Annotated in this window: 46 protein-coding genes (2 of these 46 cut by a window edge); 10 read left to right on the forward strand and 36 right to left on the reverse strand. The window is 73.3% G+C overall.

From position 1 onward, the window contains the following. The 7 genes from LIX60_RS07495 to nrdR all read right to left on the reverse strand — a co-directional run. On the reverse strand, positions 1-277 hold the beginning of the coding sequence (locus LIX60_RS07495) for a hypothetical protein (RefSeq protein WP_227957760.1). 347 nt of this gene lie to the left of the window's left edge; only the first 277 of its 624 coding nucleotides appear in the window; its start codon is at positions 275-277; the stop codon falls past the left edge of the window. 65 nt (positions 278-342) lie between these two features. After that, positions 343-1,044, reverse strand: a complete 702-nt coding sequence (locus tag LIX60_RS07500; protein WP_227957761.1) for a ribonuclease HII — start codon at positions 1,042-1,044, stop codon at positions 343-345. Positions 1,045-1,160: 116 nt separating this feature from the next. Beyond that, entirely contained in the window at positions 1,161-2,066 is a 906-nt protein-coding gene (locus LIX60_RS07505; RefSeq protein ID WP_227957762.1) for an ADP-ribosylglycohydrolase family protein, read from the reverse strand. 12 nt (positions 2,067-2,078) lie between these two features. After that, a complete protein-coding gene (locus LIX60_RS07510) occupies positions 2,079-2,738 on the reverse strand; it encodes a histidine phosphatase family protein (protein ID WP_227957763.1) in 660 nt (219 codons plus the stop codon). 57 nt (positions 2,739-2,795) lie between these two features. Continuing rightward, positions 2,796-3,401, reverse strand: coding sequence for a YdbC family protein (locus LIX60_RS07515; protein ID WP_227957764.1), 606 nt, complete (start codon positions 3,399-3,401; stop codon positions 2,796-2,798). A gap of 177 nt (positions 3,402-3,578) precedes the next feature. Further along, on the reverse strand, positions 3,579-6,458 hold the full coding sequence (locus tag LIX60_RS07520) for a vitamin B12-dependent ribonucleotide reductase (protein ID WP_227957765.1): 2,880 nt from the start codon (positions 6,456-6,458) through the stop codon (positions 3,579-3,581). Positions 6,459-6,573: 115 nt separating this feature from the next. Next, positions 6,574-7,122 (reverse strand): transcriptional regulator NrdR, encoded by a 549-nt coding sequence (gene nrdR, locus LIX60_RS07525; RefSeq protein ID WP_227957766.1) that lies wholly within the window; start codon positions 7,120-7,122, stop codon positions 6,574-6,576. Positions 7,123-7,630: 508 nt separating this feature from the next. Here nrdR and lexA point away from each other — a divergent pair. After that, on the forward strand, positions 7,631-8,419 hold the full coding sequence (lexA, locus tag LIX60_RS07530) for a transcriptional repressor LexA (protein ID WP_043460804.1): 789 nt from the start codon (positions 7,631-7,633) through the stop codon (positions 8,417-8,419). A 129-nt stretch (positions 8,420-8,548) separates the two neighbouring features. Here the strand turns inward: lexA and LIX60_RS07535 are convergent, their stop codons facing one another. From LIX60_RS07535 to LIX60_RS07550, 4 genes are all read right to left on the reverse strand, one after another. Then, a complete protein-coding gene (locus LIX60_RS07535; RefSeq protein ID WP_227957767.1) occupies positions 8,549-10,561 on the reverse strand; it encodes an ATP-dependent DNA helicase in 2,013 nt (670 codons plus the stop codon). Positions 10,562-10,601: 40 nt separating this feature from the next. Further along, positions 10,602-12,305, reverse strand: coding sequence for an IucA/IucC family siderophore biosynthesis protein (locus LIX60_RS07540; RefSeq protein ID WP_227962662.1), 1,704 nt, complete (start codon positions 12,303-12,305; stop codon positions 10,602-10,604). 196 nt (positions 12,306-12,501) lie between these two features. After that, positions 12,502-13,350 (reverse strand): GNAT family N-acetyltransferase, encoded by an 849-nt coding sequence (locus LIX60_RS07545; protein WP_227957768.1) that lies wholly within the window; start codon positions 13,348-13,350, stop codon positions 12,502-12,504. Then, positions 13,347-15,416, reverse strand: a complete 2,070-nt coding sequence (locus LIX60_RS07550) for an IucA/IucC family siderophore biosynthesis protein (protein ID WP_227957769.1) — start codon at positions 15,414-15,416, stop codon at positions 13,347-13,349. Before LIX60_RS07550 ends, LIX60_RS07545 begins: the two co-directional genes overlap by 4 nt. 501 nt (positions 15,417-15,917) lie before the next feature. On the opposite strand from LIX60_RS07550, the gene LIX60_RS07555 reads away from it, so the two are divergent. Beyond that, entirely contained in the window at positions 15,918-17,087 is a 1,170-nt protein-coding gene (locus LIX60_RS07555; RefSeq protein WP_227957770.1) for a serine protease, read from the forward strand. A 110-nt stretch (positions 17,088-17,197) separates the two neighbouring features. Here LIX60_RS07555 and hflX read toward each other — a convergent pair whose 3' ends face one another. The 7 genes from hflX to miaB form a co-directional block, all read right to left on the reverse strand. Next, positions 17,198-18,703 (reverse strand): GTPase HflX, encoded by a 1,506-nt coding sequence (gene hflX / locus LIX60_RS07560; RefSeq protein ID WP_227957771.1) that lies wholly within the window; start codon positions 18,701-18,703, stop codon positions 17,198-17,200. A 114-nt stretch (positions 18,704-18,817) separates the two neighbouring features. Beyond that, the gene (locus LIX60_RS07565; protein WP_227957772.1) at positions 18,818-20,893 is read right to left on the reverse strand and encodes a bifunctional (p)ppGpp synthetase/guanosine-3',5'-bis(diphosphate) 3'-pyrophosphohydrolase; all 2,076 of its coding nucleotides are present in this window, start codon (positions 20,891-20,893) and stop codon (positions 18,818-18,820) included. A gap of 150 nt (positions 20,894-21,043) precedes the next feature. Beyond that, complete coding sequence (gene dapF, locus LIX60_RS07570; RefSeq protein WP_227957773.1) at positions 21,044-21,934, reverse strand: diaminopimelate epimerase; 891 nt, start codon at positions 21,932-21,934, stop codon at positions 21,044-21,046. Positions 21,935-22,042: 108 nt separating this feature from the next. Then, positions 22,043-22,498, reverse strand: a complete 456-nt coding sequence (locus tag LIX60_RS07575) for a hypothetical protein (protein ID WP_105165548.1) — start codon at positions 22,496-22,498, stop codon at positions 22,043-22,045. 106 nt (positions 22,499-22,604) lie between these two features. Next, complete coding sequence (gene miaA, locus LIX60_RS07580; protein WP_227957774.1) at positions 22,605-23,543, reverse strand: tRNA (adenosine(37)-N6)-dimethylallyltransferase MiaA; 939 nt, start codon at positions 23,541-23,543, stop codon at positions 22,605-22,607. 93 nt (positions 23,544-23,636) lie between these two features. After that, positions 23,637-24,353 (reverse strand): class III extradiol dioxygenase subunit B-like domain-containing protein, encoded by a 717-nt coding sequence (locus tag LIX60_RS07585; protein ID WP_043460819.1) that lies wholly within the window; start codon positions 24,351-24,353, stop codon positions 23,637-23,639. 111 nt (positions 24,354-24,464) lie between these two features. After that, positions 24,465-25,952 carry a tRNA (N6-isopentenyl adenosine(37)-C2)-methylthiotransferase MiaB gene (miaB, locus tag LIX60_RS07590; protein ID WP_227957775.1) on the reverse strand — a complete coding sequence of 496 codons (1,488 nt, stop codon included), beginning with the start codon at positions 25,950-25,952 and terminating at the stop codon, positions 24,465-24,467. Between the two features lie 116 nt (positions 25,953-26,068). Here miaB and LIX60_RS07595 point away from each other — a divergent pair, with 116 nt between their 5' ends. After that, a complete protein-coding gene (locus LIX60_RS07595) occupies positions 26,069-27,067 on the forward strand; it encodes a TAXI family TRAP transporter solute-binding subunit (protein WP_125623526.1) in 999 nt (332 codons plus the stop codon). 69 nt (positions 27,068-27,136) lie between these two features. Here the strand turns inward: LIX60_RS07595 and LIX60_RS07600 are convergent, their stop codons facing one another. Continuing rightward, positions 27,137-28,600: a HAMP domain-containing sensor histidine kinase gene (locus LIX60_RS07600; RefSeq protein ID WP_227957776.1), complete on the reverse strand. Its 1,464-nt coding sequence runs from the start codon at positions 28,598-28,600 to the stop codon at positions 27,137-27,139. Between the two features lie 22 nt (positions 28,601-28,622). After that, positions 28,623-29,330: a response regulator transcription factor gene (locus LIX60_RS07605; protein WP_227957777.1), complete on the reverse strand. Its 708-nt coding sequence runs from the start codon at positions 29,328-29,330 to the stop codon at positions 28,623-28,625. 281 nt (positions 29,331-29,611) lie between these two features. Between LIX60_RS07605 and LIX60_RS07610 the strand changes: the two genes are divergently transcribed. From LIX60_RS07610 to LIX60_RS07630, 5 genes are all read left to right on the forward strand, one after another. Continuing rightward, positions 29,612-30,388, forward strand: coding sequence for an amino acid ABC transporter ATP-binding protein (locus tag LIX60_RS07610; RefSeq protein ID WP_019709732.1), 777 nt, complete (start codon positions 29,612-29,614; stop codon positions 30,386-30,388). A 70-nt stretch (positions 30,389-30,458) separates the two neighbouring features. Further along, positions 30,459-31,283: a glutamate ABC transporter substrate-binding protein gene (locus tag LIX60_RS07615; protein ID WP_227957778.1), complete on the forward strand. Its 825-nt coding sequence runs from the start codon at positions 30,459-30,461 to the stop codon at positions 31,281-31,283. 73 nt (positions 31,284-31,356) lie between these two features. After that, entirely contained in the window at positions 31,357-32,031 is a 675-nt protein-coding gene (locus LIX60_RS07620; protein ID WP_227957779.1) for an amino acid ABC transporter permease, read from the forward strand. Then, positions 32,028-33,002 carry an amino acid ABC transporter permease gene (locus LIX60_RS07625; protein ID WP_227957780.1) on the forward strand — a complete coding sequence of 325 codons (975 nt, stop codon included), beginning with the start codon at positions 32,028-32,030 and terminating at the stop codon, positions 33,000-33,002. Before LIX60_RS07620 ends, LIX60_RS07625 begins: the two co-directional genes overlap by 4 nt. Before the next feature lie 163 nt (positions 33,003-33,165). Further along, complete coding sequence (locus LIX60_RS07630; protein ID WP_227957781.1) at positions 33,166-34,932, forward strand: FAD-dependent monooxygenase; 1,767 nt, start codon at positions 33,166-33,168, stop codon at positions 34,930-34,932. 220 nt (positions 34,933-35,152) lie between these two features. On the opposite strand, the gene recX is transcribed toward LIX60_RS07630, so the two are convergent. From recX to LIX60_RS07660, 6 genes are all read right to left on the reverse strand, one after another. Continuing rightward, positions 35,153-35,797, reverse strand: a complete 645-nt coding sequence (gene recX, locus LIX60_RS07635; protein ID WP_227957782.1) for a recombination regulator RecX — start codon at positions 35,795-35,797, stop codon at positions 35,153-35,155. Positions 35,798-35,800: 3 nt separating this feature from the next. Continuing rightward, positions 35,801-36,934 (reverse strand): recombinase RecA, encoded by a 1,134-nt coding sequence (gene recA / locus LIX60_RS07640; protein WP_308102020.1) that lies wholly within the window; start codon positions 36,932-36,934, stop codon positions 35,801-35,803. Positions 36,935-37,125: 191 nt separating this feature from the next. After that, on the reverse strand, positions 37,126-38,265 hold the full coding sequence (locus LIX60_RS07645; RefSeq protein ID WP_374117824.1) for an AI-2E family transporter: 1,140 nt from the start codon (positions 38,263-38,265) through the stop codon (positions 37,126-37,128). Between the two features lie 155 nt (positions 38,266-38,420). Next, positions 38,421-38,615, reverse strand: coding sequence for a DUF3046 domain-containing protein (locus tag LIX60_RS07650; protein WP_019709740.1), 195 nt, complete (start codon positions 38,613-38,615; stop codon positions 38,421-38,423). A gap of 43 nt (positions 38,616-38,658) precedes the next feature. Continuing rightward, positions 38,659-38,967 carry an AzlD domain-containing protein gene (locus LIX60_RS07655; RefSeq protein WP_227957785.1) on the reverse strand — a complete coding sequence of 103 codons (309 nt, stop codon included), beginning with the start codon at positions 38,965-38,967 and terminating at the stop codon, positions 38,659-38,661. Next, positions 38,964-39,728: an AzlC family ABC transporter permease gene (locus LIX60_RS07660; protein WP_227957786.1), complete on the reverse strand. Its 765-nt coding sequence runs from the start codon at positions 39,726-39,728 to the stop codon at positions 38,964-38,966. Before LIX60_RS07660 ends, LIX60_RS07655 begins: the two co-directional genes overlap by 4 nt. Positions 39,729-40,061: 333 nt before the next feature. Between LIX60_RS07660 and LIX60_RS07665 the strand changes: the two genes are divergently transcribed. Together LIX60_RS07665 and LIX60_RS07670 are read left to right on the forward strand one after the other, a co-directional pair. Next, positions 40,062-44,801 (forward strand): DEAD/DEAH box helicase, encoded by a 4,740-nt coding sequence (locus tag LIX60_RS07665; protein ID WP_227957787.1) that lies wholly within the window; start codon positions 40,062-40,064, stop codon positions 44,799-44,801. Positions 44,802-44,897: 96 nt separating this feature from the next. After that, the gene (locus LIX60_RS07670) at positions 44,898-45,692 is read left to right on the forward strand and encodes an Fpg/Nei family DNA glycosylase (protein WP_227957788.1); all 795 of its coding nucleotides are present in this window, start codon (positions 44,898-44,900) and stop codon (positions 45,690-45,692) included. A gap of 24 nt (positions 45,693-45,716) precedes the next feature. Here the strand turns inward: LIX60_RS07670 and LIX60_RS07675 are convergent, their stop codons facing one another. The 10 genes from LIX60_RS07675 to LIX60_RS07720 form a co-directional block, all read right to left on the reverse strand. Beyond that, entirely contained in the window at positions 45,717-45,974 is a 258-nt protein-coding gene (locus tag LIX60_RS07675) for a hypothetical protein (protein ID WP_265585208.1), read from the reverse strand. A 205-nt stretch (positions 45,975-46,179) separates the two neighbouring features. After that, positions 46,180-46,668, reverse strand: a complete 489-nt coding sequence (locus LIX60_RS07680; RefSeq protein ID WP_227957789.1) for a Dps family protein — start codon at positions 46,666-46,668, stop codon at positions 46,180-46,182. Between the two features lie 200 nt (positions 46,669-46,868). Beyond that, positions 46,869-47,249: a helix-turn-helix domain-containing protein gene (locus tag LIX60_RS07685; protein WP_019709745.1), complete on the reverse strand. Its 381-nt coding sequence runs from the start codon at positions 47,247-47,249 to the stop codon at positions 46,869-46,871. A gap of 109 nt (positions 47,250-47,358) precedes the next feature. Further along, positions 47,359-47,838, reverse strand: a complete 480-nt coding sequence (locus tag LIX60_RS07690; RefSeq protein WP_265585209.1) for a CinA family protein — start codon at positions 47,836-47,838, stop codon at positions 47,359-47,361. A 32-nt stretch (positions 47,839-47,870) separates the two neighbouring features. Continuing rightward, positions 47,871-48,569, reverse strand: coding sequence for a CDP-diacylglycerol--glycerol-3-phosphate 3-phosphatidyltransferase (gene pgsA, locus LIX60_RS07695; RefSeq protein ID WP_227957791.1), 699 nt, complete (start codon positions 48,567-48,569; stop codon positions 47,871-47,873). Further along, positions 48,566-50,089: a 30S ribosomal protein S12 methylthiotransferase RimO gene (gene rimO / locus LIX60_RS07700; RefSeq protein WP_227957792.1), complete on the reverse strand. Its 1,524-nt coding sequence runs from the start codon at positions 50,087-50,089 to the stop codon at positions 48,566-48,568. Before rimO ends, pgsA begins: the two co-directional genes overlap by 4 nt. Positions 50,090-50,188: 99 nt before the next feature. Next, entirely contained in the window at positions 50,189-50,983 is a 795-nt protein-coding gene (locus LIX60_RS07705) for a helix-turn-helix domain-containing protein (protein WP_227957793.1), read from the reverse strand. Positions 50,984-51,175: 192 nt separating this feature from the next. After that, the gene (locus LIX60_RS07710; RefSeq protein WP_227957794.1) at positions 51,176-53,929 is read right to left on the reverse strand and encodes a DNA translocase FtsK; all 2,754 of its coding nucleotides are present in this window, start codon (positions 53,927-53,929) and stop codon (positions 51,176-51,178) included. A gap of 102 nt (positions 53,930-54,031) precedes the next feature. Then, positions 54,032-54,706, reverse strand: a complete 675-nt coding sequence (locus LIX60_RS07715) for a two-component system response regulator (RefSeq protein WP_019709751.1) — start codon at positions 54,704-54,706, stop codon at positions 54,032-54,034. Positions 54,707-54,943: 237 nt separating this feature from the next. Next, positions 54,944-57,671, reverse strand: partial view of a HAMP domain-containing protein gene (locus tag LIX60_RS07720; protein ID WP_227957795.1) — the final stretch only. Its footprint extends 2,798 nt past the window's final position; the window shows 2,728 of its 5,526 coding nt (coding positions 2,799-5,526); the start codon falls outside the window, past its right edge; the stop codon is at positions 54,944-54,946.

Genomic DNA, 57,671 nt, shown 5'->3' on the forward strand with positions numbered 1-57,671 from the left:
GCGCTCCGTCCGCCGGGGCGGGGATCAGCTGGATCTGCGGTCCGGCCGCGGCGGGCGCCGAGGGCGCGGCCTGTGCGCGGGGACCGCGCTGGGCCGGCACGGCCGTGCCGTGGGCGGTGCCGGGCCGGGACGGGCGCGGCGGTGCGGGGCGGGGACCTGGGACGGGACGGGGGCCTGGGACGGGACGGGGGGTCTGCGCGGTACGGCCGGCGGCCGGAGTTGCGCGGGGACCCGGGACACTCGCGTGAATCTGAGGCTCCTCGGGGCTGAGAGGCATGAGCTGATGTCTATCAAACACCGGTGCGATCCGCACCGGCGGGGCGGGGAGTGAACGGCAACCGTTCAGAAATCGAAGCCGAGTTGCCCCCCGCACTCCGCGGCCTCCTCCGGCCCGTGGGCCCGCACCTTCTTCAGGTGCCGCCAGCGGGGCAGCGCGTCCATATAGGCCCAGGACACCCGGTGGTGGACGGTCGGACCCCGTTCCGCGAGCGCGGTCCGGTGCGCCGGCGAGGGGTAGCCGGCGTTGGTACCGAAGGCGAACTCCTCGTGATCCCGGCCGAGTTCCGCCATCAGCGCGTCCCTCCGCACCTTGGCGAGCACGGAGGTGGCCGCCACGGCCACACAGGACTGGTCCCCCTTGATGACCGTACGGACCCGCCACGGCGCCCCGAGGTAGTCGTGCTTGCCGTCGAGGATGACGGCGTCGGGGCGGACCGGAAGCGCCTCCAGGGCCCGTACCGCCGCCAGGCGCAGGGCCGCGGTCATCCCGAGCTCGTCGATCTCCTGAGGTGTGGCGTGCCCCAGGGCGTGCGCGGTGACCCAGCCCTCCAGCCGCGCCGCCAGCTCCGTGCGGCGCTTGGGGGTGAGCAGCTTGGAATCGGTGAGCCCCTCCGGCGGCCGGCGCAGGCCGGTGACGGCGGCGCACACCGTGACCGGGCCGGCCCAGGCGCCGCGGCCGACCTCGTCGACACCGGCGACGACGCGCGCGCCGGTGGTGGCGCGGATCGAGCGCTCGACACTGTGGGTCGGTGGTTCGTACGGCATGGCGCCAGTCAGGTTACGCGGCCGGGCGCGGCGGGCTGCGGGCGGGCACCGGTCGGGGTGCGCCGGGGTTCGCCGGAACGCCCCGGGAACTCCCGGAGAGCGGCCCGGGGAGGCCGTCAGCCCTCGCAGTCCGGAGTCCACTCCGGGAGCGGTTCCGTGTGCTCCAGCCACTCCGCGGGCGGCGCCCCGTCGCCGGCGGCGATCACCCCGCCGACGATCGCGCAGGTGGTGTCCACGTCTCCCCCGGCCTGCGCCGTGGTCCAGAAGGCCGCCCGGAAGTCGCCGAGGTGGCGGGCCGCGGCCCAGAGGGTGAAGGGCACGGTGTCGTGCGCGCTGTTGCGGCGCCCGCAGCCGAGCACCGCGGCGACGGTGCCGGGGTCGGCGTAGTCGAGCAGGTCGCGGGCGCGCCGCAGACCGGCCCGTACGGCGCTGCGGGGCACCAGTTCGGTCACGGCGCCCAGCAGGTCCTCCGGACCGCCGCCGCTCCGCGGGGCCGCCGCCAGGGAGGCCGCGGCCGCCACGGCCATGGTTCCGGCGACGGCCTCCCGGTGCTGGTGGGTGACGTAGGCGGAGAGCTCCGCCTCGCGTACCGCCCGCTCCGGTTCGCCCCCGTACCAGGCGCCCAGCGGCGCGATCCGCATCGCGGCGCCGTTGCCCCACGACCCCTGGCCGTTGAAGAGGGCGGAGGCGAGTGCGCGCCAGTCGCCGCCCTCCCCCATCGACCGCAGGATCCGGTTGACGGTGGAGCCGTAGGCGCGGGCCGGGTCGTGGTGCCGTGCGAAAGAGCGCGCCAGGGCGTCCTGGTCGATGGAGCCGTGGGCGGCCAGGACGCCGACCACGGAGCAGGCCATCTCGGTGTCGTCGGTCCATCGCGCGATGCCCGCGGGCAGCTCGCGCCGCCTCAGGGCGGCGTGGTGCACGGGGTCGGTGAACCGGGAGCCGAGCGCGTCGCCCACCGCCAGACCGCGGAGGGCGGCGAGGGCGCGGGCGCAGCGGCGCGCGAGGGCGGGATCAGCGGTCATCGTCCAGGCACTCTAACCGGTGGCCCCGTACGACTCGGGGGTACACCAGCGCTCGAAGGGCCGGTCGAGTGTGTACTTCCCGTCCTCGCCGAGCACGAGCATCCGGAACTCGGCGTTGCCGGGGTTGGAGAGGCACTCGAACTCGGCCACCGTCCAGTGGAACCAGCGCATGCAGAACAGCCGCATGGTCAGCCCGTGGGTGACGATCAGCACGTTGGGCGGGTGGTCCGGCTCCTCGAAGCTGCGGTGCAGGCTCTCCAGGAAGGCTCCCACGCGGTCGTACACGTCGGCGCCGGACTCGCCCTGGGCGAAGCGGTAGAAGAAGTGCCCGTAGGCGTCGCGGTACACCTTCTGCAGCCGCACGTCCTCGGAGTCCTGCCAGTTGCCCCAGTCCTGTTCGCGCAGCCGGGGCTCCTCCCGCACCCGGACCCGGGAGGGGTCCAGGCCCAGCGCCAGGAAGGTCTGGTGGGTGCGCCGGTACGGCGACACATAGGCGCTGATCCGCTCCTCGCCGAAGATCTCGCGGAGCCGCGCGCCCGTCTCCCCGACCTGCCGCCGTCCCCGCTCCGTGAGGTGCAGGGCGTGGTCGGGCTCCCGTTCGTACACCGTGTCGTCGTGGTTCCCCTCCGATTCGCCGTGGCGGATGAGGACGATGCGCCGTGGCCGTGCCATGCCGTCCACCCTAGGCGGGGGCTCCGGGGGTCCCGCACTCCTTCGGTGCGCGGCCGGTCAGACGGTCCAGGCGGGTTCGAGGTCGACGACGTCACCGGTGATCGCCGCGACGTCGGCCTCCAACTGGGCGCGGAGGGCGAGCCGCTCCACGCGCTCCTCCCGGTACTTCCCGTGCTCCGCCGCCGACGCCCACAGGGAGAGCACCAGGAACTCGTTCCCCGGTGCCTCGCCGAAGACGCCGCGCAGCATGCCCGGGGAGCCGGCCATCGCCGGGTTCCATACCTTCTCCTGCATCAGCGTGAAGTGCTCCACGCGGGGCTCGTGGATCCGGCAGTGCGCGACCCGCGCCACGTCCGCGTCGGCGAAGGTCGGCGTAAAACCCGTCTTGACATCGAACCGGTGCTCGAAGAGCCGGACCCGGGCGTCGGTGAAGGTGCCGGACTGCGCGGCGGCCAGCCGGTGGTGCGAGCGGGCCATGAAGGAGTCGTAGAAGGCGCGGCTCTCCCAGAACGCGAAGAGATGGGCCACTCCGGGACGGAGACGGCTCCAGCCGCCGCTCTGCCCCCGGAAGCCCGGCTCGCCGAGCAGTCCCGCCCATTTCCGCTGCCCGCGCTCGAAACCGCGGCGGTCGACCACGGTGCAGCGAATCCACTTGACCAGCACCGCGCCATCGTACGGCCCCGGGCCCCGGGCGGACCCCGGTGATCGCGGAGTGCGCCCCCGTCCGTGACGCGTGCGCCGTCCGCGCCCGGAACGCGGCGGAGGGGACCGGCCGCCCGGGGCCGGTCCCCTCCTGTTGCCGTGATCTCCACGGGCCCTCCGGGTCTCCCCGGTGGTCCGTCAGCTGCAACCGCTGGTCGAGCCGCAGCCCTCACAGAGATAGCAGCTGCCGGCCCGGCGCATCTTCGTACCGCAGGAGAAGCAGAGCGGCGCGTCGGCGTTCAGGCCGAGCTGCATCTCCACCAGCTCGGTGGAGCTGTGCGCCTCCTTCGGTGCCGGTGCCTCGGCGGCCTGCGACGACTGGGCCGCCGGGGCCTGGGAGCCCTCGGTCCGGCGCGGGGCGGACTGCGCCAGGCTCTCGATGTCCATCTCGTCGTCGGACGGCTCGTACGAGCCGGTCTCCAGGTGGCGCTGGCGCTCCTCGGCCGAGTGGATGCCGAGCGCCGAACGGGTCTCGAAGGGCAGGAAGTCGAGCGCCAGCCGGCGGAAGATGTAGTCGACGATCGACTGGGCCATCCGCACGTCCGGGTCGTCCGTCATGCCCGCCGGCTCGAACCGCATGTTGGTGAACTTGGCGACGTAGGTCTCCAGCGGCACGCCGTACTGCAGGCCGACCGAGACGGCGATGGAGAAGGCGTCCATCATGCCCGCGAGGGTCGAGCCCTGCTTGGACATCTTCAGGAAGACCTCGCCGAGGCCGTCGTCCGGATAGGAGTTGGCCGTCATGTAGCCCTCGGCGCCGCCGACCGTGAAGGAGGTCGTGATGCCGGGGCGGCCCTTGGGCAGGCGCTTGCGGACGGGGCGGTACTCGACGACCTTCGCGGCCGCCGGCTCCTCCTCGGCCGCGCCCTTGCCCTTCTCCTCCCACTTCTTCGTGGAGAGCGGCTGGCCCACCTTGCAGTTGTCGCGGTAGATGGCGAGCGCCTTGAGGCCGAGCTTCCAGCCCTGGAAGTAGATCTCCTCGATCTCCTCGACCGAGGCGGACTCCGGCATGTTCACGGTCTTGGAGATGGCGCCGGAGAGGAACGGCTGGGCGGCCGCCATCATCCGGACGTGGCCCATCGGCGAGATGGAGCGCTCGCCCATGGCGCAGTCGAAGACCTCGTAGTGCTGGGGCCGCAGGCCGGGGGCGTCGATCACATTGCCGTGCTCGGCGATGTGGGCGACGATCGCCTCGATCTGCTCCTGCTGGTAGCCGAGGCGCTTGAGCGCCTTGGGGACCGTGTTGTTCACGATCTGCATGGAACCGCCGCCGACGAGCTTCTTGTACTTCACCAGCGCCAGGTCCGGCTCGACGCCGGTGGTGTCGCAGTCCATCATCAGGCCGATGGTGCCGGTCGGCGCGAGTACGGAGGCCTGCGCGTTGCGGAAACCGTTCTTGGCCCCGACGCGGACGACGTCCTGCCAGGCCTCGGTCGCCGCGGCCCAGACCGGAGTGTCGAGGTCGTCCATGCGCCGGGCGGCGGCGTTGGCGTCGGCGTGCTGCTTCATGACGCGGTTGTGGGCGTCGGCGTTGCGGGCGTAGCCCTCGTACGGGCCGACGACCGCGGCGAGTTCGGCCGAGCGCTTGTACGAGGTGCCGGTCATCAGGGAGGTGATGGCGCCGGCGAGGGCGCGGCCGCCGTCCGAGTCGTAGGCGTGGCCGGTGGCCATCAGCAGGGCGCCGAGGTTGGCGTAGCCGATGCCCAGCTGGCGGAAGGCGCGGGTGGTCTCCCCGATCTTCCGGGTCGGGAAGTCCGCGAAGCAGATGGAGATGTCCATCGCGGTGATGACGAGTTCGACGACCTTGCCGAAGCGCTCGGCGTCGAACGACTGGTTGCCCCGGTCGTCGTCGCGCAGGAACTTCATCAGGTTCAGCGAGGCCAGGTTGCACGAGGAGTTGTCCAGGTGCATGTACTCGCTGCAGGGGTTGGAGGCGCTGATCCGGCCCGACTCCGGCGAGGTGTGCCAGTGGTTGATGGTGTCGTCGTACTGGATGCCGGGGTCGGCGCAGGCCCAGGCGGCCTCGGCCATCTTGCGGAACAGCCCCTTGGCGTCCACCTCTTCGATGACCTCGCCGGTCATCCGGGCGCGCAGGCCGAACTTTCCGCCCGCGTCCACGGCCTTCATGAACTCGTCGTTCACCCGGACCGAGTTGTTGGCGTTCTGGTATTGGACGGAGGTGATGTCGTCGCCGCCCAGGTCCATGTCGAAGCCCGCGTCCCGCAGCGCGCGGACCTTCTCCTCCTCCTTCACCTTGGTCTCGATGAAGGCCTCGACGTCCGGGTGGTCCACGTCGAGGACGACCATCTTGGCCGCGCGGCGGGTGGCACCGCCGGACTTGATGGTGCCGGCGGAGGCGTCGGCGCCGCGCATGAAGGAGACCGGGCCGGAGGCGTTGCCACCGGAGGAGAGCAGCTCCTTGGAGGAGCGGATGCGGGAGAGGTTCAGGCCCGCGCCGGAACCGCCCTTGAAGATCATCCCCTCTTCCTTGTACCAGTCGAGGATCGACTCCATGGAGTCGTCGACCGAGAGGATGAAGCAGGCGGAGACCTGCTGGGGCTGCTTAGTGCCGACGTTGAACCACACCGGCGAGTTGAAGCTGAAGATCTGGTGGAGCAGGGCGTGGGCCAGCTCGTGTTCGAAGATCTCGGCGTCCGCGGGGGAGGCGAAGTAGCCGTGCTCCTCACCGGCCCCGCGGTACGTCTTGACCACGCGGTCGATGAGCTGCTTCAGGCTGTACTCCCGGTCGGGCGAACCGACCGCTCCGCGGAAGTACTTGCTGGTCACGATGTTGACCGCGTTCACCGACCAGAAGTCGGGGAACTCGACGCCGTGCTGCTCGAAGTTGACCGAGCCGTCGCGCCAGTTGGTCATGACGACGTCACGGCGCTCCCAGACCACCTCGTCGTACGGATGGACACCGGGAGTGGTGTGGATCCGCTCGATCCGCAGGCCCTTGTTCGCCTTGCTCCCCTTGGAACGGGAACCTCGTGCGGGACCGCTCGCCGTCTCTGTCATGCCGCCTCCCTGTACGGGCTGAAACGCCCTGATGTGCCCGGTTTCTTCCCCCGGCACGGTGTCTGTTCTGATACCCGGGCGCGCCACGCGGCGCCCCGGGTGCTCCGGCCGTCACTCAGCCGGTGTGGGGACCCCCACGCCCGGATCCGGTGACGGCGGGCGCGGGGACCCCTGATCCGGCCGGAGTCCCGGCCGGGGGGTCGCCCGCCTCCGCGGGGGGCCGCTCCTCGCGCAACTCGGCGATGGCGGCCTCGAAGTCCTCAAGAGAGTCGAACGCCCGGTAGACGGACGCGAAGCGCAGGTACGCGACGAGGTCCAGCTCCCTGAGCGGACCCAGTATCGCCAGGCCCACGTCATGGGTGGAGAGTTCGGCGCTGCCGGTGGCGCGCACGGCCTCCTCCACCCGCTGGCCCAGCTTCGCCAGGGCGTCCTCGGTGACCGGCCGCCCCTGGCACGCCTTGCGCACCCCGGAGATGACCTTGTCGCGGCTGAAGGGCTCGGTGACCCCGCTCCGCTTGATCACCATGAGCGAGGCGGTCTCCACCGTGGTGAACCGGCGGGAGCAGTGCGGGCACTGGCGGCGCCTGCGGATGGACGTCCCGTCGTCGGTCGTCCGGCTGTCGACCACGCGGCTGTCGGGGTGCCTGCAGAAGGGGCAGTGCATCGTTCCTCACCCTCCTCGGACCCTCGGTTTCGCGTACGGCGCAGCACGGCTGCGCAGCCCCGCCGCGGCCCGTATGAGCCGTTCGGAGCAGGCACCAGCATAGGCGATGACCGAGCCCCCGTCGCACCGGAAACCACAACTTCTGGGACCGCGCCGATTATGGGACCACTAGATCTGGTGGCTGACCGTCAGAGACGGTGACCGCGTGTCGCGGGTCCGGCGGACCCCCGAAGACTACGGGAGCCGGTCCGCGCCGCGCCTTCCGGGCCGGGGTGCCACACTGGGTCGCGCCGCACGGACGGACGGCGCCCACCCCCGCGCCGGAACACCGTGGCACGCGTACCCCGCGCGCCGCCCTTCACTCGGCAGAGCCTTTCGGCGTATACACCTGATCCCATGATCAAGCCGATTGAACCGCGAATTTTCACTCGAACGTGTGTTTGGCGCAACCTTTCGAAAGCAACTACCGTTGTCCAGCTAGAGGGAGACACTTGAGAGAGGGGCCGACGTGACCACCACCGCAGACAGCGCGACCATCACCGCCCAGGACCGGATGCCGCACGGACTGGAACAGAACCGCCCGGCCGACGGAACACCGGCCCCGAACCCGGAGGACCAGAAGCCCACGCGCTCGCTGCCCGGACGGCCCCCGGGTATCCGCGCGGACAGCTCCGGGCTCACGGACCGGCAGCGCCGGGTCATCGAGGTGATCCGGGACTCCGTCCAGCGGCGGGGATACCCACCGTCGATGCGGGAGATCGGGCAGGCGGTGGGGCTGTCCAGCACCTCCTCGGTGGCACACCAACTCATGGCCCTGGAGCGGAAGGGCTTCCTCCGCCGCGACCCGCACCGCCCCCGCGCCTACGAGGTGCGCGGCTCGGACACCCCCAGCACCGTCCCCGCCGACACCACGGGCAAGCCCGCCGCCTCCTACGTCCCGCTGGTCGGCCGGATCGCGGCCGGCGGCCCGATCCTGGCCGAGGAGTCCGTCGAGGACGTCTTCCCCCTCCCCCGTCAACTGGTGGGTGACGGCGAGCTGTTCGTGCTCAAGGTCGTCGGTGACTCGATGATCGAGGCGGCCATCTGCGACGGCGACTGGGTCACCGTCCGCCGCCAGCCCGTCGCGGAGAACGGCGACATCGTGGCCGCCATGCTCGACGGCGAGGCCACGGTCAAGCGCTTCAAGCGGGAGGACGGCCATGTGTGGCTGCTGCCGCACAACTCCTCCTACCAGCCGATCCCGGGCGACGAGGCCACCATCCTGGGCAAGGTCGTCGCGGTACTGCGCCGAGTCTGAGCCGCGCCCCCACACGGCCGGGCCCCGGAACCACTGCGCCGGTTCCGGGGCTCACCCTTGCGACCGCTCCCGCCCCCACCCGGGAGTGCCCCAGCCGCCCACGCGCCGGCCGGAACAGGCCGGCGTCCGTCAGCGCTCCTCCGCGCGGGCTGCCGCGTCGATGGCGGCCAGGGAGCGGCGCACCTGGTTGCGGTCGGTGGTGTACCAGAAGTCCGGCATCGAGGCGCGCAGGAAACTGCCGTACCGGGCCCGCGCCAGCCGGGGATCCAGCACGGCGACGACACCCCGGTCGCCCGTGGCGCGGACCAGCCGGCCGGCGCCCTGCGCCATCAGCAGGGCCGCATGGGTGGCGGCGACGGCCATGAAGCCGTTGCCGCCGTTCTCCTCCACCGCCTTCTGCCGTGCGCTCATCAGCGGGTCGTCCGGGCGCGGGAACGGGATGCGGTCCATCACCACCAACTGGCAGCTCGGGCCCGGGACATCGACGCCCTGCCAGAGCGAGAGGGTGCCGAAGAGGCAGGTGCGGTCGTCCTCGGCGAAGGCCCGGATGAGCTCGCCCAGCGTCTCCTCGCCCTGCAGCAGGACCGGCAGGTCCAGCCGGCCCCGCAGGTTCTCCGCCGCCGCCCGCGCCCCGCGCATGGAGGAGAACAGGCCGAGGGTCCGCCCGCCGGCCGCCTCCACCAACTCCGCGAGTTCGTCGAGCATGTCTCCGCGGCCGCCGTCCCGTCCGGGCTGCGACAGATGCTGGGCGACGTAGAGGATGCCCTGCCGCGGATAGTCGAAGGGCGAACCGACGTCGACGCCCTTCCACTGCGGCACCGGCTCGGCGTCCCCCTCCCCGTCCCCGTCCCCATCCTCCGCGGCGACCGCAGCCGTGCCCTCCCGGGGCAGGCCCAGCGAGGCCGCGACGCCGTTGAAGTCGCCGCCGAGCCGGAGGGTCGCGGAGGTGAGGATCACCGAGCGGTCGGTGAAGAGCTTCTCGCGGAGCAGCCCCGAGACCGACAGCGGCGCCACCCGCAGGGACGCGCCGAACCGGTCGTGCCGCTCGTACCAGATGACGTCGTACTCGGAGCCCTCCACGATGCGCTCCGCCACGGCGTGGACGTTCTCGATCGAGGCCAGCGCCTGCTTGCGGACCGCGTCCTCGTCCTGGACGGACTTGTCGCGGGTGTTGCCGAGGGCCGCGATGACCGTGCGCGAGGCGTCGCGGAGCGCCATCAGGGCATAGCCGAGGTCCTCCGGGACCTCCTCCAGACGGCCCGGGAGGGCCAGCTCCATCAGCCGTTCGAAGCCCTCGGCGGCGGTCTGCAGCGCGTCGGCCGCCTTCTCGTTGACGAGCTTGGCGGCACGGCGCACCGCGCGGTTGACCGATCCGGGGGTCAGCTCGCCGGTGGCCGCGCCCGTGACACGGGAGACCAGCTCATGCGCCTCGTCGACGATCAGCACCTCGTGGCTCGGCAGCACGGGCGCGCCCTCCAGGGCGTCGATCGCGAGCAGGGCGTGGTTGGTGATGACGACATCGGCCAGCTTGGCGCGCTCGCGGGCCGCCTCGGCGAAGCACTCGGCTCCGTAGGCGCAGCGGGAGGCGCCGAGGCACTCGCGGGAGGAGACGGAGACCTGGGCCCAGGCCCGGTCGGAGACGCCGGGTGAGAGGGCGTCCCGGTCACCGGTCTCGGTCTCGTCGGCCCAGTCCCGCATGCGCAGCAGGTCCTTGCCGAGCTTGCTGCTGGGGGTGGCCGATTCGAAGACGTCGAAGAGGCCGTCCTCCTCTTCCTGCGGCACGCCCTCGTGCAGCCGGTGCAGGCAGAGGTAGTTGGAGCGGCCCTTGAGCATGGCGAATTCGGGGCGGCGGCGCAGCAGGGGATGGAGGGACTCGACCGTGCGGGGCAGGTCGCGCTGCACCAGCTGGCGCTGGAGGGCGAGGGTCGCCGTCGCCACGACCACCCTCTCTCCATGAGCGAGGGCCGGCACCAGATAGCCGAGGGACTTGCCGGTTCCGGTGCCCGCCTGCACGAGCAGATGGGAGCCGTCGTCGATGGCCTCGGCGACCGATTCGGCCATGGTGACCTGGCCGGGACGCTCGGTGCCGCCGACGGCGGCGACGGCGGCGTGCAGCAGCTCGGGGAGAGAGGGCTTCGTCATAGCGTGACCACCCTAAGGGGAGGGACCGACAACATCCGCCTCACATCCGGGCCAGCGGATTGGCGACGGTCCCGTGGACGGCCGCGTGGGGCCGGTCGGCCCGGTCGCGGTAGCCGTCCAGATGGAGCCGGTTGCGGTTGAGGCAGAGCCGGTCGATGCGCGGGCTGAGCAGATCGAAGGTCTCGAACCGCTCCTTGTCCTCCGGGAAGCGGGCCTGGTGCCGCAGGATCTCCTGGCGCACGAGGGACCAGAACTCGTCCTCCTCCACCCCGAGCTGCTCCTCGCAGAGGGGGGCCAGATAGCGGAAGACGCCGACGAACAGCCCGGAGTGGATGAACTGGGTGAGGAAGGAGGGCTCCTCCGTGAGCAGGACCTCCCGGGCCGTCTCCGGCATGCCCTCGTGCTCGGGCAGCGGCTCCGCGCTGATGTTGACATCGTCGACGAAGTCCTTCACGGCCAGCCGCACCGGTATGTCGCGCTCGTCGAAGACGACGATGGCGTTCTCCCCGTGCGGTGAGAAGACGGTGCCGTAGCGGTACAGGAAGTGCAGCAGGGGCGGCAGCAGCGCGGCGAAGAGGCGGCGCAGCCAGGCTTCCGGGGCGAGGCCGGAGCGGGACACGAGTTCGGCCGTGAAGGAGCGTCCCCGCGGGTCGGTGTGGATCAGGGACGCCAGGGTGCGGGCCCGCTCCCCCGGGTCGAGCTGCGGCAGGAGGGGCTCGCGCCAGATGCAGCCCAGGAGTTCCCGGTACTGGTACGGCACGTCCGGGAGCCGGTCGTAGACCGGGTGTTCGACGGTGACGGAGGCGGTCTCCCCGAGCAGGATGACCCGGGTCTCGTCGCGCAGGAAGGGGTCGTTGTCGCGCAGGGCGTGCACCCACGCGGTGACGGCGGGGGCCGCCAGGGTGCGTTCGGTCGGCAGGCCGCGCCAGACCAGGGTGTTGAGCACCGACAGGGGCAGTTTGACGGTCCGGGCCTCCGGGCGGCTGATGTTGAGGAAGGTGCGGATGGACTGCTGGGGCAGCCGGAGGTCGCCGTCCTCGGTGAGCGGGATGATCCGGGCGTCGGCGATGTACGGGGCGAACAGCGGTGCGATGCTCTCGTCCCACTGCCAGGGGTGGACGGGCAGCCAGAGATAGTCCTCCGGGTCGCGGCCCTCCGCGGCGACGGCGCGGGCGAAGTCCGCGCGGGTCTCCGGGGCGAGTTCCTCGGCGTAGAGGTGGTCGGGGCGGTCGAGGCGGGGGACGCCCCGGTAGGCGGCGAGTTCGCGGTGGACGGCTATCCAGGGGAGCCGCTGCGGCCGGCGGGCCTCGGGGGCCCAGCGCTCGGTGTCGCGGGCGGAGAAGCCGACCCGGCCCTTGTTGGCCACGAGCCACGGGTGGCCGGTCTGGTGGCCCTCCAGTTCGGCGTAGCCGAGGTCCGCGAGTTCGGCGGCGCTGAGCGCCCCTTCGTCGAGGCGGGTGTCGGCGGCCAGCGTGGCGGTGAGTTCCCGGATGAGGTGGCCGGTGGTGTCACCGGAGAGACCGAGGACGGTGCGGTGGGCGCGGGCGACGAAGAGCATCGGGTCGGCGGAGGGCTCGATGGTCTCGGGGTCCACCCGCCAGTGCCCGTACGCGCCGCGGCGGGCCCGGAAGCGGTAGGTGAGGCCGGGGGCGACGGTGAGCCGGTGGCTGTGCGGGTCGTCGCCGTCGGGCTCGGGGGTGAGGACCTCTTCGTAGGCGAGTTCGCCGAGCATCTTGGCGAACATGCGGCGGGCGGCGCGCTGCCAGGCGGCCTGGCGCTGCTGGGGTGTGGAACGCAATCTTGCTCCTCGGACGGCGGAACGGGGACGGGCCGAGTGGGTAGCGGGAGTTGCGGTGCGGGAACGGGATGCGGCTGCGGGACGGGACGGGACGAGGCGGGGTGCGGGACGGGTGTGCGGAACGGGGCGGCACAGACGCGCGTCACCGGGGGCCGTGCGGGGAACGGTCGCGGATCAGCACGGCGGCGCGTCTGCCGGGGAGGTCCACCTCGGCCGAGAAACGGAAATCCGCACGGAGAAAGGCTGCCACGGACGGTGTGTCGCGGAGGTCGGGTTCACCGACGACTCGGGTGCAGGATGGCCGATTGTCGAGGACGAGGCCGGAAACCGCGCGCAGCAGGGCGCTGCCGAGCCCGCGTCCGCGGTCGGCGGCGGTCCCCAGGAGGAGCCGGATCCCGGTGTCGTGCGGGCGGGTCGGGTAGCGGCGGGCGAGCGGGGCCAGATCGGCGCGGTAGATCTCCCAGTAGCTCATCGGTACGCCGTCGAGGAGGCCCAGGCAGGGGATGTCGCGGCCGTCCCCGCCGCAAGGGGCGCGGAGACGGCGGGCAGCCGCCTCCACGGGGTCCGCGGGGGCCGTGGGGCCGGCCCGGTCCCGGAGGTCACGGAACGCGGCGGCCGCGGGGTCGCCGAGCCAGCGGGCGAGCAGCGGCAGATCGCGCTCGGCACGGACCGGGAGCAGGCGGAAGGAGCCGGCCCGTACGGCGGCCGGTCCCCAGGCCGCGATGTCCCCGAGCAGCTCCCGGCAGGGTGCCGGGCCGGGCGCGCTCTCCGCGTCCGGCGCCCCGCCGGTGCTCCCGGCGGGGAGGCCGTGCGCACCCGCCGCCGCCTCCCGGCCGGCCGCCGGGAGGGCCGTGCCCCCGGCCGGTCCCTCCCCGCCGCCGTCCGGGGCCCCGTCCGGCAGGCGCAGGTCGACGGTGTCGGCCGTGCTGGAGACGGGCGGGTCCGCCGTGCCGGCGGGCCCGCCGGCGGCCCGGCCGTGCTCACCCGTCATGACCCGGTTGCGGCAAGGGGGTTGGGGACGGTGACGTACACGGACTGGGTGTCGACGGGGCCGGCGAGCTCGTCCAGACCGTGCAGCCGGGTGAGGAGGTTGGCCTTGCAGCGCAGGGTGGCGGACTCCAGCAGCAGGCGGGGCAGCGGGGAGACCGCGCCGCCGTGGCCGGTGCCGCCGCGCGCCGCGTCGGTGAGGAAGCGGCGGAAGGCGGCCAGCAGGATGCGCTCGTCGGCGAGCCGCTGGGAGCCGAACGCCCCGATGAGGCCGAGGACGTTGTTGATGCCCAGGTAGTAGGCGAAGCGCTCGTCGGCGACCTCGTCGGGGACGAAGGTGTCGCTCGCGGTGCCGATGCCGGGCAGACGCCGTTCGAGCTCCGCGCGGCGGGACTCCCGGAAGTAGTAGCCCTGGTTGTCGCGGTACCGGCCGCCCGCGGGCCAGCCCTCCGCGTCCAGCAGGACGAGGGTGTTCTGCTGGTGGGCCTCCAGCGCGACCCCCGCCGTGGCGTCCAGCCACAGCACGGGGCGGACGACGGCCTCCAGGTAGCGCAGGAACCACTCGGTGGCGACGGCCGCCGACGGCCGGCCCGTACGGGCGGCGAGACCGCCGAGCACCTGGGCGAGGCGGGAGCGCACGGCCGGGACGCCCCGGTCGCCGCGGCCCGGCCAGGGGCGCGGGGAGACGAGCCCGGCGACGCAGACGGCGTCGTCCCCGGGGCGGAACGGGTTGTGCCGGATCACCGCGTCGAGGCCCGGTACCGGCTCGCCGCCCGGACCGCGCACGGCCAGCCAGGCGGGGTCGCGGACGATGTCGAACGACGGATGCGCGCTGTGCCACCGCTCCCCCAGACCAGTGCGGAGCAGCCGGTGCACCTCGACGCCGCGCCGCAGCTCCTTGGGGAGGTTCTCCCGGCGGGAGTTGGTGATCCGCAGGCCGAGGGAGAGCTTGAGCATCGCGGGGGCGTCCGGCCGGTACACGGTCCGCAGGGAGGAGGTCGGGTGCCAGACCGGGCCGTGCGCGCCGAGGTCGTGCAGCAGACCGCGGTCGAACAGCTCGGCGACGGCCGGGAGATGCCGGACGGCGTGCGCCTGCCAGGGGTGCAGCGGCAGCGGCACGGTGCCCTCCGGGAGCACGGCGCCGGGGCCGGCCAGGCGTTCGGCGAGCCGTTCGGCCGGGACGGTCCGGCCGCGTTCGGTCCAGGCCGAGTCGGCGGCCAGTACGGACGGGTCGGCGGCCAGCCAGTGCAGCGCGAAGGCACCGCGCAGTTCGGGCGAGCAGACGCCCGCCTCGGCGTCGGAGAGCCCTTCGCGGCTCTTGGGTGTGGGATGCAGCGGGTGGCCGAGCAGCAGGGCCTGCTCCCCGTCGAGAAAGCGCGCGGTTCCGGGCGGGGTCTCCGGGTCCGCCCGCCGGGCGGTGAGGAACCCGGCGGTACGGCGTACGGAGTCGGCGACGCGCCCCACGAGGTCGGCCCCGTCACCCGGGACGGACCGGCCCCGGGCGCCGTACCGCGCCTCACGGACCAGCAGCGCGGCGAGCGTCACCGCGTCCACGGGCGGGGAGTCCTCCGGCGCGCCGACCAGGACGGGAGTGCCGAACCGGTGCCAGCCGCAGGCCGACCAGTGGTGCACCGGCACCCGGAGCGCGGTGCCGCAGGCCGTGAGCGGGATGCGGAGGGTGTCCCCGGCCGGGGCCGTGGTGCCGGTCTCCCGGACCCAGCAGCGCAGCAGGTTCTCGGCGGCGGCCGTGTCGGCGGCGGTGCCGGGATCGGGATGGTCCAGCGGATCGCGGCGATGGCGGGAGGGCCGGTGGGGGGAGAGCCGGGGGCCGGCGGCGCCCTGGGCCGGGAGGACGGCGGGCGCGGCGTCCGGGCGGGGGCGAAGGCGGGCGCCGGCGTCCGGGGTGGCGGACGCCGGGGCCACCGGGGCACGGGCGGCGGTGTCCGGGGCACCGCCGCCCGGGGGGCTGGGCGGAGGAGTGACGGGCGCGGGAGTCACCGGCGCGGGAGTCACCGGCGCGGGGGCGGGGCTCGCGGCGGGCATCTCGGGCCCGCTGATGCGTACGTTCATGTCCGGTCCGGCGCGGCCGGCCCGGGCGGTGCGCGGTCCGGGGCGGTGGCGCCTGTCTCCTTCGTCGTCGCAGTCGCAGTCGCAGGGTCGCGGTCGCAGGATCGCGGTGGCCGGCCGTCCCGGAGCGGGCCGCTCGGATCGCCCGGACCCGCCGGAGCGGCCACCGGGTGACGGGCGGGGGACCGGCGGCCGCGTCCGCCGGCCCGGATCCGGCGCCGGGCGGGAGACGCCCTCCGCGCGGTGGTGGCGGGCACCGGCCGCGGGGCCGGTGCGGCGGCGCACGGTGATCGGTGCCCCGTGAACGCCGCCCGGCGTCCCCCCGTATACAACGAGGGCGAAGGGTGGAGATCACGGTCGCTGCGAAGATCCTTGGCCGTGCCCGTGCAGGAACCGGAGCCCCGGCCGGGTGCGTCCTGAGCAGCACGGCATAGTGGGAGTCCGACAGCCTTGTCGGCGTCCATGATCCTTCCATCTTCCGGATTTCAACGGGGAGTTCCACCCATGGCATCGATACGCAGGCCGGCGCTCGTCGCGGCCGCGCTGGCCGCCGTGCTCGCGGTCACCGCGACAGCGTGCGGACCCACGGACGACAACGCGGGCGACCCGGCCGCCGCCACCGCCGGGCAGGGCGGCGGCGAGAACGACCTCGCCCTGCCCGACGACCTGAACTCCCGGCTCAAGGAGCTCGGTCTGGACCTCGACAAGTGGCGGAACGGCGACTGGAAGAACTGGAAGAAGGACGACTGGCTGCGCGAGGCCAACGAGTTCATCAACCCGGTCATCGACGACCTGTGGAAGCCGGACCGGATGAAGGACGCCGGCGTCCCGGAGAAGACCGTTCCCACCGACGTGGCCGAGGAGCAGGGCGTCACCGATCCGACACCGGATCCCGTGCAGGCCCAGCGGGTGGACACCCCGTACCACCGGAACGCGGCCCCGGTCGGCAAGGTGTTCTTCGACGGCCCCGAGGGCTCGATGGTCTGTTCGGGCACCGTGGTGAAGGACCCGGCGAACCCCGGCAGGTCGAACATGGTCTGGACGGCCGGGCACTGCGTGCACGCCGGGCAGAAGGGCGGCTGGTACCGCAACATCGTCTTCGTGCCCTCGTACAACGACAACGAGGTACCGGCGGAGCAGATCGCCAACACCCCGCGCGAGCAGGTCGCCCCGTACGGCATCTGGTGGTCGGACTGGGCCTCGACCTCCCAGGAGTGGATCTCCCGGGGCGCCCAGGAGGGCGGCGCCGGCGCCCCGTACGACTACGCGGTGCTGCATGTGAAGCCCGAGGAGGGCAGCGGCAAGTCGCTGGAGGAGACCGTCGGCGCGGCGCTGCCGGTCGCGTTCGAGACCCCGTCGGTGCAGGACATCCGCTCGATGGGCGCCTGGGGCTACCCGGCCGCACCGCCGTTCGACGGCGTACGGATGTTCTCCTGCGTGGACGCGCCGGGCCGCCTCTCGCTCTTCCGGGACCAGCCCACCATGTACCGGATCGGCTGCACCATGACGGGCGGCTCCTCGGGCGGCGGCTGGTTCGCCTCGGTGAACAACGAGACGGCGCTGGTGTCGAACACCTCCATCGGCCCGGTGACGGGCGGCTGGCTCGCCGGTCCGCAGCTCGGTGCGGGTGCCAAGGCGGTCTTCGACTCGGTCAGCCGGAAGTTCGCCTCGTAGCGGGCGGCGCAGGAACGAACGGTACGCAGCGGAAGGCCCGCCCCCGGCTGGGGGCGGGCCTTCCGCCATACCGCTGTCCGTCCGTCCGCCGGGCGGCCGGATTCAGGGGGTCAGCGCTGTCCGGCGAGGGCGTACGGGGCCAGCTCGGCGGCCAGCTCCTCGTGGACCCGCGCCTTGAGCAGCGTGCCCTCCCCGGTGTGCTCCTCGGAGATGACCTCGCCGTCGGCGTGCGCCCGGGAGATCAGACCGCCCTGGGTGTACGGCACCAGGGCCTCGATGCCGACCCGGGGCCGGGGCAGCTTCTCGTCGAGCAGCGCGAGCAGCTCGTCGATGCCCTGGCCGGTGCGGGCCGAGACGGCGATCGCGCCCTTCTCCGTGCGCAGCAGCCGCTGGAGGACGAGCGGGTCGGCCGCGTCCGCCTTGTTGACGACCACGATCTCGGGCACGTCCTGCGCGCCCACCTCGCGGATCACCTCGCGGACGGCGGCCAGCTGCTCCTCCGGGACCGGGTGCGCGCCGTCCACCACGTGCAGGATGAGGTCGGCGTCGCCGACCTCCTCCATGGTGGAGCGGAACGCCTCGACCAGGTGGTGCGGCAGATGCCGGACGAATCCGACGGTGTCGGCCAGGGTGTAGGCCCGGCCGCTGGGCGTCTCCGCCCGGCGCACGGTCGGGTCGAGGGTGGCGAACAGGGCATTCTCCACCAGGACCCCCGCCCCGGTGAGACGGTTGAGGAGCGAGGACTTGCCGGCGTTGGTGTACCCGGCGATGGCGACCGAGGGCACCTTGTTGCGCTTGCGTTCCTGCCGCTTGACGTCGCGGCCGGTCTTCATCTCCGCGATCTCCCGGCGCATCTTCGCCATCTTCTCGCGGATCCGCCGCCGGTCCGTCTCGATCTTGGTCTCACCGGGACCACGGGTGGCCATGCCACCGCCGGAGGAACCGGAGCCGCCACCGCCCATCTGCCGGGAGAGCGACTGGCCCCAGCCGCGCAGCCTGGGCAGCATGTACTGCATCTGCGCCAGGGAGACCTGCGCCTTGCCCTCACGGGACTTGGCGTGCTGGGCGAAGATGTCCAGGATCAGCGCGGTCCGGTCGACCACCTTGACCTTGACGACGTCTTCGAGATGGATGAGCTGGCCGGGCGTGAGCTCACCGTCGCAGACGACGGTGTCCGCCCCGGTCTCCAGCACGATGTCGCGGAGCTCCACGGCCTTGCCGGAGCCGATGTACGTGGCCGGGTCGGGCTTGTCACGGCGCTGGATCACACCGTCCAGCACCAGCGCGCCCGCCGTCTCGGCGAGGGCCGCCAGCTCGGCCAGGCTGTTCTCGGCGTCCTGCGCCGTACCGGACGTCCAGACGCCGACCAGCACCACGCGCTCCAGGCGCAGCTGCCGGTACTCGACCTCGGTGACGTCCTCCAGCTCGGTGGACAGGCCCGCGATCCGGCGCAGGGCCGCGCGTTCGCTGCGGTCGTACTGCTCGCCGTCACGCAGCTCGTCGAACGCGTCACCCCAGGCGACGTCCTCTTCCATCAGGGCGTCGGCGCGGAGGCCGGCCGAGGAGGTACGCGCGAGGCGCTCGGTGTCCTGGGAAGGAGAGGAAGAGGGGGTCATTGGATCCTTACGTCGAGGGGGATTCCTGCCGGGAACAACGCCCGGGGCGCCCGGAGGATTCCCGGGCCCGCGGCCGTGCCGGTACCAGGATCGTCCCACGGGCCGGGCGGCCCGTCACCCCGGTTTACGGGCCGGTGCCGGGCTCTCCCGGCCCGTGCCCCGGCCGCCCGCGGGCTCCTGCGGCGGCCGGGCGGAGCCGTCGGCGGGGACGGCGCCGGCTCCGGGGGCGGAGCCGCGGGGCAGCGCCCTGGCGGCGCGCGGCGCCCCCTCGGCCGGCCCGCCGAGCCGGCTGACGTCGTAGACCCCGGGCACCTTCCGCATCGCCCGCACCAGCGCGGGCAGCGCGGCCGGGCCGGCGAGCCGCAAGGTGTAGGTGTGCCGGACCCGCTGCTCGTGCGGGGGTTCGACGCGGGCCGAGACGACGGCGGCGCCCTGCTGGGCGATGGCCTCGGTGAGCTCGGCGAGGAGGCGGGGCCGGCCGAACGCCTCGGCGAGCAGGGTGACCCGGCAGCCGCCGGCCGGCCCGCCGCCCCGCGTCCCGTGCGGCGGGCCGGCCGCGTCCGGGTCCGCGGGCCCGGCGGGACGGCTCCGGGCCGTCTCCCGGACGGCGGCCGCCGGGTGCGCCGCCAGCCAGCCGCTGATGGCGATGCGCGCGGCGGGGGTCCGGGCGCACTCCAGCCACTCGGGGGACGGGCCCGCGGCTCCGTCCTGCGACGCCATGAGGAGCTGGAGGGTGTCGCCGTCGCGCAGCACGCTGGCCAGCGACACGAGCCGGCCGTTGACCCGGGCGCCGATGCAGGAGTGCGCGCCGCCGCCGTGCAGCGCGTAGGCGGCGTCCACACAGCTGGCGCCGGCGGGGAGGACCACCGTGGCCCCGCCCGCTTCGCAGACCGTGATCTCGCGGTCCTCGGCGAGCTCCTCGCGGAGCGAGGCCCAGAAGGTGTCGGGGTCCGGGGTGTCCCGCTGCCATGCGAGCAGCCGGGAGAGCCAGCCCGGCCGGGTCGGGTCGGCGCGCTCGCCGTCCGGGGCCTCGGCGCCCTCCTGGCCGCCGTCCGCGGTGTACGGATTGCCCAGCGCCACCACGCCCGCCTCGGCCACCCGGTGCATCCGGTGGGTGCGCACCAGGACCTCGGTGACCTCGCCGTCCTGCCGGGCGGCGACGGCTGTGTGCAGCGACTGGTAGAGGTTGAACTTGGGCGCCGCGATGAAGTCCTTGAACTCGGAGACCACCGGAGTGAAGCAGGTGTGCAGTTCGCCGAGGACGGCGTAGCAGTCGGCGTCCTCGGCGACCAGGACGAGCAGCCGGCCGAAGTCGGCCCCGGTCAGCTCACCGCGCCCCAGCCGCACCCGGTGGACGGAGACCAGGTGCCGCGGGCGGACGTGGACCTCGGCGGCGATGCCTGCCTCCCGCAGCACCGCGCGCACCCGCTCGGCGGTGGCCTCCAGCGGGCCGGGGCGGGCCGTGCGCTCCCGGACCAGGCGGCGGGTGCGCTCGTACGCCTCGGGGTGCAGCACCGCGAAGACCAGGTCCTCCAGCTCGGTCTTGAGGGCGTGCACGCCGAGGCGCTCGGCGAGCGGGATGAGGACGTCCCGGGTGACCCGGGCGATCCGGGCCTGCTTCTCGGGGCGCATGACGCCGAGGGTGCGCATGTTGTGCAGCCGGTCGGCGAGTTTCACCGACATCACCCGGACGTCGTTGCCGGTGGCGACCAGCATCTTGCGGAAGGTCTCGGGTTCGGCGGCGGCGCCGTAGTCGACCTTCTCCAGCTTGGTGACGCCGTCGACGAGGTAGCGCACCTCCGCGCCGAACTCCTCGCCCACCTGCTCCAGGGTGACGTCGGTGTCCTCGACGGTGTCGTGCAGCAGGGAGGCGGTCAGCGTCGTGGTCTCGGCGCCGAGTTCGGCGAGGATCAGGGTGACGGCGAGCGGGTGCGTGATGTACGGCTCGCCGCTCTTGCGGGTCTGCCCCCGGTGCGAGGACTCGGCCAGGAGGTACGCGCGGCGCAGCGGGTCGAGGTCGGCGCCGGGGTGGTGGGCGCGGTGGACCTTGGCCACGTGCTCGATGGCGTCCGGCAGCGGGTGCCGGGGGGCCGGGCCGCGGAGCGCCGCGTGGCCGAGCCTGCGCAGGTCGATGCGGGAGCGCCCGCGCCTGCGGACGGGAGGGACGGGTCTCATGGGCTCCGCGCACATGGGCACCTCCGGCGACTCGGCCGGCCGGGGCGGTCCCCCGTGCCCCGGAGGCCGGCGGGCGCCCGGGCCGGCGCCTGATGCCACGACCCCATCACGGAGTGCCGGGCGGCTGTCGCTCTCCGTGGCTCACGCCACCCGATCGAGCGAAGATCAGGGGAGAACGGCCGCGAGCCAGCGGGCGTCGAGGGTGCCCTCGGCCACGATCTCGGCGGGGCCGGTCATCTCGACGGCGCCGTCGGGGTGTTCGGTGATCACCAGCCGTCCGCCGGGGACATCCACGGTGTACGTGGCGGGACGTCCGGTGACCGCCGGGTCGGCGCCGTCCCGGCGGGCCGCCGCGACCATCACGGCGCAGGCGCCGGTGCCGCAGGACCGGGTCTCGCCGGACCCGCGCTCGTGGACGCGCATCGCCACATGGCGCGGGCCCCGGTCGGCGACGAACTCCACGTTCGCGCCCTCGGGGTAGGCGGCGGCGGGCGTCACCCGCGGCGGGTCGAGCAGCGGCCCGGCGTGAGCCAGGTCCTCGACGAACGCCACGGCGTGCGGATTGCCCATGTTGACGTTGCGGGCGGGCCGGCGGTGCCCGTCCACCGTCACCGACACCTCGCCCGCGGGCAGCAGCGCGCGGCCCATGCCGACCGTGATGTCGCCCGGCGTGCCGTCGTCCGCGGTCTTGGCGATGTGCACCCGGCGCACACCGGCGCGAGTGGCCAGGGCGAGATCGCCCTCGGCCGCGAGCCCGGCGCGCTGCAGATAGCGGGCGAACACCCGGACGCCGTTGCCGCACATCTCCGCGACGCTGCCGTCGCTGTTGCGGTAGTCCATGAACCACTCGGCCTCACCGGCCATACCGGCGGCGTCGGGGTGGGCGGCGGAGCGTACGACGTGCAGCAGTCCGTCGCCGCCGATGCCGGCCCGCCGGTCGCACAGCCGGGCGACGGCCGCCGGGGGGAGGTCGAGACGGTTCTCCGGGTCGGGCAGGATCACGAAGTCGTTCTCGGTGCCGTGGCCCTTGAGAAAGGCGAGGGGTGCGGTGCTCACGTCTCCGATCCTACGGCCCCCGGGGGCCGCCCGCGCCGGTGGTCCTCCCCCGCAATCCCCACAGCCCCCGCGGCCCCCGCGGCACGGGAGCGCCGGGCGGGGAGCCGGTCAGCGCAGCCGGGCCACCCGCCACAGGCAGAGCAGGGCCACCGTGACGACGAAGAGGGCGTAGAGGCCGGCGATCCGCCAGTCCGGCCGGCCGCCGGAACCGGGGGCCGGCAGACCGGGCCAGGTGAGTCCAGCCCGGCGGGCCGCCATCACACCCCAGCCCGCGGCGCAGCAGCTGATGAGCAGACCGAGCATGGCCACGACCGCGCCGCCGTCGCCGAAGGCGAAGGCCAGCGGGAAGGCGAACATCAGGGAGCCGACGGCCGCCAGCACCACGATCGGCGCGAGCTGCCAGATGCGCAGCCGCCGCTGCGGGCGGATCTCCCGGAAGGACTCGCCGCCCTCCGGAACGGCCGCGTCGTCCTCCGGCCCGTCGGGGGCCAGCGACGCCGGAAGGCCGTCGAGCCCCGGGGGCCCGTCGACGGAATGCGATCTGTCACGAGGGCCGGCCTCCATCGCCACGCGCCCTCCCAACTCGACGTCACCATGCGATCAGAGCTCGATGATGGCACGCCCGCCGTGCCGCCGAGGACGCGCGGAGCGTCCCGATGCCATCACGTGATCAGGCTGTGACCGCTCGTTCGACCAACGTCAACGCCTGCCCCAGGAGTTCCCCGCGGTGGTCCGCCGCCCCGCTCAGCCAGTGCACCCGGGGGTCCCGCCGGAACCAGGAGTCCTGGCGGCGCGCGAAGCGCTTGGTGGCGCGCACCGTGTCGGTGCGCGCCTGCTCCTCGGTGCATTCCCCCGCCAGATGGGCGAGCACCTGCTGGTAGCCGAGCGCCCGGGAGGCGGTGCGGCCCTCGCGCAGGCCGGCGGCCTCCAGCTCCCGTACCTCGGCGACGAGGCCGTCCTCCCACATGCGGTCGACGCGGGCGGCGATCCGGGCGTCGAGCTCGGGCCGTCCGACGTCCACGCCGATCTGGACGGTGTCGTAGACCGGTTCCGGCCCGGGGAGGCTGGCCGTGAAGGGGCGGCCGGTGATCTCGATCACCTCCAGGGCGCGGACGATGCGCCGTCCGTTCCCCGGCAGGATCGCCCGGGCGGCCCCGGGGTCGGCGGCGGCGAGCCGGGCGTGCAGGGCGCCGGGGCCCGATTCCGCCAACTCGCCCTCCAGACGGGCCCGTACGGCGGGATCGGTCCCCGGGAACTCCAGGGCGTCGAGCGCGCCGCGCACATACAGGCCGGAACCGCCCACCAGGATCGGGGTGCGGCCCGCGGCGAGAAGCCGGTCGATCTCGGCGCGGGCCAGCCGCTGGTACTCGGCGACACTCGCGGCCTCGGTCACGTCCCAGACGTCGAGGAGGTGGTGGGGGACGCCACGGCGCTCGGCGGGGGTGAGCTTGGCGGTGCCGATGTCCATGCCCCGGTACAGCTGCATCGAGTCGGCGTTCACGACCTCACCGCCGAGCCGGAGGGCGAGACCGACGCCCAGATCGGATTTCCCGGCCGCGGTGGGGCCGACGACGGCGATCACTCGGGGGGCGCCTTCTGTGCTCTTCACCGTTCCAGTCTCCCAAAGGCCGGGGGCGCGTCCGGCACCCGGCGGACCGGGTGCGGGGGCCTCCGGGGGCGGCCGGCGGCGGGAGGGGGAGCGCTACGACCAGGTGGCGACGTGGTAGCCGACCCCGTACGGAGCGTCGTCGTACAGCAGTTCCCCGTCCAGGTCCGCGCCCTCCGCCGCGCCGGCGAGCACCTGCCAGGGGGCCCGGCCCGCCGCCTTGAGCTCGTGGGCGAGCTCCTCGTCCACCGCCATCAGCGCTTCCGTGTCCACCTCCGCGAGCGCGCGGGCGACCCCGGCGTCGAATCCGGCGGCGCGCTCGTCGAGATAGCCGGGGGCCCGTACGGACCGGCAGGCACTGCCGTCCCCCATCACCAGCAGCGCGACCCGCTCGGCCCCGGTGGCGATCTCCCGGCCGACCTGGGCGCACCGGTCGGCGGACAGGGGCTCGCCGACACCGAGCCCCTCCACCGGGGCGGCCGCCCAGCGGGTGCGTTCCAGGAGCCAGCCGGCGACCGCCAGCGAGAGCGGGAGGACGCGCTCGGGGGCGGGCGGGCCGTCCGCCGGGCCGAGCCGCACCGCGCGGTCGACCCCGACCTCGCGGAAGGAGCCCGGGGCGCCCTGCGGATGGGGCCCGCGGCCCGCCTGCTCGGCGGGGCCGATCACCACCAGGCGGTCCGGGCGGGCGGCCGCCGGCACGGCGACGGCGTCGTAGCAGGCGGCCCGCAGTGCGTCGAGTTCCGCGGCGGCTCCGGCCGCGACCTCGGGAACGAGCAGCGGCGGACACGGGCACACGGCGGCGGCGACGAGCATGGCCGGAACCCTAGCAAGCGGACGGGCCCCCGCCCGGGGCCGCGACCGGGCGCCGGAGCGGCCGGTCACGGCCCCGGACGGAAGCGACTGGAGCGGCCGCCGGCCCGGCCGTCAGTCGCGTGCGCAGCCGGCGGCCGGGGCGGGCTCGGGCGGCGGGGCGCCGACCGTGGGGAGGCCGAGCATCACCCCGGACGGGGCGGCGGGCGCGGCGTTGCGCCGCTCCCAGGCGTCGCCCGCGCGGGTGCGCCGGACCGCCTTCGGCGGCCCCTCGGCGAGCAGGTGGTGCGGGGCCGCGTAGCCGACCTCGACGGTGACCATGTCACCGGGGCGGACCGGTTCCTCCGGGCGTGTGAAGTGCACCAGACGGTTGTCCGGGGCGCGTCCGGAGAGGCGCCGGGTGGCGCCGTCCTTGCGACCCTCGCCCTCCGCGACCAGCACGTCCAGCACGCGGCCGGTCTGCTTCTTGTTCTCCTCCCAGCTGATCTCCTCCTGGAGGGCGACCAGCCGCTCGTAGCGCTCCTGGACCACGGCCTTGGGGATCTGGTCCGGCATCTCGGCGGCCGGGGTGCCGGGGCGCTTGGAGTACTGGAAGGTGAACGCCTGTGCGAAGCGGGACTCGCGGACCACGTGCAGGGTCTGCTCGAAGTCCTCTTCCGTCTCACCGGGGAAGCCGACGATGATGTCCGTCGAGATGGCGGCGTCGGGCATGGCGGCCCGGACCTTCCCGATGATGCCGAGGAAGCGCTCCTGGCGGTACGAGCGGCGCATGGCCTTGAGTACGCGGTCGGAGCCGGACTGCAGCGGCATGTGGAGCTGCGGCATGACGTTGGGCGTCTCGGCCATGGCGGCGATGACGTCGTCGGTGAAGTCGCGGGGGTGCGGCGAGGTGAAGCGGACCCGCTCCAGGCCCTCGACGGACCCGCAGGCGCGCAGCAGTTTGGAGAAGGCCTCGCGGTCGCCGATGTCGGAGCCGTAGGCGTTGACGTTCTGGCCGAGCAGGGTGATCTCGGTGACGCCCTCGGCCACCAGCGCCTCCACCTCGGCGAGGATGTCGCCGGGCCGGCGGTCCTTCTCCTTGCCGCGGAGCGCGGGGACGATGCAGAAGGTGCAGGTGTTGTTGCAGCCGACGGAGATGGAGACCCAGGCCGCGTAGGCGGACTCGCGGCGGGCGGGCAGGGTCGAGGGGAACGCCTCCAGCGACTCCGCGATCTCGACCTGCGCCTCCTCCCGGACCCGGGCGCGCTCGAGCAGCACCGGCAGACGGCCGATGTTGTGGGTGCCGAAGACCACGTCGACCCAGGGGGCCTTCCTGACGATGGTGTCCCGGTCCTTCTGGGCGAGACAGCCACCGACGGCGATCTGCATACCCGGCCGTTTCGCCTTCAGCGGGGCCAGCCGGCCGAGATTCCCGTAGAGCCGGTTGTCGGCGTTCTCCCGCACCGCGCAGGTGTTGAAGACGACGATGTCGGCCTCGCCCTCGGCACGGCCCTCGGGCGCGCGGACGTATCCGGCGTCCTCCAGGAGTCCGGAGAGCCGCTCGGAGTCGTGGACATTCATCTGGCACCCGTAGGTGCGCACCTCGTAGGTCTTCGCGCTCATCTCGCCCACCAGGGTACGGGGTCGGCCTCCCGCCCCGCCCCCGGCTTCCGTGAGCCCGCGGGCCCGTTCCGGGACGGCCCTGGTCGCCGGCGGGGCGGGCTGGCAGGATTGCCCGTATGGCTCCCGCGCTGTCCCGTATCGGCAGGCGCCGCGCCGCCCGGATCGCGCTCGCGGGCTGCGCGGCGCTGGCGCTGCTGGCGTGGTGGCTGCTGCCGCTGCGCGACGGGCCGCCGCCGCGGGGCACGATGACGTTCAGCACCGGTGTCCCCACGGGCGTCTACTCGCTCTACGGGAAGCTGCTGAAGGAGCGGATGGCGGAGGACCTCCCGGAGGTGGACGTCCGGCTGCGCGCGAGCGAGGGCTCCGTGCAGAACCTCCAGCGGCTGGTGTCCGGCCAGGCGGACTTCACCATCGCCGCGGCCGACGCCGTGGCCGCGTACGAGGACGTGAACCCGGGGGACGCCGCGTCGCTGCGGGCCTGCGCACGGCTCTACGACGACTACATGCAGCTCGTGGTGGACAGGGGTTCGGACATCGGCAGCGCGCGGGAGTTGCGCGGCAAGCGGGTGGCGATCGGCCAGCCCGGCTCCGGCGTCAGTCTGATCACCCACCGCCTGCTGCGGGCAGCGGGGCTCGACGCCGACGAGGACATCACCGCGGTGCGGGTCGGGATCGACAAGATGCCCGCCATGCTCCGCGAGGGGAGGATCGACGCCTTCTTCTGGTCCGGGGGCCTGCCGACGACGGCCGTGGCGGATCTCGCGGACGACTTCCCCATCCGGCTGGTGCAGCTCGGCGATCTCGTGGACGAACTGCACCGGCAGGGGCGGGACACCTGGCAGTACCGGTCCGCGCTGATGCCGGCCGACGCCTATCCCCGGGTGCAGCGCGGACAGCCGGTGAAGACCGTCGCGGTGGCGAACCTGCTGGTCACCACCGACCGTACGGACCCGGGCCTCACCGAGGCCATCACACGCACCGTCATCGACAGCCGGGACGAGATCGGGCGGGACGTGCACGCGGCGCAGCTGGTGGACCTCCGCACGGCGGTCTTCACCGACCCGCTGGACCTCCACGAGGGCGCGAGCCGCTACTACCGCTCGGTGAAGTCCTGAGGGCGGCACCGCCGCGCCCCCCGCCCCGGACGCACCCGCGCGCCGCGCCCTCTGCACCCGGCGCGCCCTCTACGCCCGGCGCTCCGACGGCTGCGGGCGCTCCGGGGGCGCGGTCCGCGGCAGGGTGATCGTCACCAGCAGGCCCCGCGGCTCGTTGGGCGCGAAGCCGAGGGTGGCGCCTCCGGCGGCCAGCAGCGCCCGGGAGATCGACAGGCCGAGCCCTGATCCGGAGACGTTCTGGTGCCGGTTGCTGCGCCAGAAGCGGTCACCGATCCGGTCCAGTTCCTCCCCGGTGAGTCCGGGGCCGCCGTCGGCGACGGTGATGCGGACGGTGTCCCCGACGGCCTCCACGCCGACCGTGACGTCCCCGCCGCCGGGGGTGAACTTCAGGGCGTTGTCCACCACGGCGTCCAGTGCGCTGGAGAGCGCCACCGGGTCGGCCCAGCCGGTGGCTCCGGCCGGGCCCTCGTAGCGCAGGCCGACCTCCTCGCGGTCGGCCACCGGGCGCCAGGAATCCACGCGTTCCGCCACCAGGTCCGCGATGTCCGTGAGCTGCAGGTCCGGGTCGGCGTGCTCGGCGAGGGCGAGGCCGAGCAGGTCGTCGAGGACCCGGGCCAGCCGCTTGCCCTCCGCGCGGACCGACGCGATCTCCTCGTTGCCGTCCGGGAGTTCGAGCGCCAGCAGCTCGATCCGCAGGAGCAGCGCGGCCAGCGGGTTGCGCAGCTGGTGCGAGGCGTCGGCGACGAAGGCGCGCTGCTGTTCGAGCACGTCCTCCATGGTGTCGGCCATCTCGTTGAACGACCGTGCGAGCCGGCGCAGTTCGGGCGGGCCGCCCGAGACGGCGACCCGGGAGTGCATCCGGCCGGTGGCGATGTCGTGGGTGACGGCGTCGAGCACGCGGACGGGTCTCAGCACCCAGCCGGTGAGCCGGATGGCGGCGCCGATCGCGAGGAGCATCGCCGCGGACTCACCGGCGCCGATGAGCAGCCAGCCGCGGAGGATCCGGGAGCGCATCTGCCCGGTCGGCGAGTCGGTGACGACGACGGCGATCACGTCGCCCTCGTGGACCACCGGGGAGGCGATGGTGAGCCGGTCCCGCTGCCAGGGCCAGACCTGGGGCGGATTGTGGCTCCGGCGCCCCGCGAGGGCCTCCCTGAACGCCTGGCCGCCCTCGCCGTCCGCGGCGACCCGCCAGCCCGCCGGGGCCACCGCCATGGCCTCGCGGTTCCGGAAGAAGACCCCGGCCCGGATCCCGTACAGCTCGTGATACCGCTCGAGCCGGGAGGCCAGCGCGGCCCGCCGGCCGCCCGCGTCGGCCTGCGCCCCCTCTCCCCCGGCCTCCCCCGTGTCCTCCGCCTCCGGGCGGGCCGCCACGAACTGGGCGAGCGCGGCGAAGCGCGCCGTGTCGTCGATCCGGTCCACCACCACCCGCTGCTGCTCGGCGGCGGCCTGGCTCGCCGCGAGCGGGAAGCCGAGCGCCAGCAGCACGCCCGCCATGAGGACGATGAGGAGCGGAAGGAGTCGTGTACGCACCCGGGCCCGGCCCCGTGAGCCCTCAGGCCGCCGGCTCGACGAGCCGGTAGCCGACGCCGCGCACCGTCTCGATCAGAGCGGGCATCCGCAGCTTGGAGCGGAGCGAGGCGATGTGCACCTCCAGCGTGCGGCCGGTGCCCTCCCAGCTGGTGCGCCAGACCTCACTGATGATCTGTTCCCGGCGGAAGACGACGCCCGGGCGCTGCGCCAGCAGGGCCAGCAGGTCGAACTCCTTGCGGGTCAGGGAGACGGTCACGCCGTCCACCGTGACGCGCCGGGTCGGCAGCTCGATGAGCACCGGCCCGAGCCGCAGCGCGTCCGCCGCCGGCCCGGCCGCGGGGGCCGCCTCCGTCTTCTCGCCCGGGACGGTGCGCCGGAACACCGCGTGAATGCGGGCCAGCAGCTCACCCGTGTCGTACGGCTTGACGACGTAGTCGTCGGCGCCGAGGTTCAGCCCGTGTATCCGGGAGCGCACATCGGCACGCGCCGTCACCATGATCACGGGGGTGGTGGTGAGCTTGCGGATCCTGCCGCAGACCTCGAAGCCGTCCTGGTCGGGCAGCCCGAGGTCGAGCAGGACCACCCCGAAGGGGGCGCCGGCGTCGGGGAGCAGCGCCTGGAGCGCCTCCGCGCCGCTGCGGGCGTGCGTCACGGTGAACCCGTGCCGGGCGAGCACCGCGGACAGGGCGGCCGCGACGTGGTCGTCGTCCTCGACGAGGAGCAGTCTCATGGGTCCCCCCTTCCGGTCCGGGTGCTCGGCGGCGTGCGCGGCCCTCGCGCATACAGACCGATTCGTACCCGATGACCGGGAGGGGGCGGGTTCTCTCGCGGACATCGTTACGGAGCCGGTAGCGGGCCCCGGACATGGTGCGGCGGGAGTCGCCGGACGACTACTCTCTGCTGTCGTGCGTAGCCGTTTCGTTATGCTCAATTTCCCCTCAGATGTAATGACGCTGGTCGGCACGGCTCACTAGGGTCCTCTGCAGCCGAGGAGGATGGAGCAAGAAGCCGATGACCGAAGTACCGGTGACCAAGGACGCCGTTTCCACTACGGACAAACTGGTCGTGCTGGACAACGTCAACAAGCATTTCGGCGCGCTGCACGTGCTCCAGGACATCGACCTGACCATCGCGCGCGGCGAGGTGGTCGTCGTGATCGGGCCCTCCGGGTCCGGCAAGTCGACGCTGTGCCGCACGATCAACCGGCTGGAGACCATCGACTCCGGCTCGATCACGATCGACGGCAAGCCCCTGCCCGCCGAAGGGCGGGAGCTGGCCCGGCTGCGGGCCGACGTCGGCATGGTGTTCCAGTCCTTCAATCTCTTCTCGCACAAGACCGTGCTGGAGAACGTCATGCTGGGCCAGATCAAGGTCCGGAAGGCGGACAAGAAGGCCGCCCTGGACAAGGCCCGTGCACTGCTCGACCGGGTCGGCGTGGCCAACCAGGCGGACAAGTACCCCGCCCAGCTGTCCGGCGGCCAGCAGCAGCGCGTCGCCATCGCGCGGGCCCTGGCGATGGACCCGAAGGTCATGCTCTTCGACGAGCCGACCTCCGCGCTCGACCCGGAGATGATCAACGAGGTGCTGGAGGTCATGCAGCAGCTCGCCCGGGACGGCATGACCATGGTCGTCGTCACCCACGAGATGGGATTCGCCCGCTCCGCCGCCAACCGCGTCGTCTTCATGGCGGACGGCCGCATCGTCGAAGAGGCGCAGCCGGACCAGTTCTTCAGCAATCCGCGCAGCGACCGCGCCAAGGACTTCCTGTCGAAGATCCTCCACCACTGAGCCGGCCCGCCACCCCTGGGCCCGGCCCGGCAGAACATCCCGTTACCGATCACCGTGAGGAAGTTCGCTCATGAAACTCCGCAAGGCCAGCGCCGCTGCCGCCGCCGCAGTCGTCCTCTCCCTGACCGCCACCGCCTGTGGCGGCAGTGACAGCGGGGACGGCGACGAGAAGGTCACCGTCGGTATCAAGTTCGACCAGCCGGGCCTCGGTCTGAAGACCCCGGACGGCGAGTTCACCGGCTTCGACGTCGATGTCGCGAAGTACGTCGCCAAGGAGCTCGGCTACGACGAGAAGGACATCGAGTGGAAGGAAGCCCCCAGCGCCGAGCGGGAGAACCTCATCTCGCGCGGGGACGTCGACTTCATCGTCGCCAGCTACTCGATCACCGATGAGCGCAAGGAGAAGGTCAGCTTCGCCGGCCCCTACTTCCTCGCTCACCAGGACCTGCTGATCCGGGCCGACGAGACGTCGATCACGAAGGCCGAGGACCTCAACTCCAAGAAGCTCTGCTCCGTCACCGGCTCGACCTCGGCGCAGAACGTCAAGAACGAGCTCGCCCCCAAGGCCGACCTCGACGAGCAGGGCGGCTACTCCCAGTGCCTGACCGGCCTGGAGAACAAGGTCGTCGACGCTCTGACCACCGACGACGCCATCCTGGCCGGCTACGCCGCGCAGGACGAGCACAAGGGCAAGTTCAAGCTCGCCGGGCTCAACCTCAGCGACGAGAACTACGGCATCGGCCTCAAGAAGGGCGACACCGAGCTCCAGAAGAAGATCAACGACGCCCTGAAGAAGATGGTCGAGGACGGCTCCTGGGACAAGGCGGTCAAGGACAACTTCGGCCCGGCCGGCTACAAGAACGAGCCCGCCCCGGAGATCACCGAGACCAGCTGAGGACACGCCGGCGCGCCGTCCGCGGGGCCGGCGCGCCGCACCATCCGACCACCAGGGGAGAGCGCGGATCCACGTGTTCGACTTTCTTGATCTAGAGCGGTACGACCTGCTCGGGGCGTTCTGGGTGACGGTCCAGCTCGCCGTCTACTCGGCCGTGGGTTCCCTCGTCTGGGGAACCGTCCTCGCCGGGATGCGCGTGAGCCCCGTTCCGCTGATGCGCGGCTTCGGCACCGCGTACGTCAACATCATGCGGAACACTCCGCTCACCGTGGTGCTCGTCGCCGCCTCGCTCGGGCTCTACCAGACCCTGAGCGTCACCCTCGGCGGCGAGGACTCCGACCAGATCGGCTTCCGGCTGGCCGTGCTCGGTCTGGTCGCCTACACCGCCACCTTCGTCTGCGAGGCGCTGCGCTCGGGCATCAACACGGTGCCCGTCGGCCAGGCCGAGGCGGCGCGGGCGCTCGGCCTCAGCTTCACGCAGGTGCTGACGCTCATCGTCCTGCCCCAGGCCTTCCGGTCGGTGGTGGCCCCGCTGGCGAACGTCCTGATCGCCCTCACCAAGAACACCACGGTGGCGGCCACGATCGGCGTCTCGGAAGCGGCGCTGCTGATGAAGGAGATGATCGAGAACGAGAGCGACGTCATCTTCCTCGTCTTCTCCGTGTTCGCCTTCGGGTTCATTGTCCTGACCCTTCCGACGGGGCTGCTGCTCGGCTGGGTGAGCAAGCGTGTGGCGGTGAAGCGATGAGTGACCTCTCCGTTCTGTACGACGTGCCGGGGCCCCGTGCCAGGCGGCGCAACTGGCTCTACACCGTGCTGTTCCTCGTCGTCCTGGGGCTGGTGTCCTGGTGGGTGCTGGACACCATGGCGGACAAGAACCAGCTCGCCGGCGAGAAGTGGCTCCCGTTCGTCGAGGACTCCCGGATCTGGACCACGTTCCTGCTGCCCGGCCTGCTGAACACGCTCAAGGCGGCGGCCCTGGCCATCGTCATCGCCCTGCCGTTCGGCGCCCTGCTCGGCATCGGACGGCTGTCCGACCACCGGTGGATCAGCGTGCCGGTCGGCGCGGTGGTCGAGTTCTTCCGCGCCATCCCGGTGCTGCTGCTGATGCTGTTCGCCAACGAGGCGTACGCCCAGCTCACCGATGTGGAGTCGGAGATCCGCCCGCTCTACGCGGTGGTGACCGGACTGGTCCTCTACAACGCCTCCGTCATCGCCGAGGTGGTCCGCGCCGGCATCCTCTCCCTGCCGCACGGGCAGACGGACGCGGCCAAGGCCATCGGCATGCGCAAGGGGCAGACCATGTCCTATGTGCTGCTGCCGCAGGCCGTGACCGCGATGCTGCCGGCCCTGGTCAGCCAGTTGGTCGTGATCGTGAAGGACACGGCGCTGGGCGGCGCGCTGCTCGGCTTCGCCGAACTGCTGAGCCGCGTCCGGAGCATCACCGCCAACTACGGCGCGAACACCATCGCCGCCTTCACCGTGGTCGCGCTCCTCTTCATCCTGCTGAACTTCCTGCTCACCAGCTTCGCGAGCTGGCTGGAGGGCCGGGCCCGGCGCTCCCGCAGGGGCAGCGGCGCCGTGGTGACCGAGGACATCGGCAGTGACGTCGCCGTGGTCTCGGCGCCCGGGGACGGCCCGGCGGGCGGACCCGGTGGCGGTCCCGGCGACGGGCCCGGCGACCGGCCCGGCGACGGCGGTGCGAGCACGACGCACTGAGCCGCTCCGGCGGGACGGAAGCGACGAGAGGGACAGCGGTGGTCAGCCGCTGTCCCTCTCGCTTGACGCGGGCAATCCAAGTGGGTTGCATTCCTTCTGTGATCACGCACCGGGCTCCCTGTACCACCTCTTTCCCGACCCGTCAGGTCGAAGGAGCCGCCCCGTGGACCCGGTGATCGTCGTCGGCGCGGGCCCGGTCGGTCTCGCGCTCGCCCTGGCGCTCACCCGGCACGACGTCCCGGTCCTCGTCCTGGACGAGGGCTCCGGCGCATACGAGCCGCGGCCCGCCCGGACCACCGTGCTGAGCCCGGACAGCGCCGCCTTCGCCGGCCGCCTCCTCGGCCCCTCGTTCCCGGCCGCCGGCGTCCGCTGGACGGCCTGGCGGACGATACGGCGGCGGCAGACGCCGCGCCGCGAGGAGACCGGGGACGAGGCCCCGCTCCATCTGCCGCAGCACGAACTCGTCCACGGGCTGCGGACCGCCCTTGCGGCGAGCGGCCTCGCCCGGATCGAGACCGGCTGCCGTCTCCACGCCCTGGAGCAGGACGCGGGCGGCGTCACCGCGTACACCCGGGAGCCGGCGGCCCCCCGGCCCGGCGCGGGCACCTCGTGGCGCGGCAGCCATCTGGTGGGCTGCGACGGGGCGCGGTCCACCGTGCGCAAGCTGCTGGATGTGCGCTTCCCCGGCCGGACCGCCGTCGAACGGCACGCGGTGGCCGCGCTCCGCACCGAACTCCCGTGGCCCGGCGAGGCCGTGCTGTACCGGGGCCCGCGCGGCGGAGAGGCGCTGGCACGCCCGCTGCCGGACGGGGTCTGGCGGATCGACTGGCTGCTGCCGCCCCGGGGGGACCTGGTGACCCCGGAGGCTCTCGTCGCCCGGATCCGCGACACCCTCGCCACCTGGTGCGGCGAGATCCCCCCGTACGAACTGCTGGACACCGGCGTGCACACCGTCCACCACCGGCTGGCGCGCCGCTGGCGCTCGGGCCGGGCCTTCTTGGCCGGGGACGCGGCGCATTTGCTCGGCACCCTCGGCGCCCATGAACTCGACGAGGGGCTGCGCGACGCGTCCAACCTCTCCTGGAAGCTGGCCCTGACCCGGCATCACGGCGCCCCCGACGCCCTGCTCGACAGCTACCAGGCGGAGCGGCGCCTGGCCGTCGGTGCCCGGCTGCGCGCGGCGGACCAGGCGCTGCCGCTGGTCCGGGCCGCGGGCGCCTGGCCCACCGTGCGCCGGTCCCTGCTGCCGGGGGCCGGGCGCGGGCAGGAGAGTCTGCTGACGGACGGCCATCTGGGGCGGGGCCCGCTGGGGGCGCCCCCCGGGTACGCGCACTCCCCCCTCACGCCGCCCGCCGGGGAGGCGGCGGCCGCCGTCGGCACGCTGCCGGGCGAGCCGGTGGAGGATGTGCCGGTGACCGCGCCGGACGGCACCGCGGCACGGCTCCGGGAGCGGCTGGGCGGTGATCTGCTGGTGGTGCTGGTGGCTCCGGGGACCGGGGTCTGGGACCGCAGGCACTGGCTGGGCGCGGGGCTCATGCCCCGGCTGGCCGCGGCGGTGGCGGCGTTGCCGGTACCGGCCGAGCTGCTGGTGACGGAGGACTATCCGGGGGCGGCGGCGCACACCGTGCTGATGGTCCGGCCGGACGGCCATCTGGTCGCCGCGATGCCGGGCGTCGACCCGGCGGAGCTCCACGCCTGCGCGGACACCGTGTGTGGCGGCGGAAGCGGAGACGGAGCGGCCCGGGCGGGCGACGGTGCGGCGCCGGGAGAGCCCGGGACGGGGGAGAACGGCGGAGCCGCGGAGGACGGCGGAGCGGCAGCGGCCCGGGGCGGCACCGGGGGAGGCGGATCGGCCGGGTCCGGAGCCCCGGAGGCGGTGGCGCCGACGGCCGCGGACGGCGTTTCCCCGGCGCGCGGCACACCGCGCTGAGGCCCGGCTCCGCGGGGCCCCGGCTCCGCTGAGGCCGCCGGGCCGGCTGATCGATCCTGAGGCACGGGACACGGGGCACAGGGCACCGGGCGCGCGGCGGGGCGCTCCGGTGCGGATCTCCGCCCGTTGGGCCATCCGCGCGATCATGGGCCCAGGTTCACGGGGCAAGGGTCTATGGGCAGCGGGTCCGGGCGGCGGGCGGCGGACCGTTGTGCCGCGGTCAGCTCTCGGAGAGGTACCACTCCAGGGCCTCCGGATCCTCGCCCTCCTCCTCCAGCGCACGCCGGACCACCCGCAGGGCGAGCCCTTCGGGGTACCCCTTGCGGGCCAGCATCCCGGCGAGGCGCCGGATCCGCTTCTCCCGGTCCAGCCCCCGGGTCGACCGCAGTCTGCGCTCCACCAGCGCCCGGGCCGTCTCCTCCTCCTGTTCGGAGTCGAGCCGGCCCACGGCCTCGTCGATGACCGCCGGTTCCACTCCGCGGGTGCGCAGCTCCCGGGCCAGGGCGCGGCGGGCCAGGCCCCGGCCGTGGTGGCGGGAGTCGACCCAGGCACCGGCGAAGGAGGCGTCGTCGATCAGCCCGACCTCCTCGAAGCGGGAGAGCACCTCCTCCGCCACCGCCTCGGGGATGTCCCGTTTGCGCAACGCGTCGGCAAGCTGCTTGCGGGTGCGCGGCGTCCCGGTGAGCAGGCGCAGGCAGATGGCCCGTGCCCGCTCACCGGGGTCGTCGCTCCGGGACGCGGCCGTACCCGCGCCCGGACGCGGTGTCCCCTGTCCGGCCCTCGACGGAGAGGGGTCACCGCCGTCCCAGTCGTCCTCGCCGCTGTCCTTCCGCCGCTCCCGCGGCCGGCCGGTTCGCCGCGTCATGGACTAGCTCTTGGCGGCAGCGGCCTTGGAGGCCCTGGTCGCCTTGGCAGCCGGAGCGGGCACCGCCTTCACCGGCTCGGCCGGGGCTCCCGCCGCGTCCGCGCCGGGCTCCGCAGCCGGGGCCTCCGGGCGCACCCCGACCCCCAGCTTCTCCTTGATCTTCTTCTCAATCTCGTTGCCCAGGTCCGGGTTGTCCTTGAGGAACTTCCGGGCGTTCTCCTTGCCCTGCCCCAGCTGGTCGCCCTCATAGGTGTACCAGGCACCGGACTTGCGGACGAAGCCGTGCTCGACGCCCATGTCGATCAGCCCGCCCTCGCGGCTGATGCCCTCGCCGTAGAGGATGTCGAACTCGGCCTGCTTGAAGGGCGGCGCGACCTTGTTCTTCACGACCTTGCACCGGGTACGGTTGCCGACCGCGTCGGTGCCGTCCTTGAGGGTCTCGATCCGGCGGATGTCGATGCGCACCGAGGCGTAGAACTTCAGCGCCCGGCCACCGGTGGTGGTCTCCGGTGAGCCGAACATCACACCGATCTTCTCTCGAAGCTGGTTGATGAAGATCGCGGTGGTCCTGGACTGGTTCAGCGCACTGGTGATCTTGCGGAGCGCCTGGCTCATCAGCCGGGCCTGGAGGCCGACGTGCGAGTCCCCCATTTCGCCCTCGATCTCCGCGCGCGGCACCAGGGCCGCCACGGAGTCGATGACGATGAGGTCGAGGGCGCCGGAGCGGACCAGCATGTCCACGATCTCCAGCGCCTGCTCACCGGTGTCCGGCTGGGAGAGGATGAGGTTGTCCGTGTCGACGCCCAGGGCCTTGGCGTACTCCGGGTCGAGCGCGTGCTCCGCGTCGACGAAGGCGACGGTGCCACCCGCCTTCTGGGCGTTGGCCACCGCGTGCAGGGTGAGGGTCGTCTTGCCGGAGGACTCCGGGCCGTACACCTCGACGACCCGGCCGCGCGGCAGACCGCCGACTCCCAGCGCCACGTCGAGAGCGGTCGACCCGGTGGGGATGACCTCGATGGGGTCGTTCGGCCGATCGCCGAGGCGCATGACGGCGCCCTTGCCGAATTGCCGTTCAATCTGTGCGAGTGCGGCGTCCAGCGCCTTCTCGCGGTCGGATCCTGCTGCCATGGGTTCCACCCGGTTTGCTTGAGTCGATCGCTTCACGTCCATGACGCTAACGCCTGGCACTGACAACGCGCCCCGTCGCCGTCCGGGCTGTGGAAAACCCGGCCGGGCCATCCATCTGAATGGATGTTCGATTTTAGTGTCAAGCCGACCGCCCGTCCGCGCGGCGCGCTCCCGGGCCGGGCCCGCGCCGCCCCTCCCCGTCAGCCGTCCCGGTCCTCCGCCGGCCGCCCGCCGCGCAGCGACCGGCGTATCCGGGAGAGCGCCGAGGCACCCCGCTCCCGCACCGGCCGCCGGCCGCGCACCCGCGGATGGTCGGTGACGTCGTACCGCTTCACATACGCCGACAGGAACGCCTGCAGGGTGGCGGTCGCCGGGATGGCGATCAGCGCGCCGACGGCTCCCAGCAGCGCGGCGCCCCCGATGACCGACCCGAAGGCGACGGCCGGGTGGATGTCCACGGTCCGGGCCGTGATCCGCGGCTGCAGGATGTAGTTCTCCAGCTGCTGGTAGATCACGACGAAGACGAGCACCCACAGCGCATACCAGGGGTTGACGGTGAACGCCAGCAGGATCGGCAGCGCACCCGCCAGATAGGTGCCGATCGCCGGGATGAACTGCGAGACCAGCCCCACCCAGATGGCCAGGGCCGGGGCGTACGGCACCCCGAGGATCTCCAGCAGCACATAGTGCGCACCGCCGGAGACCAGGGCCATCAGGCCGCGCGAGTAGAGGTAGCCGCCGGTCTTGGCGACCGCGATGTCCCAGGCCCGCAGTACCTCGGCCTGCTTGGCCGGCGGCAGCATGGAGCACACGGCCCGGCGCAGCCGCGGGCCGTCGGCGGCGAAATAGAAGGAGAACAGCGCCACGGTGAGCGTCATGAACAGGCCGCCGAGCACCTGCGCCGACACGTCCAGCACCCCGCCCGCGCTGTTCTGCACGTACTTCTGTAGCCAGTCGGACTTGAGCAGGCTGTCCTGCACCTCCAGCCGCGAGACGCTGGTGCCGAAGGTCTTGTTGCTCCAGCGGATCACCGAGTCGAGATAGGCCGGGATGTTCTCGACCATGGTGACGATCTGGCCGGCGAGCATCGAGCCGAGCAGGGTGACGAACCCGGCCACGGACACGACGATCCCGAGGAACACCAGGGCGGTCGCCAGGCCCCGGCGCATCCCGCGGTCCGCCATGCGGTCCACGGCCGGTTCGATCGCCAGTCCCAGGAAGAACGCGATCAGGATGTTCACCAGCAGCCCGGTGAGCTGCTGGAACGCCCAGCTCGCCAGCAGGAAGACGGCATAGGCGGCGAACACCAGGGCGATGGCGCGCGGCAGCCAGGCAGGCATCCGCTCGCCACCGCGTACGGGGGGCCTCTCGGCGGGGACAGGGCGCGGTCCGGGTACCGGGGCGCCACCGGGTTCTTCGTCGTTCGCTGCCACGGAGCCAGTCTGACCCATTCGGGGGACGGCCCGTGCCGCGCGGAGCCGGTCCGGGGGCGGGATCAGCGCCGCTCGGCGGGGACGTCCATGGCGGCGCAGACGGCCCGCCACACGTCCTTGGCGTTCCAGCCCGCCTCCAGCGCCTCGTACACCGTCCTCCCGCCGAGCTCGGACATCACATGATCGCGCGCGAAGGAGTCGGCGTACGCCTCACCGAAGTGATCCGCCATCCGCTGCCAGAAGACCGTCAACCGCATGGGTCCAGTATCCCGCCTCCGCGCCGCGGCCCCGGCCGGCCCGTCAGCCGGTCAGCGCGCGCACCGCCGCGGTCACCAGGACGGCGGCCCCCACGACCACCAGGAACGGGGCCCGCAGCAGCAGTGCCAGCGCCGCGGCGGCGACCCCCGCCGCCCTGGCGTCGAGGACCAGGGTGGGGCCCTCGCCGAAGGTCTGCTGCGCGGTGAGCGCGGCCAGCAGCGCGATGGGCAGCAGGGCGGCCAGCCGCTTGACGGCCGGCCGTTCCAGCGCACCGGCGGGCACCGACAGCCCGAGCAGTTTGACGAGATAGCAGCCGGCCGTGGTCAGGCCGATGGCGATCCAGACGTTCACCGGCCGTGCCCCTTCCCCTTGCGGGCCGGGACCCGGCCGCGCAGCGCCAGGACGACCGGCGCGGCCAGCGCCGCGACGAGCACCGGCACCCCGGCGGGCAGCAGTGGCATACCGACGAGGACCAGTACCACCGCCAGGCCGGCCACCGCGCGTTCGGTCGCCGTCCTCAGCATCGGAGCGAGCAGGGCCAGGAAGACCGCCGGGCCCGCGGCGTCCAGGCCCCACGCCCGTGGGTCGCCCAGTGCCGCGGCGCCGAGCGCGCCGAGCAGGGTGGTCAGGTTCCACAGCACGTAGAGGGTGGCCCCGGTGACGGCGAAGCCGATCCGCGCCGCGCGCCGCCCGGACTGGGCGAGGGCGACCGCGGCGGTCTCGTCGATGACCCACTGGGCGGCGAACGGCCGCAGGGCGCGGGGGACGCGCAGCAGCTCCGACAGCCGCAGCCCGTAGAAGGCGTTGCGCACCCCGAGGAAGAACGCCCCGGCCGCGGCCGTGTACGGATTGCCGCCCGCCGCGAGCGCGCCGACGAGGGCGAACTGCGACGCGCCGGTGAAGACGAGCAGGCTGAGGGCGCACGTCTGGAGCAGGGTGAGCCCCGCTCCCGCGGAGGTCACCCCGAAGGCGAAGCCGGACAGCCCCACGGCGACGCCCACGCCGAGCGCGTCCCGCACCACCGCCCTGTCGGAGCGCGGCGGGGAGGCCGCCCGGTCCCCGTCGGCCCGTTGCGTACCGCGCCCGTCCGCGGCTCCCGCGGTCTCCGTCATGTCCACCGTTGGTCTCGTTTCTCCCACGCCCCGCACGTTACGGAGCGGCGTCCGGCCCCGTCTCGGACGTTCTTGCGGTACCGGGGGCGCGGGCGCGCTCCCGTTCCCGGCGGTACGCGCCCGAAGGCGCGCCGACGACCCGGGTCCCGGCCCGGTGGACGCGGGCGCAGCGGACCGGCACCGGGCAGCCGTGGACGCTGCCGGTGCCGGACGTGCTCGTTCTCCCGCATACCGGCCATTGTGCCTGCGCCGGCCGGGTGCCCGTGCCCCGGGCGGGAGCCTCCCACCAGCGGAGACGCCGCGTTTGTCGGTACCGGGGTGCACGATGGGGACATGCCGCACGACCCGGCCGCCCCGGCCCTCGACGCCTTCTCCCCCGCCACCCGCGCCTGGTTCTCGGGGGCCTTCACCGCGCCCACCGCCGCGCAGGCGGGCGCCTGGCGGGCGATCGGCGCGGGCTCGGACGTCCTGGTGGTCGCCCCGACCGGCTCGGGCAAGACGCTCGCCGCCTTTCTGGCCGCCCTGGACCGGCTGGCGAGCACGCCCCCGCCCGCCGAGGCGAAGAAGCGCTGCCGGGTGCTGTACATCTCGCCCCTGAAGGCCCTCGCGGTGGACGTGGAGCGCAATCTCCGCAGCCCGCTCACCGGCATCCGGCACGAGGCCGTCCGGCTGGGGCTGCCGGAACCGGAGGTGCGGGTCGGCATCCGCTCCGGGGACACCCCGGCCGCCGAGCGCCGCTCACTGGCCAACCGCCCGCCGGACATCCTCATCACCACCCCCGAGTCGCTCTTCCTGATGCTGACCTCCGCCGCACGGGAGGCCCTGTCCGGCGTGGAGACGGTGATCCTCGACGAGGTGCACGCCGTCGCGGGCACGAAGCGCGGCGCCCATCTCGCGCTCTCCCTGGAACGGCTGGACGAGCTGCTGCCCCGCCCCGCGCGCCGGATCGGCCTGTCCGCCACCGTCCGCCCGGTGGAGGAGGTGGCGCGCTATCTCTCGCCGCAGCGCCGGGTGGAGATCGTCCAGCCGGCCGCCGACAAGGAGTTCGACCTCTCGGTGGTCGTTCCCGTGGAGGATCTCGGCGAGCTGGGCGGTGCCCCGGCCCGGGACGCCGCGGAGGGCGGGGCGGCGGAGCGGCCGTCGATCTGGCCGCATGTCGAGGAGCGGATCGCCGATCTGGTCCAGGCCCACCGGTCCACGATCGTGTTCGTCAACTCCCGGCGGCTCGCGGAGCGGCTCTGCAACCGCCTCAACGAGATCGCCTACGAACGGGCCACGGGTGAGCCGGTGCCCGAGGACCACTCCCCCGCCGAGCTGATGGGCGGCTCCGGCGCCGCCCGGGGCGCGCCTCCGGTGCTGGCCCGCGCGCACCACGGCTCGGTCTCCAAGGAGCAGCGGGCGCAGGTGGAGGAGGATCTCAAGGCGGGCCGGCTGCCCGCCGTCGTCGCCACCTCCAGTCTCGAACTGGGCATCGACATGGGCGCGGTGGACCTGGTCGTCCAGGTCGAGTCCCCGCCCTCGGTCGCCTCCGGGCTCCAGCGCGTCGGCCGGGCGGGGCACCAGGTGGGCGCGGTCTCCACCGGTGTGGTCTTCCCCAAGTACCGGGGCGACCTGGTCCAGTCGGCCGTGGTGACGGAACGGATGCGCTCGGGCGCCATCGAGGCACTGTGCGTCCCGGCGAATCCGCTGGACGTGCTGGCCCAGCAGATCGTGGCCATGACGTCCATGGACGCCTGGGACGTCGAGGAGCTGCTGGCCGTGGTCCGGCGCGCCGCGCCCTTCGCCGCGCTCCCCGAGTCGGCGTACACCTCCGTCCTGGACATGCTCGCGGGCCGCTATCCGTCCGACGCCTTCGCCGAGCTGCGGCCCCGGCTGGTGTGGGACCGCGTCGCCGGGACGGTCAGCGGCCGGCCGGGCGCGCAGCGGCTCGCCGTGACCTCCGGCGGCACCATCCCGGACCGCGGCCTCTTCGGGGTCTTCCTCGCCGGCGCCGACCCGAAGAAGGGCGGCGGGCGCGTGGGGGAGCTCGACGAGGAGATGGTGTACGAGTCGCGGGTGGGCGATGTCTTCACCCTCGGCACCACCACCTGGCGCATCGAGGACATCACCCGCGACCGGGTCCTCGTCTCCCCCGCGCCGGGGGTGCCCGGGCGGCTGCCGTTCTGGAAGGGCGACCAGCTCGGCCGTCCGCTCGAACTCGGCCGGGCGCTCGGCGCGTTCCTCCGCGAGATCGGCGCCCTGGCCCCCGGGGAGGCCCGGTCGCGGCTCGCCTCCGCCGGACTGGACGCGCTGGCGGCCGAGAACCTGCTGGCCTATCTGGAGGAACAGCGGAAGGCCTGCGGTCACGTCCCCGACGACCGCACCATCGTCGTGGAGCGCTTCCGCGACGAGCTGGGCGACTGGCGCGTCGTCGTGCACTCCCCCTTCGGCGCCCAGGTGCACGCCCCGTGGGCGCTGGCGCTCGGCGCCCGGCTGGCGGAGCGCTTCGGCATGGACGCCCAGGTGATGCACGCCGACGACGGCATCGTGCTCCGGCTGCCGGACGCCGAGATGATGGGGCTCGGCCTGCTCGACATGGAGCCCGGCCCCGGGAGCGACGGCCCGGACGGCGCACCGGCCTTCCCGGGATGGTCCGATCCGGAGCAGCCGCCGGCCGGGGCGGCCGACGTCGTCTTCGACCGGGAGGACGTCAACCGGATCGTCACCGACCAGGTCGGCGGCTCGGCGCTGTTCGCCGCCCGCTTCCGCGAGTGCGCCGCCCGCGCCCTGCTGCTGCCGCGCCGCGACCCGGGCAAACGCACCCCGCTCTGGCAGCAGCGCCAGCGAGCCTCCCAACTGCTGCAGGTGGCATCCGAGTTCGGCTCCTTCCCGATCGTGCTGGAGGCCGTCCGCGAGTGCCTGCAGGACGTCTTCGACGTCCCGGGCCTCACCGAACTCATGGGCGACATCGAGGCCCGCCGGGTCCGTCTCGTCGAGGTCACCACCCCCGAGCCCTCCCCCTTCGCCCGTTCCCTCCTCTTCGGCTATGTCGCGCAGTACCTCTACGAGGGCGACTCCCCGCTCGCCGAGCGCCGGGCCGCCGCGCTCTCGCTCGACTCCCGGCTGCTGGCCGAACTGCTGGGCCGGGCCGAGCTGCGCGAACTCCTCGACGCCGAGGTGCTGGAGAGCCTGGAGCGCGAGCTGCAGTGGCTGACGGAGGACCGCCGCGCCAAGGACCCGGAGAGCGTCGCCGACCTGCTCCGCCTCCTCGGCCCGGTCACCGGCGCCGAACTGGCCGAGCGCGGTGCCGAGCCCGGCTGGGCCGAGGAGCTGGCCGACGCCCGGCGCGCCATCCGGGTACGGATCGCCGGGACGGAGCACTGGGCGGCGGTGGAGGACGCCGGACGGCTCCGCGACGCCCTGGGCACGGCCCTGCCCGTCGGCGTGCCGGAGGCCTTCACGGAACCGGTGAAGGACCCGCTCGGCGACCTCCTCGCCCGCTACGCCCGCACCCACGGTCCGTTCACCTCCGCCGCGGCCGCGGAGCGCTTCGGTCTCGGCCCCGCCGTCACCGAGGGCGCCCTGCGGCGGCTCGCCGCCGACGGCCGCGTCGTCCAGGGCGAGTTCCACCCGGCCGGCGCCGGACAGGAGTGGTGCGACAGCGGGGTGCTGCGGCGGCTGCGCCGCCGTTCCCTGGCCGCGCTGCGCCGGGAGCTGGAGCCGGTGCCGCCGTCCGCGCTCGGCTCCTTCCTGCCCCAGTGGCAGCAGGTGGGCACCCGCGGGCTGCGGGGCATCGACGGACTGGTGCGCGCCGTGGAGCAGTTGCAGGGCGCGCCCGTCCCCGCCTCCGCGCTGGAGAAGCTCGTTCTGCCCTCCCGGGTCGCCGGCTACGCCCCGGGGATGCTCGACGAGCTGACGGCCGCCGGTGAGATCGTCTGGGCGGGCGCCGGGGCCCTGCCCGGCAAGGACGGCTGGCTGTCGCTGTACCTCGCCGACGTGGCGCCGCTCCTCCTCCCCGCCCCGCTGCCGTTCGACGGGGGCCCGCTCCACGAGGCCGTCCTCCAGACCCTGTCCGGGGGGTACGGACTGTTCTTCCGCCAGCTCGCCGACCGGGTGCGGTCGGCCGGCCACTCCGACGCGACGGACGCCCAACTGGCCGACGCCGTCTGGGATCTCGCCTGGTCCGGCCGGCTCACCAACGACACCCTCGCGCCGCTGCGCTCGCTGCTCGGTTCCGGCCGCACCGCAGGCGCCACCGCCCACCGCGCCCGGCGCCCGGTCCCCCGCGGCCGGTACGGCGCCTTCCCCGGCCGTACCGGCCGGCCGGCCTCGCCGGGCGGCCCGCCGACCGTCGCCGGCCGGTGGTCGCTGCTGCCGGAGCCGGAGCACGACCCCACCCACCGGGCCCACGCCCTCGCGCAGACACTGCTGGACCGGCACGGCGTGGTCACCCGTGGCGCGGTCGCCGCCGAGGGCGTCGAGGGCGGCTTCTCCGCGGCCTACCGCGTGCTGGCCGCCTTCGAGGACTCCGGCAAGGCCCGGCGCGGCTATGTGGTCGAAGGGCTGGGGGCCGCGCAGTTCGCCATGGACGGCGCGGTGGACCGGCTCCGGGCCATCGCCACGGCACGGGAGCGGGACACCGCGGAGACCCCGGCCTTCCCGGGCACCCCCGCGGACCGCGGGGACACCCCGGGCAGCCGGGGCAGGGCCGTGCTGCTGGCGGCCGCCGACCCGGCCAACGCCTACGGTGCCGCCCTGCCCTGGCCCGAACCGCCCGACGGCGCCGGCCACCGTCCGGGCCGGAAGGCCGGGGCCCTGGTGGTGCTGGTCGACGGGCGGCTGGTGCTCTATGTGGAGCGCGGCGGCAAGACGCTGCTCGCCTGGTCCGGCGAGGGGGCCGGTGGTGAGGAGAGCGACGCCCGGCTCCATCTGGCGGCGGAGACCCTGGCGGAAGCGGCCGGACGGGGCGCGCTGGGCACCGTCACCGTGGAGCGGGCCAACGGCGTCCCGGCTCTCGGCTCCCCCGTCGGCCGGGCCCTGGAGACGGCGGGCTTCCACGCCACCCCGCGCGGTCAGCGGCTCCGCCCCCGCTGAGAGCGCCGCCCCCGCTGAGAGCGCGGGCCCGGCTCCCCGGCCGGGGCCTCCGGGACGGGTGCGCCGAGCCCTGCCGCCCCGGGGCATCATGGCGGTATGCCCGAAGGAGACACCGTCTGGCGGACGGCCCGGCGCCTGCACGAAGCCCTCGCCGGTGACAGGCTCGTCCGCTGCGACCTCCGGGTGCCGAAGCTCGCCACCGCCGATCTCTCCGGCCGCCGTGTGCTGGAGGTCGTGCCGCGCGGAAAGCATCTCCTGAGCCGGTTCGAGGGCGGCCTGACGCTCCACTCCCATCTGCGGATGGACGGAGCCTGGCGGGTCTTCGCCGCCGGGGAGCGGCCGCGGGGCGGTCCGGAGCACGAGATCCGCGCGATCCTCGGCACGGCGGCCCGGACGGCCGTCGGCTACCGGCTGCCGGTCCTGGACCTGCTCCGCACCAGCGACGAGGACACCGTGGTCGGCCATCTCGGCCCGGACCCGCTCGGCCCCGGCTGGGATCCGGAGGAGGCCCGCCGGCGGCTGCTCGCCGACCCGGCCCGGCCGCTCGGCGAGGCCCTGCTCGACCAGCGCAATCTCGCCGGTCTCGGCAATGTCTACAAGGCGGAGCTGTGCTTCATGCTCCGTCTCTCCCCCTGGCTGCCGGTCGGGGAGGTCCCGTCGCCCGCCCGTCTGATCGCGCTCGCCGCGAAGCTCCTGGACCTCAACAAGGCCCGGGCCTCCCGTGTCACCACGGCGGATCCGCGCCGGGACCGGCAGCTGTGGGTGTACGGACGAGCGGGCAAGCCCTGCCTGCGCTGCGGCACCCCGGTCCGTACCGCCGGACAGGGCGAGCCGGGACGGGAACGCGACACCTACTGGTGCCCGCGCTGCCAGCCCGGTCCGTATCCGTGACCGTCCCGCGTCCGCGGTGCCTGGTCACCCCCGTCTCTCCCCCGAGTACCGTGCCCGCCTCCTCACGACGGCCCGCACTCGCGCGGCGCGGCGGCGGCTCTCCGCCGCTCCCGCTCCCGGCGGGGCGCAGTGGACCGGCAGCAGCCCGAGGCCCCAGCCGCCCGCCGCGACCGCCGCCTCGACGGCTCCGGCGCGGGCCGGTGAGAGCGCCAGGCGGAGCACCGCCCACCACCACACTCCGGCCACCACCAGGGCCAGCGTCCAGCGCACGGCGGCGGGCAGGGCGCGCACCGCGCCGGGTATCGCCCCCGGCAGGGCACCGGACACGGAGCCCGGCGAGCCCGGCCGGGCACGTGCGGCGCCGGGTATCGCACCCGGCGCGCCTATCCAGGGCTCTCGCAGCACGGTGACCGCCTCCTCCGGCCGGCGGGAATGGACGACGGCACCGCTCCGCCGTCCGACGGCGGAGCGGGCAACCGGAAGCCGGTCAGGCTCCCAGGCCCTCCGCGTCCTCGGCCTGGAACATCCAGCGGTGCTTCTCCAGCTCGCCGGTCACCGCGATGATCATGTCCTGGGTGACGGGGTCCGGCTTGTCCGTGGCCTCGACCCGCTTCCGCATCCGCGTGATGACGGAGCCGAGCGCCTCCACGAGCGCCTGGACCGCGTCGGTGTCCCTGATCCAGGTCTCCTTGACGGTGTCAACGCCGCTGGTCTTCGCCACGGTCTCGGCCCGGCCGTCCGGGGAGATGCCCAGGGCGGCGGCCCGCTCGGCCATGATGTCCGCATGCTCCCGGGCGGTGTCCACGACCTCGTCGAGCTGAAGGTGTACGGAGCGGAACCGGGGGCCCACCACGTTCCAGTGCACCTGCTTGGCCACCAGCGAGAGATCGACCAGATCCACCAGAGCGCCCTGGAGAGCATCCGCGACCACGCGGCGGTCGCCCTCGTCGGCCAGCGGGCTCTTGACGACAGACATGTGATTCCTCCTGCTTTGTCCGATCAACCCTTCTCCACCATCGCATACCCCCCGGGCCGGAGGCATGTGCGGGAAACCCGCCGTTGTCAAGTGACGCGAGTCACATCTGATCCACGCGGGGTCACGGACGTCGCCGGGAACGCCGCAAGCCCCGGACGGCGGACCGTACGGGGCTTGCGGAAAGGGGGCCGGCTGGGTCGTCAGGCAGCGACGACGTCGACGGCCTCCGTCGGCGCCTTGATCGTTACGCGCTCCTCCGGGACGCCCGTCACGGACGTCACCGAAACCGAATTGAGCATCGGCCGCATCGGCGCCGGCACGGTCTCGTCCGCCGCCGACTGCGCCAGCTCGGCGAGCGACAGTTCATCGCTCACCTCACGCATGACCTGCGACATTCGCACGTCCAGCGCATCGCAGATGGCGGAGAGCAGTTCGGAGGAAGCCTCCTTCTGCCCCCGCTCGACCTCTGAGAGATAGCCGAGGGAGACCCGCGCCGACGAGGAGACCTCGCGCAGGGTTCGGCCCTGGCGCTGGCGCTGCCGACGCAGCACGTCACCCAGCAGGCGACGGAGCAGAATCATCGGTGGCTCCCTCCTCGGACCTCGGATCCGGATCCTTCTCGCCCCACCGTACCGCCTCGGACGGCAGCCGTGCGGGGAGCGATGACGTGTTCACTCAGGGCTGCAAACATCAATTCCCCCCGCGGTGTTCCCTATTCTGTGCCCGCGCATTTCCGGCCAGTTCTTCCCGCAACATCACGAGGACCCCCCGGACGCTCTCCCGGCGGATCCCCGCGCGGTCCCCGGCCGCCCGCAGCAGCCGGGCCCGGACGGTCCCGCCGGGGCCGGCGACCGCCACGTACACCGTGCCGACCGGCTGCCCGTCCTGCGGATCGGGCCCGGCGACGCCGGTGGTCGCGATCCCCCAGTCGGCGCCCAGGAGCCGCCGTACGCCCCCGGCCATCTGCCGGGCGACCTCCGCGTCCACCGCGCCGCGCTCGGCCAGCAGAGCCCCGTCCACGCCCAGCACGGTGTGCTTGAGCTCGGTCGCATAAGCGGTCACCGCCCCCCTGAGGACCCGTGAGGCCCCCGGTACTCCGGTCAGCTCGGCCGCCACGAGGCCGCCCGTGAGCGACTCCGCCACGGCCAGCGTCTCCCCGCGCGCTGCCATCGATTCCAGTACGTCGGCGGCGGCGGTGGCGTTCACCGGCCCGCGCCCCCGGCCGCCGTCCGTGCGGCGGCGTCCTCGCGTTCCCGCGCCAGCCCGGCGCGGCGCAGGACGACGGCCTGCCGCACGTAGTCGAGCCCGGTCACGACGGTGAGCAGCACGGCCACCGCCATCATCCAGAAGCGGAGCGTGGCGAGCGGCCCGGTGAGCACGAGAACGTACATCCCCACCGCGGTGCCCTGGGCGAGGGTCTTCAGCTTGCCGCCCCGGCTGGCCGGGATGACGCCGTGCCGGATCACCCAGAACCGCAGGACCGTGATGCCGAGCTCCCGGAAGAGGATCAGACCGGTCACCCACCAGGGGAGGTCCGAGAGGGCGGAGAGGCAGATCAGCGCAGCACCCATGATCGCCTTGTCGGCTATCGGGTCGGCGATCTTGCCGAAATCGGTGACGAGGTTGTACCGCCGGGCCAGCTGGCCGTCGAAGAGGTCGGTGATCATGGCGACGGCGAACGCCGCCCAGGCGAAGGAACGCCAGACCGGGTCGTAGCCGCCGTTGTGCAGCAGAAGGAGGACGAAGCCGGGGACGAGGAGCAGCCTCACCATGGTCAGGACGTTGGCGATGTTCCAGAGCCCGGCCTGGCGCACGGCCACCGCCGTCGCGCCCGCCGCCCCTCCGGTCCGGGCCTGGGCCCGCCCTTGACCGCCCGCCGCGGAGGCGGGTACTCCGGTCATGTGCCCGCCTCCTCGGTACAGCGTGCCCCGCCGGACGGCGTCTCCCCGCCGAGAGCGGGGGACGGCTCGGCGACGAGGTCCACGCCCTCGGTCGCCACCACCTTCGCTTCGACCATACGTCCGGGCGCGAGCCCGCGGGAGTCCGTGAGGAGGATCTGGCCGTCGGTCTCCGGCGCCTGGTGCGCGGCGCGGCCGACCGCCCCCTCCTCGCCGTCCACGGACTCGACGAGGACGTGCACCGTCTCGCCGAGCCGTTCCTCGGCGCGCTGCGCCGTCAGCTCCTCCGCGAGCCGGGAGATGTGCGCCAGGCGTTCGCCGATGGTGTCCTCGTCCAGCTTGCCCGGGTAGGTCACCGCCTCGGTGCCCTCCTCGTCGGAGTACCCGAAGACGCCGATGGCGTCCAGCCGGGCCTCGGTGAGGAAGCGCTCCAGCTCGGCGAGGTCCGCCTCGGTCTCGCCGGGGAAGCCGACGATGAAGTTGGACCGCGCGCCGGCCTGCGGTGCCCGGGAGCGGATCGCGCCGAGCAGTTCCAGGAAGCGGTCGGTGTCCCCGAAGCGGCGCATCGCACGCAGCACGCCGGGCGCCGAGTGCTGGAAGGACAGGTCGAAGTAGGGGGCGACCTTGGGCGTGGAGGTGAGGACGTCGATCAGGCCGGGACGCATCTCGGCGGGCTGCAGATAGCTGACCCGGATCCGCTCGATGCCGTCGACCTCCGCGAGCTCCGGCAGCAGCGTCTCCAGCAGCCGGATGTCGCCCAGGTCCTTGCCGTAGGAGGTGTTGTTCTCGGAGACCAGCATGACCTCCTTGACCCCCTGTCCGGCCAGCCAGCGGGTCTCCCCCAGCACATCCGAGGGGCGGCGGGAGATGAAGGAGCCGCGGAAGGCGGGGATGGCGCAGAACGAGCAGCGCCGGTCGCAGCCGGAGGCCAGCTTGACGGACGCCACGGGGCTGTCGTCCAGGCGGCGGCGGAGCGGTGCGCGCGGCCCGGAGGCGGGCGCGACCCCCGCGGGCAGATCCTCCGCCACGGGTACCGGGGCCGCTCCGTGGCCGGGCAGCGCCACCTCGGCGCCCTGCCGCTCGGCGGGGCTGACGGGCAGCAGCTTCCGGCGGTCCCGTGGGGTGTGCGAGGCGTGGACGCCGCCGGCGAGGATGGTCTGCAGGCGGTCGGAGATGTCGGCGTAGTCGTCAAAGCCGAGGACGCCGTCGGCCTCGGGCAGCGCCGCGGCGAGCTCCTTGCCGTACCGCTCGGCCATGCAGCCCACGGCGACGACGGCCTGTGTGCGGGCACCGCCCCCGGGGGCCTCCGCCTTGAGGTCGTTGGCCTCCAGCAGGGCGTCCACGGAGTCCTTCTTGGCGGCCTCGACGAAACCGCAGGTGTTGACGACGGCGACATCCGCGTCGGCGGCCTCCGGGACGAGCTCCCAGCCGTCCGCCGCCAGACGGCCTGCGAGCTCCTCCGAGTCCACCTCGTTGCGAGCGCAGCCTAGGGTGACAAGTGCGACGGTACGGCGTTCGGGCATGTGCTCAGCCTACTTTGTCCCGCGGACAGCCCTGCCGCAGGTCTCCGCCCCCGGCGGCCGCTCCCCGCGGGCCGCCGGCCGCCGCGCCGCCGCCGGGGATCAGCCGGCCTGCGGGTCGCCCTTGGTGTACGTGAGCCGCTGGACCTCCCCGGGCGCGAACTCGTCCTTGACCTCCTTGCCGTTGACGTAGAGCTGCACGGCACCGGCGTTGCCGAGGATCAGGTCGATCCGCTCCTTGTCGGTGAAGGTCTTGGAGGCGCCTTCCTTGATCACACCCTGGTGCAGCACCTTGCCGTTGTGGTTCTTCGCCAGGATCCAGCTGGAGCCCTCCGCGGCGGTCAGCTTGACGGTCACTTTGTCCGCGGGCGCGGCGGCGATGGCGCTGTCGGTGGGTTCCGGTTTCGGGTCGGCGGGCTTGCCGCCCCCGGGCTTCGCGGGCGAGGACTCGGGGGTGTTGCCGGCGACGGGCGTACCGCCGTCCTCGTCGTCACCGCTGAAGAGGGTGAATCCCACGAAGCCGACGACGGCGACGATGGCGGCGACCATGGCGGCCGTCCAGTTGGGCCGGGCCGGCTCGGGGCGGATGCGTTCCGCTTCGAAGAGCGGAGCGGCCGGGGTCGGCTGCGGCCGCCCGCCGTGCTCGGCGTCGTACTGCTCGACGAGGACGGCGGCGTCCACCCCGACGGCGCGGGCCAGGGCGCGGATGTGGCCGCGCGCGTAGACGTCGCCGCCGCAGCGGGAGAAGTCGTCCTGCTCGATCGCATGGATGATCGGGTTGCGCACGCGCGTGACCGTACTGACCTGGTCGACGGTCAGTCCGGCGTCGATGCGGGCCTGCTGGAGCGCGCGCCCGACGGAAGGCCGGTCGTCTGCGGGGGAGTTACCCAAGGACACGGGGGAGGCCTTTCGAGCGTGTAGCCACCTGCTGGAAGTTCAGTCTACGGGGGGTACGAGAGGGCCGGGCAACCGGGAGAGCCGGGTTTGTACGCCATCGGACGGGCGGGCCCCTCCGATGATCCACACATACCCCTGTCGTCTCATCCCATGTGACGCCGCACCAGGCGAAACGGTTGCCCCGCGCCACCCTTACGAAGGATTCTCCCCACGAATCGTGGCCAGCACTCCGTCCAATTCATCCGCCTTCACCAGGACATCCCGTGCTTTGGAACCCTCGCTGGGCCCCACCACACCGCGGGACTCCATGAGGTCCATCAGCCGGCCCGCCTTCGCGAAGCCCACCCGCAGCTTGCGCTGGAGCATCGAAGTGGAACCGAACTGGGTGGAGACCACCAGCTCCGCCGCCTGGCACAGCAGATCGAGATCGTCGCCGATCTCCTCGTCGATCTCCTTCTTCTTCGAGGAGCCGACCGTGACGTCGTCCCGGAAGACCGGCGCCATCTGCTGCTTGCAGTGCTCGACGACGGCCCGGATCTCCTCCTCGGTGACGAAGGCGCCCTGCATCCGGGTCGGCTTCCCCGCGCCCATCGGCAGGAACAGCCCGTCGCCCTTGCCGATCAGCTTGTCCGCCCCGGGCTGGTCCAGGATGACCCGGCTGTCGGCGAGGGAGGACGTGGCGAAGGCCAGCCGCGACGGGACGTTGGCCTTGATCAGACCGGTGACGACGTCCACGCTGGGCCGCTGGGTGGCCAGCACCAGGTGGATTCCGGCGGCCCGCGCGAGCTGGGTGATCCGCACGATCGCGTCCTCGACGTCGCGCGGCGCGACCATCATCAGGTCCGCCAGCTCGTCCACGATCACCAGCAGGTACGGATACGGCTGGAGCTCCCGCTCGCTGTCCTCGGGAGCCTTCGCCTTGCCGCTGCGCACCGCGGCGTTGAAGTCGTCGATGTGGCGGTAGCCGTACGCCGCCAGATCGTCGTAGCGCAGGTCCATCTCCCGGACGACCCACTGGAGGGCCTCGGCGGCCCGCTTGGGGTTGGTGATGATCGGCGTGATCAGGTGCGGGATGCCCTCGTAGGCGGTCAGCTCCACGCGCTTGGGGTCGACCAGCACCATCCGCACGTCCTCCGGCGTGGCCCGGACCATGATCGACGTGATCAGGCAGTTGATGCAGGATGACTTGCCGGAGCCGGTGGCGCCGGCCACCAGGATGTGCGGCATCTTCGTGAGGTTGGCCATCACGTAGCCGCCCTCGACGTCCTTGCCCAGCGCCACCAGCATGGGGTGTTCGTCGCCCGCGGCGTCGGCGAGCCGCAGGACGTCGCCGATGTTGACCATCTCCCGGTCCGTGTTCGGGATCTCGATGCCGACCGCGGACTTGCCGGGGATGGGGCTGATGATCCGGACGTCGGGGCTCGCCACGGCATAGGCGATGTTCTTGGCGAGGGCGGTGATCCGCTCGACCTTGACCGCCGGGCCGAGTTCGACCTCGTAACGGGTGACCGTCGGTCCGCGGGTGAAGCCGGTGACGGCGGCGTCCACCTTGAACTCCGTGAAAACGGTCGTCAGGGAGGCCACCACGGCGTCGTTCGCGGCGCTCCGCGTCTTGCCCGGCCCGCCGCGCTCCAGCAGGTCGAGGGAGGGCAGCGCGTAGGTGATGTCCCCGGAGAGCTGAAGCTGCTCGGCGCGCGCGGGCAGCGGTTCGGCGGCCTCGGGAGCCCTGCGCGTCAGGTCCGGTACGGCATCGGGCCCGTCCTGCCCGGCGGCCGCCCCCTTCCGCGCCCGCCCGGCCGCGGGGGCGGCGGACACCGCGGCGGTCTCCTCCGCCTCCCGGGCTCCCGGCACCTCGGCCGTGCGGTCGGCCGAGACGCCATGGCTCAGCCCGGCGACCACCGGCGAGGGCTGCACTCCGTGCAGCACGGCGCCGTCCACCGAGGCCGCCCCGGCGGCCGCCGCGTCAACGGCCTCCGACGACCGTGCGGCGGGCTCCGCTCCGCGGGCGCGGCGGGTCTTCCGCCGGCGCGAGAGCGCCTCCTCCTCGGCACTGTCCGGGTCGGCGGCCGCCGCGCCCGCCCGGGAGGAGCCGCGGCGCGGCTTGCGGTCGAGCGTCCTGCGCCACTCCTGCTCGTACGCCACGTCGTCGGGCGCCGTGGCCGCGCCTCCGGCCGCGGCGGCCTCCAGGATGCCCAGCCGCACGCCGAGCAGCCGCAGCCGCTGCGGGATGGCGTTGACGGGGGTGGCCGTGACGACCAGCAGCCCGAAGACCGTGACCAGCACCAGCAGCGGTACGGCGAGCACCTCGCCGACCGTGAAGACCAGCGGCTTGGAGGCGGCCCAGCCGATCAGCCCGCCGGCGTCCTGGATGGCCTCGGTCCCCTCGCCGCGCCCGGGAGAACCGCACGCCAAGTGGACCTGCCCCAGCACGCCGACGACAAGGGCGGAGAGGCCGATCACGATGCGGCCGTTGGCCTCCGGCTTCTCCGGGTGGCGGATGAGCCGTACGGCGACGGTGCCCAGCAGCAGCGGCGCCAGCAGATCCAGCCGCCCAAACGCTCCGGTGACCAGCATCTCGACCAGGTCGCCGACCGGGCCCTCGAGACTGGACCAGGTGCCGGCCGCCACCACGAGGGCGAGGCCCAGCAGCAGCAGCGCCAGCCCGTCCTTGCGATGCGCCGGGTCGAGGTTCCGGGCGCCGCGCCCGAGGGAGCGGAACAGCGCACCGACCGTGTGGGCGAGTCCGAGCCACAGCGCCCGCACCAGGCGGTAGACGCCTCCGGTCGGGGACGGCGCGGGCTTGGCCGCCGCCTTCTTGGCGGGCGCCCGCTTCGCCGGTGCCTTCTTCGCGGGGGCCTTCCTGGCGGCGCCCGCGGCACGGCCACCGCGTGCCTGAGAGGTACCCCCTGTGCCCTGGGAACCCTTGCCGGACGTACGTGAGGCCATGGGGCGAGGTTACCGGTGCCGGGCGGACGGTACACGCGTGGCCACCGGTTGACCCGTTCGTGTCGCGTTCCCGGCCCGGCGGTGACGGGGCGTCAAGCCGGCTCAGCCCTGCGGTGGAACCGTCCCGGTGCCGCCGGTGCCCGGCTCCAGGGCGTCCAGCGCCCGCCGCAGACCGGTGAGTTTGCGTTCCAGGTGGGCCGCCGTGGCCACGGCGGCCGCGTCCGCCGAGTCGTCGAGCTGCTTCGACAGGGCCTCCGCCTGTTCCTCCACCGCGGCCAGCCGCGCCGAGAGTTCGGCGAGCAGCCCGGCCGGTTCCCCGGACACGCCGGGCTCGGGACGGCTCCCCTCCAGCTGCGCCCTCAACAGGGCGGCCTGCTCGCGCAACTGGCAGTTCTTCATGTAGAGCTCGACGAACACCGACACCTTCGCCCGCAGGACCCACGGGTCGAAGGGCTTGGAGATGTAGTCCACCGCGCCCGCCGCGTAACCGCGGAAGGTGTGGTGGGGGCCGTGGTTGATGGCCGTCAGAAAAATGATCGGGATGTCGCGGGTCCGCTCCCGCCGCTTGATGTGCGCCGCGGTCTCGAAACCGTCCATGCCCGGCATCTGGACGTCCAGCAGGATGACCGCGAAGTCGTCCGTCAGCAGCGCCTTGAGCGCTTCCTCCCCTGACGATGCCCGTACCAGTGTCTGATCGAGCGCGGAGAGAATGGCCTCCAGCGCCAGCAGATTCTCCGGCCGGTCATCGACCAGGAGGATCTTGGCCTTCTGCACCATGGCCCGTCCTCCTCGCCCCGGCGCGGGGCCTCCCCTGCTCGATGAGCGCGGGGAAGCACCGGAGGCCGCCCCAGGGGACGACTCCCTTGCGCCGCCCGTCCTTGTGCCGGTCATCGTAACCGCACCCCGCCTGTCGCCACACCCTGTCACCGCGATGTCACTGTGCACACAGCGGAAACGCCACGGAAGACCAGAAGGTTCCCCGGATACGGCGCTCCCACACCTCGTCGGGGACGGTCAGTCGGCACGCGGGCGCATCCACTGTTCCATCACGGTCAGCAGGTGATCGGTGTCGACCGGTTTGGTCACATAGTCCGAGGCCCCGGCGTCGATGCTCTTCTCCCGGTCCCCCTTCATCGCCTTCGCGGTGAGCGCGATGATGGGAAGACCGGCGAACTGGGGCATCCTGCGGATCGCGGCCGTCGTGGCGTACCCGTCCATCTCGGGCATCATGATGTCCATCAGCACCAGCACCACGTCGTCGTGCTGCTCCAGGACCTCGATGCCCTCGCGCCCGTTCTCGGCGTAGAGCACGGAGAGGCCGTGCTGTTCCAGCACGCTCGTCAGCGCGAAGACATTGCGGATGTCGTCGTCGACGATCAGCACCTTCTCCCCGTGGAAACCGCCGCCTCCCGGGCGGGGAGCCACCAGGTCCTGGCCGTTGCCGAGCCATGACTCCGGGGGTGCCGGCTGCGGTTCCGCCGAGACCTCCTCCGCGGGGGGCGCCGGCGGGAGTTCGGCCCGGGACTCCGCGGCGCGGCGGCGTCCCAGGGCCCGCCCGGCGGCGGCGCGGCGGGGCACGGGGCGCTCGACCGGCGTGCCCTCACCGATCTCCGCGATGTCCGTCACGTCGGCCGTCCCGTCGGGCAGCCCGTCGGCACCGCGCCGGCCCCGGCCGCGGTCGGCGGGCACGGGTGCGAGCTGCGGGTAGCCCTGGGGCGGGAGGGCGCCGGGGTTGAGCGGCAGGTAGAGCGTGAACGTCGAGCCGCGGCCCGGTTCGCTGGCGGCGTGGATCTCTCCGCCCAGCAGCCGGGCGATCTCCCGGCTGATGGAGAGGCCGAGGCCCGTGCCGCCGTACTTGCGGCTGGTGGTGCCGTCGGCCTGTTTGAACGCCTCGAAGATCACCCGCATCTTGCTGGCCGCGATGCCGATACCGGTGTCGGTGACCGAGAAGGCGATCATCGGGGCGTCCATCTCCTGCAGCGAGCCGTGCTCCAGGAGCTGTTCGCGGATGGCGTCCGGCACATCGTCCCCGGCGGGGCGGATGACCAGTTCCACCGCGCCGCCGTCGGTGAACTTCACCGCGTTCGACAGCAGGTTCCGCAGCACCTGCAGCAGCCGCTGCTCGTCGGTGTGCAGCGTGCCGGGCAGCTCCGGGGAGACCCGTACGGAGAAGTCCAGGCCCTTCTCGGCGGTGAGCGGGCGGAAGGTCGCCTCGACGTAGTCGACGAGCTGGACCAGGGCGATCCGGGACGGGCTGATGTCCATCTTGCCCGCCTCGACCTTCGACAGGTCGAGGATGTCGTTGATCAGCTGGAGCAGATCGGAACCGGCGCCGTGGATCGTCTCGGCGAACTCGACCTGCTTCGGGGAGAGATTGCCGTCGGCGTTGTCGGCGAGCAGCTTGGCGAGGATGAGCAGCGAGTTCAGCGGGGTGCGCAGCTCGTGCGACATGTTGGCCAGGAACTCCGACTTGTAGCGCATGGAGACGGCGAGCTGTTCGGCCCGCTCCTCCAGCACCTGCCGCGCCTCCTCGATCTCGGTGTTCTTCACCTCGATGTCGCGGTTCTGCCGCGCCAGCAGCTCGGCCTTCTCCTCCAGTTCGGCGTTGGACGCCTGGAGGGCCTTCTGCCGGTTCTCCAGCTCCTCGGAGCGGTCCTGGAGTTGCTCCGTCAGCTCCTGCGACTGCTTGAGCAGCACCTCGGTCTTGGTGTTGACGCTGATGGTGTTGACGCTGGTGGCGATCATCTCGGCGATCTGGTTGAGGAAGTCCTTCTGGATCTGTGTGAAGGGCTGGAAGGAGGCCAGCTCGATCACGCCGAGGACCTGGCCCTCGAAGAGCACCGGCAGGACGATCACATGGGCGGGCGGAGCCTCCCCCAGCCCCGAGGAGATCTTGAGGTAACCGGGCGGCGCGTTCTCGACCAGGATCGCGCGCCTCTCCTCCGCCGCCGTACCGATGAGGGACTCACCCGGCCGGAAGGTGGTGGGCATCGCCCCCATCGAGTACCCGTACGAGCCGATCATGCGCAGCTCGTACGAGCCCGCGTCGTCTATGGCGGCGACCTCGGTGCTCTCCGAATCGGCCGGTGCCGCGAGGAAGAACGCCCCGTGCTGCGCGGAGACGACCGGGGTCAGCTCGCTCATGATCAGCCGGGCGACGTCGGCGAGGTCGCGGCGGCCCTGCATCAGACCGGAGATCCGGGCGAGGTTGCCCTTGAGCCAGTCCTGCTCCTTGTTGGCGAGCGTGGTCTCGCGCAGGGTCGCGATCATCGTGTTGATGTTGTCCTGGAGTTCCAGGATCTCGCCCGCGGCATCCACGTCGATCTTGAGGTTGAGGTCGCCCCGGGTCACCGCTGCGGCGACCGCGGCGATGGCCCGCACCTGCCGGGTGAGGTTCCCGGCCATCTCGTTCACCGACTCGGTGAGGTCGCGCCAGGTGCCGTCCACGTCCCGGACCCGGGCCTGGCCGCCCAGCTGCCCCTCGGTGCCCACCTCGCGCGCCACCCGGGTGACCTGGTCCGCGAACGAGGAGAGCTGGTCCACCATCGTGTTGATGGTCGTCTTGAGCTCCAGGATCTCGCCGCGCGCGTCCACGTCGATCTTCTTGGTCAGATCGCCCTTGGCGACCGCGGTGGTCACCATCGCGATGTTGCGCACCTGGCCGGTCAGGTTGGACGCCATCGAGTTCACCGACTCGGTGAGGTCCTTCCAGGTACCGGAGACGCCCGGCACCCGGGCCTGC

This window comes from Streptomyces sp. S07_1.15 (genome assembly GCF_020739505.1).
GTDB classification, from domain to species: domain Bacteria; phylum Actinomycetota; class Actinomycetes; order Streptomycetales; family Streptomycetaceae; genus Streptomyces; species Streptomyces xinghaiensis.

Bases quoted from the DNA above. Each gene is read 5' to 3' on its own strand.
- LIX60_RS07585 (WP_043460819.1), bottom strand. From the start codon at position 24,353: ATGCTCGTCGCCGCCGCCGTGTGCCCGTGTCCGCCGCTGCTCGTTCCC.
- LIX60_RS07710 (WP_227957794.1), bottom strand. From the start codon at position 53,929: ATGGCCTCACGTACGTCCGGCAAGGGTTCCCAGGGCACAGGGGGTACC.
- LIX60_RS07690 (WP_265585209.1), bottom strand. From the start codon at position 47,838: ATGGCAGCGCGCGGGGAGACGCTGGCCGTGGCGGAGTCGCTCACGGGC.
- LIX60_RS07715 (WP_019709751.1), bottom strand. From the start codon at position 54,706: ATGGTGCAGAAGGCCAAGATCCTCCTGGTCGATGACCGGCCGGAGAAT.
- LIX60_RS07615 (WP_227957778.1), top strand. From the start codon at position 30,459: ATGAAACTCCGCAAGGCCAGCGCCGCTGCCGCCGCCGCAGTCGTCCTC.
- LIX60_RS07565 (WP_227957772.1), bottom strand. From the start codon at position 20,893: ATGTGCGCGGAGCCCATGAGACCCGTCCCTCCCGTCCGCAGGCGCGGG.
- LIX60_RS07665 (WP_227957787.1), top strand. From the start codon at position 40,062: ATGCCGCACGACCCGGCCGCCCCGGCCCTCGACGCCTTCTCCCCCGCC.
- LIX60_RS07520 (WP_227957765.1), bottom strand. From the start codon at position 6,458: ATGACAGAGACGGCGAGCGGTCCCGCACGAGGTTCCCGTTCCAAGGGG.
- LIX60_RS07680 (WP_227957789.1), bottom strand. From the start codon at position 46,668: ATGTCTGTCGTCAAGAGCCCGCTGGCCGACGAGGGCGACCGCCGCGTG.
- LIX60_RS07595 (WP_125623526.1), top strand. From the start codon at position 26,069: ATGGCTCCCGCGCTGTCCCGTATCGGCAGGCGCCGCGCCGCCCGGATC.
- LIX60_RS07610 (WP_019709732.1), top strand. From the start codon at position 29,612: ATGACCGAAGTACCGGTGACCAAGGACGCCGTTTCCACTACGGACAAA.
- LIX60_RS07500 (WP_227957761.1), bottom strand. From the start codon at position 1,044: ATGCCGTACGAACCACCGACCCACAGTGTCGAGCGCTCGATCCGCGCC.
- LIX60_RS07540 (WP_227962662.1), bottom strand. From the start codon at position 12,305: ATGTTCGCCAAGATGCTCGGCGAACTCGCCTACGAAGAGGTCCTCACC.
- LIX60_RS07575 (WP_105165548.1), bottom strand. From the start codon at position 22,498: ATGGAGGCCGGCCCTCGTGACAGATCGCATTCCGTCGACGGGCCCCCG.
- LIX60_RS07545 (WP_227957768.1), bottom strand. From the start codon at position 13,350: ATGACGGGTGAGCACGGCCGGGCCGCCGGCGGGCCCGCCGGCACGGCG.
- nrdR (WP_227957766.1), bottom strand. From the start codon at position 7,122: ATGCACTGCCCCTTCTGCAGGCACCCCGACAGCCGCGTGGTCGACAGC.
- LIX60_RS07555 (WP_227957770.1), top strand. From the start codon at position 15,918: ATGGCATCGATACGCAGGCCGGCGCTCGTCGCGGCCGCGCTGGCCGCC.
- LIX60_RS07550 (WP_227957769.1), bottom strand. From the start codon at position 15,416: ATGAACGTACGCATCAGCGGGCCCGAGATGCCCGCCGCGAGCCCCGCC.
- LIX60_RS07685 (WP_019709745.1), bottom strand. From the start codon at position 47,249: ATGATTCTGCTCCGTCGCCTGCTGGGTGACGTGCTGCGTCGGCAGCGC.
- LIX60_RS07645 (WP_374117824.1), bottom strand. From the start codon at position 38,265: ATGCCTGCCTGGCTGCCGCGCGCCATCGCCCTGGTGTTCGCCGCCTAT.
- LIX60_RS07650 (WP_019709740.1), bottom strand. From the start codon at position 38,615: ATGCGGTTGACGGTCTTCTGGCAGCGGATGGCGGATCACTTCGGTGAG.
- miaB (WP_227957775.1), bottom strand. From the start codon at position 25,952: ATGAGCGCGAAGACCTACGAGGTGCGCACCTACGGGTGCCAGATGAAT.
- LIX60_RS07535 (WP_227957767.1), bottom strand. From the start codon at position 10,561: ATGACGAAGCCCTCTCTCCCCGAGCTGCTGCACGCCGCCGTCGCCGCC.
- pgsA (WP_227957791.1), bottom strand. From the start codon at position 48,569: ATGACCGGAGTACCCGCCTCCGCGGCGGGCGGTCAAGGGCGGGCCCAG.
- LIX60_RS07605 (WP_227957777.1), bottom strand. From the start codon at position 29,330: ATGAGACTGCTCCTCGTCGAGGACGACGACCACGTCGCGGCCGCCCTG.
- LIX60_RS07670 (WP_227957788.1), top strand. From the start codon at position 44,898: ATGCCCGAAGGAGACACCGTCTGGCGGACGGCCCGGCGCCTGCACGAA.
- LIX60_RS07625 (WP_227957780.1), top strand. From the start codon at position 32,028: ATGAGTGACCTCTCCGTTCTGTACGACGTGCCGGGGCCCCGTGCCAGG.
- recX (WP_227957782.1), bottom strand. From the start codon at position 35,797: ATGACGCGGCGAACCGGCCGGCCGCGGGAGCGGCGGAAGGACAGCGGC.
- LIX60_RS07660 (WP_227957786.1), bottom strand. From the start codon at position 39,728: ATGACGGAGACCGCGGGAGCCGCGGACGGGCGCGGTACGCAACGGGCC.
- rimO (WP_227957792.1), bottom strand. From the start codon at position 50,089: ATGCCCGAACGCCGTACCGTCGCACTTGTCACCCTAGGCTGCGCTCGC.
- LIX60_RS07510 (WP_227957763.1), bottom strand. From the start codon at position 2,738: ATGGCACGGCCACGGCGCATCGTCCTCATCCGCCACGGCGAATCGGAG.
- LIX60_RS07505 (WP_227957762.1), bottom strand. From the start codon at position 2,066: ATGACCGCTGATCCCGCCCTCGCGCGCCGCTGCGCCCGCGCCCTCGCC.
- hflX (WP_227957771.1), bottom strand. From the start codon at position 18,703: ATGACCCCCTCTTCCTCTCCTTCCCAGGACACCGAGCGCCTCGCGCGT.